59 protein-coding genes, 4 tRNA genes and 1 pseudogene (2 of these 64 cut by a window edge) are annotated in these 53,499 nt (G+C 72.0%); 36 read left to right on the top strand and 28 right to left on the bottom strand.

Features of this window, described 5'->3' with window-relative positions; all coding sequences use genetic code 11:
* The 5 genes from AB0K18_RS31600 to AB0K18_RS31580 all read left to right on the top strand — a co-directional run.
* Positions 1 to 759 carry the 3' portion of an alpha-hydroxy acid oxidase gene (locus tag AB0K18_RS31600; RefSeq protein WP_364921518.1) on the top strand. 456 nt of this gene lie to the left of the window's left edge, so only the last 759 of its 1,215 coding nucleotides appear in the window; its start codon lies off the left edge, out of view; the stop codon is at positions 757 to 759.
* Positions 753 to 2,147, top strand: coding sequence for a cytochrome P450 (locus AB0K18_RS31595; RefSeq protein ID WP_364921516.1), 1,395 nt, complete (start codon positions 753 to 755; stop codon positions 2,145 to 2,147). The genes AB0K18_RS31600 and AB0K18_RS31595 overlap by 7 nt, the downstream gene beginning before the upstream one ends.
* The gene (locus tag AB0K18_RS31590) at positions 2,101 to 3,441 is read left to right on the top strand and encodes a cation:proton antiporter (RefSeq protein WP_364921513.1); all 1,341 of its coding nucleotides are present in this window, start codon (positions 2,101 to 2,103) and stop codon (positions 3,439 to 3,441) included. Before AB0K18_RS31595 ends, AB0K18_RS31590 begins: the two co-directional genes overlap by 47 nt.
* Positions 3,442 to 3,534: 93 nt before the next feature.
* Positions 3,535 to 4,224, top strand: a complete 690-nt coding sequence (locus AB0K18_RS31585) for a response regulator transcription factor (protein ID WP_364921511.1) — start codon at positions 3,535 to 3,537, stop codon at positions 4,222 to 4,224.
* Positions 4,221 to 5,510: a HAMP domain-containing sensor histidine kinase gene (locus AB0K18_RS31580; RefSeq protein ID WP_364921508.1), complete on the top strand. Its 1,290-nt coding sequence runs from the start codon at positions 4,221 to 4,223 to the stop codon at positions 5,508 to 5,510. Before AB0K18_RS31585 ends, AB0K18_RS31580 begins: the two co-directional genes overlap by 4 nt.
* A gap of 117 nt (positions 5,511 to 5,627) precedes the next feature.
* Here the strand turns inward: AB0K18_RS31580 and aceE are convergent, their stop codons facing one another.
* Entirely contained in the window at positions 5,628 to 8,087 is a 2,460-nt protein-coding gene (gene aceE / locus AB0K18_RS31575) for a pyruvate dehydrogenase (acetyl-transferring), homodimeric type (protein WP_364921505.1), read from the bottom strand.
* A 62-nt stretch (positions 8,088 to 8,149) separates the two neighbouring features.
* Between aceE and AB0K18_RS31570 the strand changes: the two genes are divergently transcribed.
* Both AB0K18_RS31570 and AB0K18_RS31565 read left to right on the top strand, forming a co-directional pair.
* Positions 8,150 to 8,746, top strand: coding sequence for a GntR family transcriptional regulator (locus AB0K18_RS31570; protein ID WP_364373866.1), 597 nt, complete (start codon positions 8,150 to 8,152; stop codon positions 8,744 to 8,746).
* A gap of 613 nt (positions 8,747 to 9,359) precedes the next feature.
* Positions 9,360 to 9,698, top strand: coding sequence for a hypothetical protein (locus AB0K18_RS31565; protein WP_364921502.1), 339 nt, complete (start codon positions 9,360 to 9,362; stop codon positions 9,696 to 9,698).
* 77 nt (positions 9,699 to 9,775) lie between these two features.
* Here AB0K18_RS31565 and AB0K18_RS31560 read toward each other — a convergent pair.
* Positions 9,776 to 9,850: transfer RNA gene (locus AB0K18_RS31560), tRNA-Val, on the bottom strand.
* 460 nt (positions 9,851 to 10,310) lie between these two features.
* Between AB0K18_RS31560 and AB0K18_RS31555 the strand changes: the two genes are divergently transcribed.
* Positions 10,311 to 10,727, top strand: coding sequence for an SsgA family sporulation/cell division regulator (locus AB0K18_RS31555; protein ID WP_103958541.1), 417 nt, complete (start codon positions 10,311 to 10,313; stop codon positions 10,725 to 10,727).
* 68 nt (positions 10,728 to 10,795) lie between these two features.
* On the opposite strand, the gene AB0K18_RS31550 is transcribed toward AB0K18_RS31555, so the two are convergent.
* On the bottom strand, positions 10,796 to 11,335 hold the full coding sequence (locus AB0K18_RS31550) for a DUF305 domain-containing protein (protein ID WP_364921500.1): 540 nt from the start codon (positions 11,333 to 11,335) through the stop codon (positions 10,796 to 10,798).
* A gap of 173 nt (positions 11,336 to 11,508) precedes the next feature.
* On the opposite strand from AB0K18_RS31550, the gene AB0K18_RS31545 reads away from it, so the two are divergent.
* Entirely contained in the window at positions 11,509 to 12,900 is a 1,392-nt protein-coding gene (locus AB0K18_RS31545; RefSeq protein WP_364921497.1) for a hypothetical protein, read from the top strand.
* A 33-nt stretch (positions 12,901 to 12,933) separates the two neighbouring features.
* On the opposite strand, the gene AB0K18_RS31540 is transcribed toward AB0K18_RS31545, so the two are convergent.
* The 4 genes from AB0K18_RS31540 to AB0K18_RS31525 form a co-directional block, all read right to left on the bottom strand.
* Positions 12,934 to 13,446 carry a hypothetical protein gene (locus AB0K18_RS31540; protein WP_364921494.1) on the bottom strand — a complete coding sequence of 171 codons (513 nt, stop codon included), beginning with the start codon at positions 13,444 to 13,446 and terminating at the stop codon, positions 12,934 to 12,936.
* A 123-nt stretch (positions 13,447 to 13,569) separates the two neighbouring features.
* Complete coding sequence (locus tag AB0K18_RS31535; RefSeq protein ID WP_364921492.1) at positions 13,570 to 14,400, bottom strand: aminotransferase class IV; 831 nt, start codon at positions 14,398 to 14,400, stop codon at positions 13,570 to 13,572.
* Positions 14,397 to 15,410, bottom strand: a complete 1,014-nt coding sequence (locus AB0K18_RS31530; protein WP_364921490.1) for a chorismate-binding protein — start codon at positions 15,408 to 15,410, stop codon at positions 14,397 to 14,399. Before AB0K18_RS31530 ends, AB0K18_RS31535 begins: the two co-directional genes overlap by 4 nt.
* Positions 15,377 to 16,294: a LysR family transcriptional regulator gene (locus AB0K18_RS31525; RefSeq protein ID WP_364921487.1), complete on the bottom strand. Its 918-nt coding sequence runs from the start codon at positions 16,292 to 16,294 to the stop codon at positions 15,377 to 15,379. Before AB0K18_RS31525 ends, AB0K18_RS31530 begins: the two co-directional genes overlap by 34 nt.
* Positions 16,295 to 16,352: 58 nt before the next feature.
* On the opposite strand from AB0K18_RS31525, the gene AB0K18_RS31520 reads away from it, so the two are divergent.
* Positions 16,353 to 17,519 carry a Rid family hydrolase gene (locus tag AB0K18_RS31520; protein WP_364921485.1) on the top strand — a complete coding sequence of 389 codons (1,167 nt, stop codon included), beginning with the start codon at positions 16,353 to 16,355 and terminating at the stop codon, positions 17,517 to 17,519.
* A gap of 4 nt (positions 17,520 to 17,523) precedes the next feature.
* On the opposite strand, the gene hutH is transcribed toward AB0K18_RS31520, so the two are convergent.
* Genes hutH through AB0K18_RS31505 form a run of 3 tightly spaced genes read right to left on the bottom strand, consistent with a single transcriptional unit; the run spans position 17,524 to position 20,394 of the window.
* Positions 17,524 to 19,074 carry a histidine ammonia-lyase gene (hutH, locus tag AB0K18_RS31515; RefSeq protein ID WP_364921482.1) on the bottom strand — a complete coding sequence of 517 codons (1,551 nt, stop codon included), beginning with the start codon at positions 19,072 to 19,074 and terminating at the stop codon, positions 17,524 to 17,526.
* A gap of 16 nt (positions 19,075 to 19,090) precedes the next feature.
* The gene (locus AB0K18_RS31510; protein ID WP_364921479.1) at positions 19,091 to 19,798 is read right to left on the bottom strand and encodes a helix-turn-helix domain-containing protein; all 708 of its coding nucleotides are present in this window, start codon (positions 19,796 to 19,798) and stop codon (positions 19,091 to 19,093) included.
* 44 nt (positions 19,799 to 19,842) lie between these two features.
* Positions 19,843 to 20,394: a hemerythrin domain-containing protein gene (locus tag AB0K18_RS31505; RefSeq protein WP_364921476.1), complete on the bottom strand. Its 552-nt coding sequence runs from the start codon at positions 20,392 to 20,394 to the stop codon at positions 19,843 to 19,845.
* A gap of 124 nt (positions 20,395 to 20,518) precedes the next feature.
* Here AB0K18_RS31505 and AB0K18_RS31500 point away from each other — a divergent pair, with 124 nt between their 5' ends.
* The 7 genes from AB0K18_RS31500 to AB0K18_RS31470 all read left to right on the top strand — a co-directional run bounded on the left by AB0K18_RS31500 (position 20,519) and on the right by AB0K18_RS31470 (position 23,760).
* Positions 20,519 to 21,718 (top strand): hypothetical protein, encoded by a 1,200-nt coding sequence (locus AB0K18_RS31500; RefSeq protein WP_364921473.1) that lies wholly within the window; start codon positions 20,519 to 20,521, stop codon positions 21,716 to 21,718.
* Positions 21,719 to 21,797: 79 nt separating this feature from the next.
* A tRNA-Gly gene (locus tag AB0K18_RS31495) sits at positions 21,798 to 21,869 on the top strand.
* A 15-nt stretch (positions 21,870 to 21,884) separates the two neighbouring features.
* Positions 21,885 to 21,955, top strand: a tRNA-Cys gene (locus AB0K18_RS31490).
* Positions 21,956 to 21,963: 8 nt separating this feature from the next.
* A tRNA-Val gene (locus tag AB0K18_RS31485) sits at positions 21,964 to 22,035 on the top strand.
* A 154-nt stretch (positions 22,036 to 22,189) separates the two neighbouring features.
* A complete protein-coding gene (locus AB0K18_RS31480; RefSeq protein ID WP_364921470.1) occupies positions 22,190 to 22,786 on the top strand; it encodes a hypothetical protein in 597 nt (198 codons plus the stop codon).
* Between the two features lie 140 nt (positions 22,787 to 22,926).
* The gene (locus tag AB0K18_RS31475; protein WP_364921467.1) at positions 22,927 to 23,358 is read left to right on the top strand and encodes a nuclear transport factor 2 family protein; all 432 of its coding nucleotides are present in this window, start codon (positions 22,927 to 22,929) and stop codon (positions 23,356 to 23,358) included.
* A gap of 174 nt (positions 23,359 to 23,532) precedes the next feature.
* The gene (locus tag AB0K18_RS31470) at positions 23,533 to 23,760 is read left to right on the top strand and encodes a hypothetical protein (protein ID WP_364921465.1); all 228 of its coding nucleotides are present in this window, start codon (positions 23,533 to 23,535) and stop codon (positions 23,758 to 23,760) included.
* On the opposite strand, the gene AB0K18_RS31465 is transcribed toward AB0K18_RS31470, so the two are convergent.
* Entirely contained in the window at positions 23,722 to 24,705 is a 984-nt protein-coding gene (locus tag AB0K18_RS31465) for an amidohydrolase family protein (protein ID WP_364921462.1), read from the bottom strand. The genes AB0K18_RS31470 and AB0K18_RS31465 overlap by 39 nt on opposite strands.
* Complete coding sequence (locus AB0K18_RS31460; protein ID WP_364921460.1) at positions 24,702 to 25,070, bottom strand: metal-sulfur cluster assembly factor; 369 nt, start codon at positions 25,068 to 25,070, stop codon at positions 24,702 to 24,704. Before AB0K18_RS31460 ends, AB0K18_RS31465 begins: the two co-directional genes overlap by 4 nt.
* 71 nt (positions 25,071 to 25,141) lie before the next feature.
* Between AB0K18_RS31460 and AB0K18_RS31455 the strand changes: the two genes are divergently transcribed.
* From AB0K18_RS31455 to AB0K18_RS31440, 4 genes are all read left to right on the top strand, one after another.
* Entirely contained in the window at positions 25,142 to 25,870 is a 729-nt protein-coding gene (locus tag AB0K18_RS31455) for a helix-turn-helix domain-containing protein (RefSeq protein WP_364921458.1), read from the top strand.
* 10 nt (positions 25,871 to 25,880) lie between these two features.
* Complete coding sequence (locus tag AB0K18_RS31450; protein ID WP_364921456.1) at positions 25,881 to 26,531, top strand: NAD(P)H-binding protein; 651 nt, start codon at positions 25,881 to 25,883, stop codon at positions 26,529 to 26,531.
* A 78-nt stretch (positions 26,532 to 26,609) separates the two neighbouring features.
* Positions 26,610 to 27,704: an LLM class flavin-dependent oxidoreductase gene (locus AB0K18_RS31445; protein WP_364921453.1), complete on the top strand. Its 1,095-nt coding sequence runs from the start codon at positions 26,610 to 26,612 to the stop codon at positions 27,702 to 27,704.
* A 36-nt stretch (positions 27,705 to 27,740) separates the two neighbouring features.
* Complete coding sequence (locus AB0K18_RS31440; RefSeq protein ID WP_364921450.1) at positions 27,741 to 28,352, top strand: FMN reductase; 612 nt, start codon at positions 27,741 to 27,743, stop codon at positions 28,350 to 28,352.
* Between the two features lie 38 nt (positions 28,353 to 28,390).
* On the opposite strand, the gene AB0K18_RS31435 is transcribed toward AB0K18_RS31440, so the two are convergent.
* Complete coding sequence (locus tag AB0K18_RS31435; RefSeq protein WP_364921447.1) at positions 28,391 to 29,308, bottom strand: superoxide dismutase; 918 nt, start codon at positions 29,306 to 29,308, stop codon at positions 28,391 to 28,393.
* Between the two features lie 158 nt (positions 29,309 to 29,466).
* Between AB0K18_RS31435 and AB0K18_RS31430 the strand changes: the two genes are divergently transcribed.
* The 4 genes from AB0K18_RS31430 (at position 29,467) to AB0K18_RS31415 (ending at position 32,531) form a co-directional block, all read left to right on the top strand.
* Complete coding sequence (locus tag AB0K18_RS31430; RefSeq protein ID WP_364921445.1) at positions 29,467 to 29,988, top strand: hypothetical protein; 522 nt, start codon at positions 29,467 to 29,469, stop codon at positions 29,986 to 29,988.
* 28 nt (positions 29,989 to 30,016) lie between these two features.
* The gene (locus AB0K18_RS31425) at positions 30,017 to 30,622 is read left to right on the top strand and encodes a cyclodeaminase/cyclohydrolase family protein (protein ID WP_364921444.1); all 606 of its coding nucleotides are present in this window, start codon (positions 30,017 to 30,019) and stop codon (positions 30,620 to 30,622) included.
* A gap of 122 nt (positions 30,623 to 30,744) precedes the next feature.
* Positions 30,745 to 31,572, top strand: a complete 828-nt coding sequence (locus AB0K18_RS31420; protein ID WP_364921441.1) for a bifunctional 5,10-methylenetetrahydrofolate dehydrogenase/5,10-methenyltetrahydrofolate cyclohydrolase — start codon at positions 30,745 to 30,747, stop codon at positions 31,570 to 31,572.
* Positions 31,573 to 31,811: 239 nt separating this feature from the next.
* On the top strand, positions 31,812 to 32,531 hold the full coding sequence (locus AB0K18_RS31415; RefSeq protein ID WP_364921673.1) for a type 1 glutamine amidotransferase: 720 nt from the start codon (positions 31,812 to 31,814) through the stop codon (positions 32,529 to 32,531).
* On the opposite strand, the gene AB0K18_RS31410 is transcribed toward AB0K18_RS31415, so the two are convergent.
* Entirely contained in the window at positions 32,512 to 33,639 is a 1,128-nt protein-coding gene (locus AB0K18_RS31410) for an alpha/beta hydrolase (protein ID WP_364921439.1), read from the bottom strand. The genes AB0K18_RS31415 and AB0K18_RS31410 overlap by 20 nt on opposite strands.
* A 36-nt stretch (positions 33,640 to 33,675) precedes the next feature.
* On the opposite strand from AB0K18_RS31410, the gene nfi reads away from it, so the two are divergent.
* A complete protein-coding gene (nfi, locus tag AB0K18_RS31405; protein WP_364921437.1) occupies positions 33,676 to 34,329 on the top strand; it encodes a deoxyribonuclease V in 654 nt (217 codons plus the stop codon).
* Between the two features lie 56 nt (positions 34,330 to 34,385).
* On the opposite strand, the gene AB0K18_RS31400 is transcribed toward nfi, so the two are convergent.
* Positions 34,386 to 34,757 carry a hypothetical protein gene (locus tag AB0K18_RS31400; RefSeq protein WP_364921435.1) on the bottom strand — a complete coding sequence of 124 codons (372 nt, stop codon included), beginning with the start codon at positions 34,755 to 34,757 and terminating at the stop codon, positions 34,386 to 34,388.
* Positions 34,758 to 34,873: 116 nt separating this feature from the next.
* Positions 34,874 to 35,533, bottom strand: a complete 660-nt coding sequence (locus AB0K18_RS31395) for an NAD(P)-binding domain-containing protein (protein WP_364921433.1) — start codon at positions 35,531 to 35,533, stop codon at positions 34,874 to 34,876.
* Between the two features lie 105 nt (positions 35,534 to 35,638).
* Between AB0K18_RS31395 and AB0K18_RS31390 the strand changes: the two genes are divergently transcribed.
* The 5 genes from AB0K18_RS31390 (at position 35,639) to AB0K18_RS31370 (ending at position 37,671) form a co-directional block, all read left to right on the top strand.
* Positions 35,639 to 35,989, top strand: coding sequence for a helix-turn-helix domain-containing protein (locus tag AB0K18_RS31390; RefSeq protein WP_364921430.1), 351 nt, complete (start codon positions 35,639 to 35,641; stop codon positions 35,987 to 35,989).
* An 82-nt stretch (positions 35,990 to 36,071) separates the two neighbouring features.
* Positions 36,072 to 36,278 (top strand): hypothetical protein, encoded by a 207-nt coding sequence (locus AB0K18_RS31385; protein WP_364921428.1) that lies wholly within the window; start codon positions 36,072 to 36,074, stop codon positions 36,276 to 36,278.
* 96 nt (positions 36,279 to 36,374) lie between these two features.
* Positions 36,375 to 36,521, top strand: a complete 147-nt coding sequence (locus AB0K18_RS31380) for a hypothetical protein (RefSeq protein ID WP_364556050.1) — start codon at positions 36,375 to 36,377, stop codon at positions 36,519 to 36,521.
* A 20-nt stretch (positions 36,522 to 36,541) separates the two neighbouring features.
* Entirely contained in the window at positions 36,542 to 37,141 is a 600-nt protein-coding gene (locus AB0K18_RS31375; RefSeq protein ID WP_364921425.1) for a TIGR00645 family protein, read from the top strand.
* A gap of 167 nt (positions 37,142 to 37,308) precedes the next feature.
* Positions 37,309 to 37,671 (top strand): hypothetical protein, encoded by a 363-nt coding sequence (locus AB0K18_RS31370; protein ID WP_364921422.1) that lies wholly within the window; start codon positions 37,309 to 37,311, stop codon positions 37,669 to 37,671.
* A 125-nt stretch (positions 37,672 to 37,796) separates the two neighbouring features.
* On the opposite strand, the gene AB0K18_RS31365 is transcribed toward AB0K18_RS31370, so the two are convergent.
* Positions 37,797 to 38,600: an HAD family hydrolase gene (locus AB0K18_RS31365; protein WP_364921420.1), complete on the bottom strand. Its 804-nt coding sequence runs from the start codon at positions 38,598 to 38,600 to the stop codon at positions 37,797 to 37,799.
* A gap of 268 nt (positions 38,601 to 38,868) precedes the next feature.
* Here AB0K18_RS31365 and AB0K18_RS31360 point away from each other — a divergent pair, with 268 nt between their 5' ends.
* The gene (locus AB0K18_RS31360; protein ID WP_364921417.1) at positions 38,869 to 39,321 is read left to right on the top strand and encodes a hypothetical protein; all 453 of its coding nucleotides are present in this window, start codon (positions 38,869 to 38,871) and stop codon (positions 39,319 to 39,321) included.
* Between the two features lie 118 nt (positions 39,322 to 39,439).
* On the opposite strand, the gene AB0K18_RS31355 is transcribed toward AB0K18_RS31360, so the two are convergent.
* Together AB0K18_RS31355 and AB0K18_RS31350 are read right to left on the bottom strand one after the other, a co-directional pair.
* Positions 39,440 to 39,916, bottom strand: coding sequence for a DUF2283 domain-containing protein (locus tag AB0K18_RS31355; protein WP_364921414.1), 477 nt, complete (start codon positions 39,914 to 39,916; stop codon positions 39,440 to 39,442).
* 265 nt (positions 39,917 to 40,181) lie between these two features.
* A pseudogene (locus AB0K18_RS31350) lies at positions 40,182 to 41,285 on the bottom strand (RNA-guided endonuclease TnpB family protein); the annotation flags it as partial.
* Positions 41,286 to 41,434: 149 nt separating this feature from the next.
* On the opposite strand from AB0K18_RS31350, the gene pyrF reads away from it, so the two are divergent.
* Positions 41,435 to 42,259: an orotidine-5'-phosphate decarboxylase gene (gene pyrF / locus AB0K18_RS31345; protein ID WP_364921412.1), complete on the top strand. Its 825-nt coding sequence runs from the start codon at positions 41,435 to 41,437 to the stop codon at positions 42,257 to 42,259.
* A gap of 85 nt (positions 42,260 to 42,344) precedes the next feature.
* Here pyrF and leuA read toward each other — a convergent pair whose 3' ends face one another.
* Positions 42,345 to 44,060: a 2-isopropylmalate synthase gene (leuA, locus tag AB0K18_RS31340; protein ID WP_364921409.1), complete on the bottom strand. Its 1,716-nt coding sequence runs from the start codon at positions 44,058 to 44,060 to the stop codon at positions 42,345 to 42,347.
* Between the two features lie 175 nt (positions 44,061 to 44,235).
* Here leuA and AB0K18_RS31335 point away from each other — a divergent pair, with 175 nt between their 5' ends.
* Both AB0K18_RS31335 and AB0K18_RS31330 read left to right on the top strand, forming a co-directional pair.
* Positions 44,236 to 44,940: an FCD domain-containing protein gene (locus tag AB0K18_RS31335; protein WP_364921406.1), complete on the top strand. Its 705-nt coding sequence runs from the start codon at positions 44,236 to 44,238 to the stop codon at positions 44,938 to 44,940.
* Positions 44,941 to 45,226: 286 nt separating this feature from the next.
* Positions 45,227 to 45,643: a DNA-binding protein gene (locus tag AB0K18_RS31330; RefSeq protein ID WP_364921403.1), complete on the top strand. Its 417-nt coding sequence runs from the start codon at positions 45,227 to 45,229 to the stop codon at positions 45,641 to 45,643.
* 119 nt (positions 45,644 to 45,762) lie between these two features.
* On the opposite strand, the gene AB0K18_RS31325 is transcribed toward AB0K18_RS31330, so the two are convergent.
* Positions 45,763 to 45,972 carry a hypothetical protein gene (locus AB0K18_RS31325; RefSeq protein ID WP_364921400.1) on the bottom strand — a complete coding sequence of 70 codons (210 nt, stop codon included), beginning with the start codon at positions 45,970 to 45,972 and terminating at the stop codon, positions 45,763 to 45,765.
* Between the two features lie 42 nt (positions 45,973 to 46,014).
* Here AB0K18_RS31325 and AB0K18_RS31320 point away from each other — a divergent pair, with 42 nt between their 5' ends.
* Complete coding sequence (locus AB0K18_RS31320; protein ID WP_364921397.1) at positions 46,015 to 46,509, top strand: NUDIX domain-containing protein; 495 nt, start codon at positions 46,015 to 46,017, stop codon at positions 46,507 to 46,509.
* Positions 46,510 to 46,621: 112 nt separating this feature from the next.
* On the opposite strand, the gene rbsK is transcribed toward AB0K18_RS31320, so the two are convergent.
* The 7 genes in view from rbsK to AB0K18_RS31285 are tightly spaced (at most 9 nt apart) and all read right to left on the bottom strand, a layout consistent with a single transcriptional unit that may run on beyond the window.
* Entirely contained in the window at positions 46,622 to 47,506 is an 885-nt protein-coding gene (gene rbsK / locus AB0K18_RS31315; protein WP_364921394.1) for a ribokinase, read from the bottom strand.
* Entirely contained in the window at positions 47,503 to 48,834 is a 1,332-nt protein-coding gene (locus tag AB0K18_RS31310; RefSeq protein ID WP_364921390.1) for an ADP-ribosylglycohydrolase family protein, read from the bottom strand. Before AB0K18_RS31310 ends, rbsK begins: the two co-directional genes overlap by 4 nt.
* Positions 48,831 to 49,967 (bottom strand): ADP-ribosylglycohydrolase family protein, encoded by a 1,137-nt coding sequence (locus AB0K18_RS31305; protein ID WP_364921387.1) that lies wholly within the window; start codon positions 49,965 to 49,967, stop codon positions 48,831 to 48,833. Before AB0K18_RS31305 ends, AB0K18_RS31310 begins: the two co-directional genes overlap by 4 nt.
* Positions 49,964 to 50,962 (bottom strand): ADP-ribosylglycohydrolase family protein, encoded by a 999-nt coding sequence (locus tag AB0K18_RS31300; protein WP_364921384.1) that lies wholly within the window; start codon positions 50,960 to 50,962, stop codon positions 49,964 to 49,966. The genes AB0K18_RS31305 and AB0K18_RS31300 overlap by 4 nt, the downstream gene beginning before the upstream one ends.
* A 5-nt stretch (positions 50,963 to 50,967) precedes the next feature.
* Positions 50,968 to 51,918 (bottom strand): ADP-ribosylglycohydrolase family protein, encoded by a 951-nt coding sequence (locus AB0K18_RS31295; RefSeq protein WP_364921381.1) that lies wholly within the window; start codon positions 51,916 to 51,918, stop codon positions 50,968 to 50,970.
* Complete coding sequence (locus AB0K18_RS31290) at positions 51,915 to 53,213, bottom strand: sugar ABC transporter substrate-binding protein (RefSeq protein ID WP_364921378.1); 1,299 nt, start codon at positions 53,211 to 53,213, stop codon at positions 51,915 to 51,917. Before AB0K18_RS31290 ends, AB0K18_RS31295 begins: the two co-directional genes overlap by 4 nt.
* A gap of 9 nt (positions 53,214 to 53,222) precedes the next feature.
* On the bottom strand, positions 53,223 to 53,499 hold the end of the coding sequence (locus tag AB0K18_RS31285; protein ID WP_364556082.1) for a carbohydrate ABC transporter permease. The gene runs 542 nt beyond the window's last position; the window shows 277 of its 819 coding nt (coding positions 543–819); its start codon lies off the right edge, out of view; it ends in the stop codon at positions 53,223 to 53,225.

The raw sequence follows: 53,499 nt of genomic DNA, 5'->3' as shown, positions 1-53,499 counted from the left end.
GCCACGGTCGCCGTCGAGGAGGTGGCGGCGGCCGCGCCGGGCGCCGAGCTGTGGTTCCAGCTCTACGTCCAGCCCGACCTGGCCTTCACCGAGCGCGTCGTGCGCCGTGCGGAGTCGGCGGGCTGCACGGCGCTGGTGGTCACGGCCGACTCGCCGGTCATGGGCGTACGCGAGCGCGACGTCCGCAACGGCTTCCACGACCTGCCCGCGCACCTGCACTGCGAGAACCTGCGCGACCACCCGGGCGGCCCCGTGCGGCCGATCGCGATGTGGCCGGAGCTGTCGTGGGAGCACCTCGCCGTGCTGCGCCGTATGACGGACCTGCCCCTCGTGGTCAAGGGCGTCACGCACCCGGCCGACGCCAGGCTCGCGATCGACCACGGCGCCGCGGCGATCCTGGTGTCGAACCACGGCGGCCGGCAGCTCGACGGCATGCCCGCCGCGATCGGCCTGCTGCCGGACGTCGTGGCCGAGGTCGCGGGCGCGGTGCCGGTGCTGATGGACGGCGGGGTGCGGCGCGGCACCGACGTGGTCAAGGCGCTGGCGCTGGGCGCCGCCGCGGTCGGGGTCGGCCGTCCGGTGCTGTGGGGCCTCGCCGCCGGCGGCGAGGCGGGCGTGGCCGGCGTGCTCGGCCTGCTCCGGGCGCAGTTCGAGGAGGCCATGACGCTGTGCGGCTGCGCCGGCTTGGCCGGCCTGAGCCGGGACATGGTTCGGGACATGGTTCGGGACATGGTTCGGGACGTGGTGCGGCCATGCTGATCGCCGTCGTGCTGCTGGTGCCGGCCGTGCTGGTGAGCCTGCCGTGGTGGCTGCCGCGCCGGGTGGTGGCGCTGCGCGAGCGGGTGTTCGCCCGGATCAACGGCGACGAGGGCGTGCCCGTGCCAGGCGAGCTGGCAGGCGTCGAGCGTTTCCGCGAGCTGTACGCCCACCCCGCCGCGAACGGCCGCAGCAAGGGTGCGGCGCTGTCGGACCTGTTCTGGTACTGGCTGGCCCCCGGCCCCGAGATGCACCAGGAGCACCTGGAGCAGGGCGAGCGGTACGACGCCGTGGCCCGCACCACCCGCGCCCTGCTCGCGGTGCCGAAGGGCGAGGTGGAGGAACTGGCCCGCCGGTGCGCCGCGCGCGGCCTGGAGGGCGTGCGCGGGCTGGTCAGGCTGCGGGACCTGATGATGCCGGTGTGGGCGGAGTTCGCGTACGAGCTGGTCTTCGCCGAGCGCTGCCCGCGCGAGGCCCGCGACCTGATCGCGGCCAACGCCGACGACGTGGTCACCTCGCTCAAGTGCACGGGCCTGCGGCACATGGGCCGCCGTGAGCGCCTGACCCGCTACCTGCTGCCCCGCCTGGACAAGGTACGGGTGCCGCTGCCCGGCGGCCTGACCCCGCTTGAGCAGGCGTACTACCTGCAGGGCGCGTTCTTCAACACCGCCGTGGTGCAGCTCAGTGAGGCCATGGCGCATCTGCTGCTCGTCCTCGCCCAGCACCCCGAGGAGCAGGAACGCGCGCGCACGTCCGATGACCGCCACTTCGACCGGGTGATCAACGAGACGCTGCGGCTCTACCCGCTGTTCGGCATCGCCCACCGGATCACCAGCGGCGACATCGCGCTGGACGAGCACACCACGATCCCGGCCGGTTCCGTGCTGTGCTTCAACTATCCCGAGTTCCACCGGGCGGGGTTCGCCGACCCCGGCCGCTTCGACCCCGGCCGTTTCGATCGGCCCGCGAAGGAGCTGAACCACGTCCCGTTCGGCGTCGCGGCCAACCGGCCGTGCCCGGCCTGGCGGCTGGCGCCGATCGCGATGCGCGCGGTGGCGCGGGAGGTGCTCGGCCGCTACGTCCTCGACTCCTCCGTCACCCACACCAGATCCCTGCCCAGCCGCGGGCCCTGCCTGCTCACCCCGCGCGGGGCCCCGTACCGGCCCCGGCTCGCGCTGACGTACCTGCGGGTGCGCGACCGCTGGGAGGACGTCTGGCGCAGCCTCGTCCAGCTCGTCCTCGGCACGTACATGGTGTGGGACGCGCACCGTAAGAGGCTGTGCGAGCGCCACTTCGCCGAGGCCGCCTCCAACCCCCCTGACGCTTCCGATGCGGAGGACCGGTATGCCGCCCACCCTGGTCATGAACCTGGCGCACGTCGCTCCCTCTGACCCGAACCTCTCCCTGGTGCTCAAGGTCCTGCCCGCCCTCGTCGTCATCCTGATCACGGCGGCGATCTGCGGCAGGCTGGCCCAGCTCGTGATGCAGCCGCGCGTGCTCGGCGAGATGGTCGCCGGCGTGCTGCTCGGGCCCACGTTGTTCGGCTGGTTGTTCCCCGGGGCGCAGGCCACCCTGTTCCCGCCGGAGGTCCGGCCGGTCCTGTACGTGCTGAGCACCATCGGCCTGACCCTCTACATGTTCCTGGTCGGCGCCGGACTCGACCACACCGCCGGCACGCCGGGCGAGGCGCGCAAGGCGTCGGTGCTGGCCGCGTCGGGCATCCTGCCGTCGCTGCTGCTCGGCGCGGGCGCCGGCCTCGTGCTGTACGACCTGCTGTCCCGCCCGGAGGTGCCGCCGCTGCAGTTCGCCCTGTTCGTCGGGGGCGCGCTGTCACTGACCGCCTTCCCCATGCTGGCCAGGATCCTGTACGAGCGCGGCCTGGAGAACTCCCCGCTCGGCCGCCTGTCCCTGCTGGGCGCCTCCATCGACGACGCGCTGGCCTGGTGCCTGCTCGCCGTGCTGACGGCCATGCACCTCGGCGACGGCCCCGCGGGGGCGCTGCCGACGGTCGTGCTGACCGCGCTGTTCGCCATCGTCATGCTCAAGGTCGTGGCCCCGCTGCTGCGGCCGATGGGCGACAGCGTCGCGCGCACCGGGCGGCTCGGCCCGACCGGCATGTACGTGGTGATCCTCGTCCCCCTGGCGGCCGGCTGGATGACGGACTGGATCGGCGTCTACTCCGTCTTCGGCGGCTTCTTCGCGGGCCTCGCCATGCCCAGGAACCCCGAGTTCCGCCAGGTCCTGCACGGCCGCATGATGGAGGTCGTCTCGACCCTGCTGCTGCCGGTCTTCTTCACCTTCTCCGGGCTGAACACCCAGCTCGGCGGCATCACCGGCGGCGCCATGGTGCTGGCGTTCCTGCTGATCCTGGCGGCCGGGTTCGCCGGGAAGTACTTCGGGTGCTCGCTGGCGATGCGCGGGCTCGGGTTCTCGTGGCGGGAGTCGTACGCGGTGGGCGGGCTGATGAACGCCCGCGGTCTGATGATCCTCATCTTCATCAACATCGGGCTCGCCCAGCAGATGATCACCACGGAGCTGTTCTCGATGCTGGTGCTCGTGGCCGTGCTGACCACCGCGGCCGCGCTGCCGCTGTACAAGCTCGCCCTGCCCGAGCGGCTGGAGCCGACCACGAAGGCCGAGGCGCCGGCCGAGCGGCCCGTGGAAGTTCCATCCAGCTCCCCGTGATCGCCCAGGTGGGCGGGTGTGGACACTTCTTCTGGAAGGCCAATGAGACGGGTGGATCTGGTTTTTCCGCCACAGTGGTGTAACCGTGGTGCCGTGGCTGGGACTTCAGGCACGGCCGACCCGCCCTCCCGTCGGCTGCTGCTCGTCGAGGACGACCGCGAACTGGGGCCGATGCTGGTCGACCTGTTCACCGAACAGGGTTACACGGTCGACCTGGCGCTGGAGGGACAGCGGGGGCTGCACCTTGGGCTGAGCCGCGCGTACGACGTGCTCATCGTCGATCGCGGCCTGCCCTCGATGGACGGCATCGACCTGCTGCGGCGGCTGCGGCGGCAGGCGGTCACCACTCCGGTGCTGCTGCTGACGGCGTTCGGCTCGGTGGCCGACCGGGTCACCGGGCTCGACGCCGGCGCGGAGGACTATCTCGTCAAGCCCTTCGACATCGACGAGCTCCTGGCCAGGGTACGGGCGCTGCACCGCCGCAACCTCGACATGGCCACGCTGCTGCCGCTGGGCGAGGGCTGGCTGGACGCGGAGTCGCACATCGTCCGGCTGCCCAGCGGCGAGCAGGTGATGCTGTCGGGGCAGGAGTGCCGGCTGCTCAGCGCGCTGGCCGCGCGCCCGAGCCAGGTGCACACCCGCAGGGCGTTGCGCCAGCAGGTCTTCGACGGGGCGAAGAAGGAGTCGATCGTGGATACCTACGTGTACTACCTGCGCAGCAAGCTGGGCGCGGGCGTGGTGAGCACCGTACACGGCGTGGGCTACCGCCTGGGCGCGCTGTGAGCGTCATCGCGCCGCACCGCCCGGCCGACCCGGGGCGGCGTCCTGAGCCGGAGCCCGATCCTGGCCGCCGCCTGCTGAGACGGGCCCGCCGCCGGGTCACCGTGCAGGTGGCGGGCGCGTTCTCGGTGGTGCTGGCGCTGGTCGGCGTGCTGGTGTGGTGCGCGATGGTGCACAGCCAGGGCACCGCCGCGATGCGCGACCTGGCGGTCACGGCCGCGCGCTCGCCGGTGGCGTACCCGCCGCCCTGCGTCTGGCTGTACCAGCTGCGCTCCGACGGCAGCATCGCCGCCTCGCCCGGCGCGCCCGCCGAGCTGCCCCTGCGCGGCTCCATCAACCACGTCTCCGGCGGCGTTCCCGAGGAGACCGTGCAGGTCACGGTGGCCGGCCAGGAGTATCTCGTGCACACCCGCCGCCGGGGCGACACCATCGTGCAGGCCGCGCTCGACCTGCGTTACCAGGTGTCGGAGCGGCAGCGGCTGCTGCATACGCTGCTCGGCGCCGAGGTGGCCGGGCTGCTGGCCGCGCTGGTCGTCGGCCAGGTCGTGGCCCGCCGCGCCATCGCGCCGCTGGGCGAGGCGATGGCCCGGCAGCGGCGCTTCGCCGCCGACGTCAGCCACGAGCTGCGCACCCCGCTGACCCGGCTGAACACCCGCGCCCAGCTGCTGTCCAGGCGGCTGCGCGGCGGCACCGACCCGATCCTGCTCATCGATGAGGCCGATCACCTCGTCACCGGCACCAGGCAGCTCGGCGAGGTGGTGGAGGACCTGCTGTGCTCCGCCCAGTTCCAGCACCTGCGGCGGCCGTTCGGGCCGGTGGACCTCGCCGTCCTGGCCGCCGAGATGGCCGCGGCCGACGGCGCGCGGGCCGCCGCCCGCGGCGTGGACGTGCAGGTGCGCTGCGACGGGCCCGGCGACCACGTCGTACGCGGTGTCGAGTCGGCCCTGCGCAGGGTCGTCTCCGCGCTGCTCGACAACGCGCTCGGCCACACCGGGCCGGGCGGCCACATCAGGATGCGGCTGTCGTGCGAGCCCGGCGTCGTGCTGCTCACCGTCGAGGACGACGGGGTCGGCCTCGACCCGGAGGACACCGAGCGGTTGTTCGGCAGGTTCGAGGGGACCGGGTTCGGGCTGGGGCTGGCGCTCGTACGGGAGGTCGTGGAGGGCCATCACGGCACGATCACCGCGGACGGGCGGCCGGGCCAAGGCGCGGCCTTCACCGTGCGCCTGCCCGCCCACCACCACGGACTCACCGCCGAACCCCGCCCGGAACCGGCCTCGAAACCCTGAACGCCGTCGGGGCCGGGGCTCAGCCCGGCTCCTGGGACCCTCCGGCGTCAACGAGGACCCCTCGCCTCCGATGCCAGGCCGGGCCCCTGCCTTCGGGCCCGGCCTGACGATGCCGGCTCAGGCGCCGGACTCCTCCTGTACGGCCTTGAGCACCGCGTCCGCGATCGAGCGCGGGTCCACGCCGAAGTGCTCGCGCACCGACTCGCGGGTGCCCGACAGGCCGAAGCCGTCGGTGCCGAGCGAGGTCCACGGCTGACGTACCCAGGGGGCGATCTGGTCGGGCACCGCCCGCATCCAGTCGCTGACCGCGATCACCGGCCCGCGCGCCCCGGCCAGGGCCTCCTGGACGTACGGCACGCCGGTCGCCGTCATGGCGTCCCTGCGCAGCTCGCTCCACGAGGTGACCGACCAGACGTCCACGCCGATGCCGTACTCCTCGCGCAGCAGCTCCTGCGCCGCCAGCGCCCAGTGGATGGCGGTGCCGCTGGCCAGCAGCTGCGCCTGCCCGCCGCCCTCGGAGAAGCGGTACATGCCCTTGACGATGCCCTCCTCGACGCCCTCCGGCATGGCGGGCTGCGGCTTGGGCTCGTTGTAGACGGTCAGGTAGTAGAACACGTCCTCGCCGGCCTCGCCGTACATGCGCCGCAGGCCGTCGCGGACGATCACGCCCACCTCGTACGCGAACGCCGGGTCGTACGCCAGGCACGCCGGGTTGGTCGAGGCGATGAGCTGGGAGTGCCCGTCGGCGTGCTGCAGCCCCTCACCCGTCATGGTGGTGCGGCCCGCCGTCGCGCCGACGAGGAAGCCCCGGCCGAGCTGGTCGGCCAGCGCCCACATCTGGTCGCCGGTCCGCTGCCAGCCGAACATCGAGTAGAAGATGTAGAACGGGATCATCGGCTCGCCGTGGGTGGCGTAGCTGGAGGCGGCGGCGGTGAACGACGCCATCGAGCCGGCCTCGGTGATGCCCTCCAGCAGGATCTGCCCCTCGGTGGACTCGGTGTAGGCGAGCAGCAGGTCCCGGTCGACGGATTCGTAGCGCTGACCGAGCGGCGAGTAGATCTTCGCCGACGGGAAGAGCGACTCCATGCCGAACGTCCTGGCCTCGTCGGGCACGATCGGCACCCAGCGGCGGCCCGTCTCCGGCTCCCGCATGAGGTCCTTCACCAGCCGCACGAACGCCATCGTGGTCGCCACCGACTGCGCCGAGCCCTTGGCCAGCTTGTCGAAGGGACGCGCGTCGGGAGCCGCCAGCGGGTGGTGGGACACCTTCCGCGACGGCACCGGGCCGCCCAGCGCTGCGCGCCGCTCGGCCACGTAGCGGGCCTCGGGCGAGTCGGGGCCGGGGTGCGCGTACGGGGGCAGGTCGCCGTCGAGCGCGGCGTCGCTGATCGGCAGGCCCAGGCGGTCGCGCAGGTCGCGGAACTCGTCCTGGGAGAGCTTCTTCATCTGGTGGTTGGCGTTGCGCGCCTCGACGCCCGCGCCCAGCGTCCACCCCTTGACCGTCTGGACGAGGATCACCGTCGGGCCGCCCTGGTGGTCGAGCGCGCGGCGGTAGGCGGCGTACACCTTGCGCGGCTCGTGGCCCGCCCGCGAGCCGCCGACGATCCGGCGCAGCTCCTCGTCGGAGTGGGGCACCTCGATGCCGTGGAACAGCTTCTCGCGGATGTAGCCGCCCGACGAGGCGGCGAACGTCTGGAACTGGCCGTCGGGGGTCTCCGACAGCCGCGCCACCAGCTCGTCGTTCTGGAGCAGCGGGTCCCAGTCGCGGCCCCACAGCGCCTTGACCACGTTCCAGCCCGCACCCCTGAAGACGCCCTCCAGCTCCTGCACGATGCGGGTGTTGCCGCGTACGGGGCCGTCGAGCCGCTGCAGGTTGCAGTTGATGACGAACGTGAGGTTGTCGAGGCCCTCGCGCGCGGCCAGCGTCAGCGCCGCCGTGGCCTCGGGCTCGTCCATCTCGCCGTCGCCCAGGAACGCCCACACGTGGGAGGTCGAGGTGTCCTTGATGCCGCGGTTGAGCAGGTAGCGGTTGAACCGGGCCTGATAGACCGCGTTGAGCGGCCCCAGCCCCATCGACACGGTCGGGAACTGCCAGAACCCCGGCATCGCCCTCGGGTGCGGGTAGGACGGCAGGCCGCCGTCCGGCTCCCGCCTGAACAGGTCGAGCCGCTCCTCACTCAGCCGGCCCTCCAGGAAGGCGCGGGCGTAGATCCCCGGCGAGGCGTGACCCTGGAAGTAGACCTGGTCGTGCTCGCCGTTGAAGAAGTGGTTGAAGCCGACCTCGTAGAGCCAGGCGGCCGAGGCGTAGGTGGACAGGTGGCCGCCGAGCCCCAGCTTGCTGCCCCTGGTGATCATCGCGGCGGCGTTCCAGCGGTCGTACGCCGCTACGCGCTCCTCCAGCTCAAGATCACCCGGGTAGTCGGGCTCGTCATCGGTCGGCACCGTGTTGACGTAGCGGCTGCTCGTGGCCAGCCGCCGCAGCAGGAACTCGGCCCGGTCGGGGCCGGCCTCCCGGCGGACGGCTTCGAGCGACTCCAGCCATTCCGCCGTCTCTTGGGGGTCCCAGTCTGTCTCCATACATCCATCCTATGATCGATCATCCCATGTGCGAAGACGGCTAGGATCGTGGCGTGAAACCGGTGGTGAGGGTCCCGCTGCGCGACCGGATCAGATCCTCGATCATCGAGGGCCTGATCGACGGCCGGTGGGCGCCCGGCGATCGCATCGTCGAGCGCCGGCTCGCGGCGGAGCTCGGCGTCAGCCAGGCCCCGGTCCGCGAGGCGCTGCGCGAGCTGGAGACACTGCGCCTGATCGAAACCTCCCCTAACAAGGGCGCGCAGGTGCGCGGCTTCACCGAGGCCGACCTGCGTGAGGTCTACCAGGTGCGAGCCGGCCTCGAGGAGACCGCCGTCCGTCTCGGCCGCCCCTCCCCCGACGCGCTCCGAGACAACCTAGCCCACCTGCGGCAGGCCATCGCCACCGGCTCCCGCACCGACCAGGTCCGCCACGGCGTCGCCTTCCACCGCGAGATCGTCGCGGCGGCCGGCAACGAGGTGCTGCTGTCGGTATGGGAGTCGCTGGGCGTCGAGGTCTGGACCCACCTGTCGATCCGCCTGCTGGGCCTGCGCCCCCACGAGAACGCTTTGGACCACGAGCCCCTGGTGGAGGCCATCGAACGCGACGACCCCGCCCTGCCCGTCCTGATAAGAAACCACGTCCTCGCCTACGCCCCCTGACCCGGGGCATTCAGCACAATTCACTCCGGCCAGAGCCGTCTCAACACCCTCCGAATCGCCCGGCGACCGCCTTTCTCATCGCCATCCTCGACGGCGCCCATGAACGAGAGCGACTCAGGACGAGGCCGATCGGACAGGCGCTCGACCAGCGTCACCACCGGCCGCGAAGCCATGATCATGGGCCCGAGGGAAGGAATACGAAATCCCGCGACCGGCGCACACGAGCCCGCGAAAAAGGACCAGCGAATACCGCCTTCCCCTATTAGGGTTCCATAAGTCGGCGGAAAGCGGCAAAGGGGCGAAATGAGCGCGGACGACCGCATCGAGCAGGCCAGGCTGCTCTACGAACAGGCAGTCTTCGGAGGCGACACCGACGCCATAGGGACGGCCGAGCGGCAGCTCGACGCGGTGGAGGCGGACCTGGCCCTCGCGCGAGGCCGCATCCCGCACGCCCGGTTCCTGGACGACGGCCACGAGGACCCCTCAGGAGCTGAGCCTGTTCGAGCGCGCAGCCGAACTCCACCGAAACCTGGGGGACGCGCGCGGCGAGGCGGAGGCCCTGTTCTGGATCGGATGCTTCCACCAGGTCGTACGGGACGACGACGCCACCGCAGTGCCCGCGCTCGAACAGTCCCACCAGAAGGCCGTGCGAGCCGGCGACGCCCTGACCGCGTCCTACGCCCTCCGGCACCTGTGCATGGCGGACCACAAAGCGGGCCGCCTGGGGCGAGCACGGGAACGACTGGAGGAATCGACCCACCTCCGCCGGAAGATCGGCTTCCTCCCCGGCGTCGCCGCCAACCTCATCGGCCTGGCCCACCTCACCGCCGCGGAAGGCCACCGCGACGAAGCGCTGGCACTCCTCGACGAAGCCACCTCACTCGCCACCCCCACCCCCGCCCCCACCCACGGCATACTCCGCCATGTCGAGGAGGCGAGAGCCCAGCTATGACGACCGTCAGGCCGGTATCAATCGGCCCAGGAGATCAAAAGAGGCCATCCGCGTGATCGCGAATGGCCTCTGGGCTGTGGTGGGCGATACTGGGATCGAACCAGTGACCTCTTCGGTGTGAACGAAGCGCTCTCCCGCTGAGCTAATCGCCCGCCCTGCCGGCCCCTTGCGGTTCCGACGGGGAAAACCATACCGTACTCCGGGACGTACGGCGAAACCAATAGCCCGGGGAGGCCCGCCGTGGGCCGCGTCAGAGGGATTCGGGTGAAACGCGGCGGTTGCCCACCGGCGCGGCGGGCGTGTGGCATACCATCGTCCTGTCCGGGAAGCATCGGCCACGATCTTCGGCCAGGATCTTGAGCGGGAAACGTTCATGGACGGCGCGTCCGGGGCAGGCTCCACAGCACGCAAAACCCTTGTAAATACGACCCGATTGATGCCGTTTAGCCTGGTAGATGCCTAAATGTCCAGCTGTGATGTGCGTTACAGAAGGCCCCTGGGGCGGAATCTTTCCTACAGGTTTCTTCGTTCCGCGTCATAGCTCCGGACGAAGTCCGTCAGAGCAGTGAAAGCCCCGAAGAGGGGACCTACGACGAAAAGGTTTGGCTGACGATGAACAGCACCACCGTCTCCGCCGAGCTTGGCCTTCGGCTTGTGGTCCCCGACCGTACTACCGTCCCCCTGCTCGCCGGGCTGAGCTACACAGCCGACGATCCGTACGCCATCCGCATGGCCTTCCACGTAGGGAACGACGAGCCGGTCGAGTGGATCTTCGCCCGCGAGTTGCTCACCGTGGGCATCGTTCGGCGTGTCGGTGACGGCGACGTGCAGGTGTGGCCCGCGCGCGCCGACGGCGAGCGCACCCTGCACATCAGCCTCACCTCCCCGTTCGGGCAGGCGTTGTTCGAGGTGCCGCTGGCCCCGCTCACGGAGTTCCTGCACCGCACGTACGAGAAGGTCCCGGCCGGTCGCGAGACCGACTACATGGACCTCGACGCCGAGCTGACCAACATGCTCTGGCCGTCCTGACCGAAGAAGGCGGCACGTCGTCCGGCGATCTCCCCCAGGAACGCCGGACGTGATCATGCAGGGGCCCCTTACGCCGGCAGCGACTCCAGCACCCGTCGCATCCGCGCGATCTCGATGCTCTGCCCCGAGTAGACGTCCTTGGCGAGCAGCCGCATGCGCTGGTCGCGCCCGCCGGCCAGCTGCTCGCCGGCCATCTTGACCGCGCCCTCGTGGTGGCGGGTCATGAGCTGCAGGAACAGGCGGTCGAAGACGCCGTCCCTGGCGCTGCGCAGCGCGTTCAGCTGCTCCTGGGTGGCCATCCCGTACGCGGCCCCCTGCGTGTGGTCGTGCCCTGCGGGGACGCGGCGGCCGAGCTCGGCGAGCCAGTTCGTCATGACCTTGATCTCCGGCGTCTGGGCGGCGGAGATCTGGCGGGCCAGCGAGCGGATGCTCCCGGTCGTCGTACGGGCCTCGACCAGCGCGGTCATCTCCAGCGCCTGGCGGTGATGCGGGATCATGCCCTCGGCGAAGCGCACGTCGGCGGCGACGGCGGCCGACGGCGTGCGCCCGACCCGCTCCCCCGGCCGGGCGGTGCGGGCCGGAGCCCCGGGGCTGCCTGGCACGATCACCGGCGCCTCCGTGCCCACGGGTGACGGCCCGGCCGGCGCGGTGGGCTCCTGCGAACATCCCGCAAGAGCAAATGTCGCCATAAGTGTGACGATTACCGTACGCGTCCCCGATTCTGCTGACATAGCTTCCATAGTGAGCTACGAGACAAAGGGGATGCGCGTTGATCTTCGCCATGTCGCGCGGTACCAAGGTGCGCGGCACCACGCTGCGGGCCACGCTGGTGTCGGCGGTGCTGGTCCTGGCCTCCGCCTGCGCCGCGGCGCCCGCCGCCGAACCGGAAGCGGCGCCCTCCGCCGAGCCCGCACCGGCCACGACCGGCTCCCGGAAGGGGAGCGGCGCGCAGACCAGCCCCAATGTCCGGCATGTCGCCAATGTGCCGCGGACCGCCCCGCTGAACGGCGAGGAGGACTTCAACACCGATCTCGCCTTCCAGGGCGACTACGCGTACGTGGGCAACTTCGGCGGTTTCGCCATCTACGACATCGGCGATCCGGAGAAGCCCAGGGTGGTCAGCCAGGTCTCCTGCCCGGCCCAGCAGAACGACGTCACGATCCACGGTGACCTGCTGATCCTGTCGATCGACGAGCCGCGCGCGGGCCCCGAGTGCGACGCCGCCGACGGCCCCCGCGCGTGGGAGGGCCTGCGGATCTTCGACGTCAGCGACAAGCGGAGCCCGCGGTACGTCGGCGCCGTCCAGACCGAGTGCGGCTCGCACACCCACACGATGGTCCCGGCCGGTGAGACGCTCTACGTGTACGTCTCCTCGCCCGGCCCCGAGCCCGACTCCCCCACGTGCCCGTCCCCGCACGAGCTGCTGCAGATCGTGGAAGTCCCCCTGGCGGCCCCGGAGAACGCGAAGGTGGTCGCCAAGCCGAACCTGTTCCCCGACCGCGCGACCAGCGACCTCGACTCCGGCTGCCACGACATCACCGCCTACCCGGAGAAGAAGGTGGCCGCGGCGGCCTGCTTCGGCGACGGCGTGCTGCTCGACATCAGCGACCCGGTCAACCCGCGGGTCCTGCAGGAGCTCACCGACACCGAGAACTTCCAGATCTGGCACTCGGCGACGTTCAACAACGAGGGGACGAAGGTCGTCTTCGGCGACGAGCTGGGCGGCGGCAGCCAGGCCACCTGCGACCGCAACACGCCGCAGACCAAGGGCGCGAACGCCATCTACGACCTGGTGGGCGACCGGCTGGAGAAGCGCGGCTACTTCAAGATCCCGCGCGAGCAGCAGCAGAACGAGAACTGCGTCGCACACAACGGCTCGCTCATCCCGGTGCCGGGCAAGGACGTCATGGTGCAGTCGTGGTACCAGGGCGGCGTGTCCATCTGGGACTTCACCGACTCGGCGGCCCCGAAGGAGATCGGGTTCTTCGACCGCGGGCCGTTCCCGGGCGACGGCATCGCGGGCACGTGGTCGGCGTACTACTACAACGGCTACATCTACTCCAGCGACATCAGGGCCGGCCTGGACGTGCTGAAGATCGACGACCCGCTCACCGACCCGGCGGCGAAGGTGAAGATGGACGACTTCAACGTCCAGACGCAGCAGTCGTACTGACCCCGGCGGTCAGGCGGGCGGTCAGGCGGGCGGTCAGGCGGGCCAGCAGGACGACGAGCGCCTGGCGGCGCGGGCGATGGCGGCGCCGTCCAGCGTGACGGCCGTGGGTTCGATGCGGGCCCACGGCCACTCCAGGATGAGCAGCAGCTCGCCGGGCGGCGGCAGCGGGAACAGCCACAGCGGCATGTGGTACAGCGTGTGGGAGGCGTCGCCGCGCACGCCGCCGGGGAACCACGACAGGTTCGGCGGCGCGCAGTCGCCGTCGTGGTCGGAGTGCACCTCGGCGCCGCCCGGATAGCGCAGCACGAGGTGCAGCGACGTGCTCTCCTCGCCGGAGAACGCCGTGTCGAGCTGCAGCGCGAGGCCGGGCGGCGCGGCGGCGTCGCGGGCCACGACGTCGAGGTTGAGCAGGCAGCCGACGTCGTAGACCTGGATCATCGGCAGCAGCACGGCGAGCGCGGGCGTGCGGGCGAGCACCCGCTCCACGGTGACGATCGCGCCCAGTTTCGCGATCGGCGGCACGCAGGCGCCGCCTTCCCCACTCATAGCGAACCCTCATTCGCTTCGGGCGTCATCTGCAGCGCAAGCGTAACCCCGCGATCGCGCTACCCCCGAGCGGTATGCGAAAACGGTCCGGCCCCGCCGCGCGTCACGACGGGGCGGCCTGGGTCACGGGTTGAGGTCGGCGGCGGAACGCTCGGCGAAGATCCGCATGGCCTTGGTGGTGATGGGGCCGGGGGCGGCGGGCAGCTCGGTGTCGTCGACGAGCTTGATCGGCTGCACGTCGCGGGTGGTGGAGGTGAGGAACGCCTCGTCGGCTTCGTACAGGGCCTGGAGGGGGACGTCCGCCTCTTCGGCGCCGCACCATTCGAGCACCAGCGCGCGGGTGACGCCGGCCAGGCAGCCGGAGGCGAGGGTGGGGGTGAGCAGGCGGCCGTCGCGGACGACGAAGATGTTGGAGCCGGTGCCCTCGCACAGGTCGCCCGCCAGGTTGCCGAAGATCGCCTCGCCGCCGCCGCGCCGCTTGGCGTGCAGCAGGGCCTTGGCGTTGTCGCCGTAGGAGGTGCTCTTGACGCCGGCCAGGGCGCCGCGCTCGTTGCGCGGCCAGGGGACGACGGCGACGTTCGCGGTGGCGGGGAAGGGCTTCTGCTCGTCCACGATGACGACGCTGGTGGTGCCCTGGTCGCCGCGGTCGGAGCCGAGGGGGCCGGGGCCGCTGGTGTAGGTGACGCGGATGCGGCCCAGCTCCCAGGCGGGGGCGGCGTCGAGCAGCTTGTCGATGCCGGCGGCGATGTCCTCGACGTCGGGCTCGGGCAGATCCATGCGCTGGGCGGAGAGGGTGAGCCGATCGAGGTGGCGGGTGAGGGCGAACGACTTGCCGTTCACGATCTTGATGGTCTCGAAGACGCCGTCGCCGACCATGAGCCCGTGGTCGAAGACCGAGACGGTGGCCTCAGCGGGGTCGATCAGCTCCCCGTTGACCCAGACAGGGATGTTCATGCAGTTTCCTCCTGTGATGCCAGCGCGATCAGCCTGGCTGCCTTGAGCTCGGTCTCGAGCCATTCGCGCCCGGGGTCGCTGCCCCAGGTGATGCCCGCTCCCGTGCCGAACCGGATCTCGCCGGCCGAGATCTGGAATGTTCTGATGCCTACGGCCAGCGCCGCCCTGCCTCGGTCGGCGTCGACCCAGCCCACGGCCCCACAGTACGGGCCGCGCGGTGCTGGTTCGAGCTCATTGATGATGCGCAGGGCCGACGACTTGGGCGCGCCCGTGACGGACCCGGGCGGGAACGTCGCCTCGAACAGCTCCGGCCAGCCCACGCCCGCCTGGAGCCTGGCGCGCACGGTGGAGACGAGGTGGACGGAGCCGGGGTATTCCTCGGCCACGCACAGCGCGGGCACCTCGACCGAGCCGACCTCGGCGACCCTGCCCAGGTCGTTGCGGACCAGGTCGACGATCATGACGTTCTCGGCGTAGTCCTTGTCGAGCAGGTCGGCCTCCGTGACGCCGGTGCCCTTGATCGGGCGCGACTCCACGACGTCGCCGTCGCGCGACAGGTAGAGCTCGGGCGAGGCCGTGACGACGCTCAGGCCGGGCAGGCTGATCACGCCGCCGTACTTGGCCGGGTTGCCCGCCGCCAGCCGGGCCGCCAGGGCGAGCGGGTCGGCGTCGGAGGCGAGCGGCGCGGTCAGGACGCGGCAGAGGTTGGCCTGGTAGACCTCGCCCTGCTCGATGTAGGCGCGGATGGCCTGGACGCCCCGCTCGTACGCGGCGCGGTCGAGCGAGCTGCGCCACTGGCCGGGACGCGGGCCGCGCCACGGCCCCGAGGGCGTGGGCAGGGGCGCCGGGCGGACGTGGTCGAACCGGGCGCACGTCACCTTGCCCTCGTAGTCGACGACGACGGCCCACCAGCCCTCGCCGTCGAGCGCGGCGAGGTCGGAGGTCACGTCACGCAGCCCGGTGGCGAGAACGTGTCCTAAGTGGGCGTAATCGCGGTACACATCTCCCATTGTCCCAGCATTTCGACCAGCTCCAGCGCGGCGGGCAGTGGCGTATCGGGCAGGGCCGCGTAGACCTTGCGTGCGGGCTCCGTACCCCTGAGGGGTTTGAGGACCAGCCCGGCCGGTACGGCTCCCGCTGCCAGCTCCGGCACCAGCGTCACCCCGAGCCCCGCCGCGACGAACCCGAACTTGCCCGACCACTCGGCCACCCGCAGCCCGCCGCGCGGGGTGAACCCGGCCGCCGCGCACGCCCGCAGCAGCAGCGTCGGCTGACCGCGCGGGGCGGCCTCGATCCACGTCTCCTCCGCGAGGTCGCGCAGGTCCACGTCGGGCTCGGCGGCCAGGCGGTGCCCGGCGGGCAGCGCGACGAGCAGCCGGTCGGCCAGCAGCGGGACCGTCCGCGTCTCCTCGGCGGGCAGCCCGGCCGGGTAGTCGCTGATCACCGCGACGTCGAGCGCTCCGGCGTGCAGCCGCTCGACCAGCGGCGCGCTGAGCCCCTCGGTCAGGCGCAGCTCGACGCCGGGCCGCCGCGCCGCGAACCGCCTGAGCGCGTGCGGCACGAGCGCGACGTTGGCGGTGGCGAACGAGCCGACCCGCAGCTGCCCGCCCTCGCCCCGGTGGATGGCGGCCAGTTCCTCGCCCGCCCGGCCGAGCCGGTCGAGCACGGCGACGGCGTGCCGGTGCAGGGCCGCGCCAGCGGGGGTCAGGCGGACGCCGCGCGGCAGGCGTTCGAACAGCGGCCCGCCCGCGGCGCGTTCGAGTGCGGCGATGCGCCGCGAGAGCGCCGACTGGGTGTAGCCGAGCAGCTCCGCGGCGGCGGTGATGGACCCGCTCCGCGCCACCTCGTCGAACAGCCGGAGCGTGCCGGTGTCGAAGGCATTCGTGTCGTGCATGGCGGCCATGCAATCAAGTTGTTGGTGGAATACCAAGTGGTCGGCTTCACTCGGAGCCGTGATCACTTTTCTGGGACAGGGACGCATGGGCGTCCCCATGGCCCGGCGGCTCGTGGACGCCGGGCACAAGGTGACGACGTGGCGGCGGGCGGACGGCCCTGTGGCCGCCGCCGTGGAGGGCGCGGAGCTGGTCATCACCATGCTCAGCGACCCGGCCGCGGTCCGCGAGGTGCTGACGGCCGCACGACAGGGGCTGCGGCCGGGGACGACCGTCGTGGAGATGTCCACGATCGGCCCGCAGGCGGTGCGCGAGCTGCGCGCGCTGCTCCCGCCGTCGGTGAACCTGGTGGACGCGCCGGTGCTGGGCAGCGTGGTGCCCGCGGCCGGCGGCACGCTGACCGTGCTGGCGGGCGGTGACGTCTCGGGGTGCCGGGAGGTGCTGTCGGTCTTCGGGCAGGTGCGCGAGCTGGGCCCGCTGGGGGCGGGCGCGGCCATGAAGATCGCCGTCATGAGCGCGCTCGTGCCCGCCCAGGTGCTGCTCGCCGAGACGTTCGCGTACGGGAAGGCGCACGGCGTGGATCACGACGCCCTGGCGGACGTGCTGGGAGGGACCCCTCTCGGCGCGCTGGCCGAGCGGCTGCGCACCCCGGCCGCGCAGACCCGCTACTCGCTCGGCCACGCGGCCAAGGATCTGGCGCTGGGCGCCTGGCAGGACGCCACCCTGGCCACCGCCGCCCGCGCCCGCCTCCAGGAGGCCGAGGCGGCCGGCCTGGGCGGCCACGACCTGACGGCCATCGCCACCCACCTCGCCGGGCCTGTGAGCGGGGCGGCCGTCCATCGGGCGGTGCCGCTCAACCTGCCGACGATCCCCGCCACGAACGGCGCGTACTCGCACGCCAGCCGCGTCGGCGACATGCTCTACATCTCCGGCCAGGCCGCCTTCGACGAGCGCGGGCAGGTGGTCGGAGAGACCATGGAGGAGCAGGCCGAGCACGTCTTCCAGGTCATCGCGCGGATCCTCGAGGACCAGGGCGCGACGTTCGAGGACGTGGCGTTCATCCGCACGTACCTGACGGACATGGACGACCGGCTCGCCTACGGCGCGGTACGCCGCCGCTATCTCACCGGCACTCCCCCGGCCAGCACGACGGTGGAGGTGTCGAGGCTGTTCATGCCGGGGTTGCGCCTGGAGGTGGACCTGATCGTGGCGCTGCCGCACCGGTAGGCGGTCAGTCCAGCGGCCCCGTCACGGACTCGGCGGCGGCGACCACGCCGCCCTCGGCGACCAGCCGGACCGCGGCCTCGATCTCGGGGGCCAGGAACCGGTCGGGGCCGGGGGCGGGCACGGTCTCGCGCAGCGCCCGTACGACGGCGGCCGTCGCGGGGGCGGGCTCCAGCGGGGCGCGCAGGTCGATCGCGCGGGCGGCGGTCAGCACCTCGACGGCCAGCACCCGGGTGAGCCCGTCCACCGACTTGCGCAGCTTGCGCGCCGCCGACCAGCCCATGGAGACGTGGTCCTCCTGCATGGCCGAGCTGGGGATGGAGTCGACGCTGGCGGGCACGGCCAGCCGCTTGAGCTCGGAGACCAGGGCGGCCTGGGTGTACTGGGCGATCATGTGGCCTGAGTCGACGCCGGGGTCGTCGGCGAGGAAGGACGGCAGGCCGTGGTTGCGGGCCACGTCGAGGAACCGGTCGGTACGCCGCTCCGCCATCGAGGCGAGGTCGGCCGCCACGATCGCCAGGAAGTCCAGCACGTACGCCAGCGGCGCCCCGTGGAAGTTGCCGTTGGACTCGACCCGGCCGTCGGCCAGCACGGCCGGGTTGTCCACGGCGCTGGCCAGCTCCCACCCGGCGACCGAGGCGGCGTGCGCGATCGTGTCGCGGGCCGCGCCCGCCACCTGCGGGGCGCAGCGCAGCGAGTACGCGTCCTGCACGCGCGTGCAGGCGGCCGGGTCGCGATGGCTGGCCATGATGCCGGAGCCGCGCAGCACCTTCACCATGTTCGCGGCCGAGCGCGCCTGGCCCGGGTGCGGGCGCAGCTCCTGCAACTCGGGCGCGAACACCCGGTCGGTGCCGAGCAGCGCCTCGACGCTCATCGCGGCGCTCACATCGGCGGTCCTGACCAGCTCGGTGAGGTCGTGGATGGCGAGGATGAGCATGCCCAGCATGCCGTCGGTGCCGTTGATCAGCGCCAGGCCCTCTTTGGCGGCCAGCTCGACCGGGTCGATCCTGGCCTGCTTGAGCGCCTCCGCGGCAGGCTGCACCGCGCCCGACGCGTCCCTGACGACGCCCTCACCCATGAGCGTCAGCGCCACGTGCGCCAGCGGCGCCAGGTCGCCCGAGCAGCCGAGGCTGCCGTACTCGTGCACGATCGGCGTGATGCCCGAGCTGATGAGCGCGGCCAGCGTCTTGGCGGTGGTCGGCCTGATGCCGGTGTGGCCGGTGGCCAGGGTGTGCAGGCGCAGCAGCATGAGGGCGCGCACCACCTCGGTCTCCACCTCGGGGCCGCTGCCGGCCGCGTGCGAGCGGACGAGGGAGCGCTGGAGCTGGGCGCGCAGCGCCGGGTCGATGTGCCGGGTGGCGAGGGCGCCGAACCCGGTGGAGATGCCGTAGTGGGGGACGGGGGTCTCGGCGAGCTCGTCCACTCGCTGCCGGGCGGCGGCGATGGCGGCGACGGCGTCGTCGCTGAGGCGTACGGGGGCGCCGTGGCGGGCCACCCTGATGACGTCGTCGAAGGTCAGCGGTTCTGGGCCGACGGTCACGACCTCGTTGTCGCGCATGGTGCGTCTCTCTCGCTTAGGTAACCGGCGTACCCGATGTTAGCTCCTTACTTCCGAAGAGTTCCGCCAGCCCCTGCCGTCCCGCGTCCGTCAAGGTCACGGCCCTCGGCACGGTGCCCCGGCGCAGCCAGTCGCGCTCGAACAGCACCTCCGTGATCGCCGCGCCGAGGGCGCCGCCGAGGTGGGCTCTTCGCTCGGTCCAGTCCAGGCACTCGGGCGCGAAGCGCCGCCGCGACCTGCGCGTGCCGGCGACGTCCACGCCGAGCCGCGACAGCAGCCGCTCCCCCTGCCCGGTCAGGTCATGGCCGTCGTAGTGGCCGCCGTCCTTGAGCCGGTCGAGCAGGCTCACCCCGGCGCGGCCCGCGAGGTGGTCGTAGCAGGTGCGGGCCTCCTCCAGTTGCCTGGCCTGCCGCGACTGGCGCAGCGAGCGCACCGGCGGGCGGGCGCTGATCCGCGCCAGCACCTCCAGCACCTCGGCGATCTCGTGACCGGCCAGGCGGTAGTAGCGGTGGCGGCCCTGGCGGACGACGGCCACCAGCCCGCCGTCCAGCAGCCTGGCGAGATGGGCGCTCGCGGTGGCGGCGCTCACCCCCGCCATCCTGGCCAGCTCACCGGCGGCCAGCGCGCGCCCGCCGAGCAGCGCGGTCAGGATCGCGGCCCGCGCCGGCTCCGCGATCAGCGCGGCCACGGGCGCGATGTCGGCGTCTGCGGCGATGTGTTCCATACCTGCGACGCTAGTACGCCGACATTTCGTCCCGCGTCGAAGGGTTACCGTTTTCCCAGCGCCTTGCGGATCATGTCGCGGGCCCGGTCCATGACCGCCATGGGCGTGCCCATCAGCACGTTCTTGGTCATCGACTCGGTGCCGGGATGCGGGCGGGTCGGCGCCATCGACTCGGCCGCGCGTACCGCCGCCGCCATCGTCCGCCGCTCCGCCACCGACGTCCGCGCGCGCAGCTTGGCGAACTCGTAGCGCTCCTCGCTGCGGGCGTGCGCCGTCACCGCGGTACGCAGCTCCGCCAGCCCCTCCCAGAACCGCGCGTCGTCCACGCCCGCCTTGTGCAGGTCGAGGAGGAGGCGTTTGGCCTTGTTCTCCTCGGCCAGCCGGTCGGCCACCACACCTTGGCCGTTGTCGAGCTTCCTGCGCGCGTACGGGTGGACGATCTCCTCCTCGGCGGTCTCGTGCACCGACAGCAGGCGCGTCAACCGCTCGAACGCCTCCCCGACCTTGTCCGGCGGCGCCTGCTCCACCTCGTCGAACAGGTCCCTGATCCGCCCGTGCTGGGCCACCAGGAGCTCGATGACATCGTGTTCAGCCACGTGTTCAGCCACGTCGAGCGCCCTACCCCGGCGCCGTCCCGGCACGCGCCGCCTTACCGAACGCGGGCGTTCCGAGCACCGAACGCGGAGGTTGCCCGGCACGGGCGCGGGTACGCGCAGCGACATGTCCTTCGACCCACTCCAGGAGCGGGGTATCCCGCTGGACGAGCAGCTGCGCACCTGGCGGGAGCTGAACGTCACCCCGATCGACCCCGACGCCGCCGACCCGTACACGCGGTGCCGCATCATCACCATGAACGGCATCGAGGTCGAGGCCGTCATGTTCAGCCACCACCTGGCCCGGCACTGCCCCGACCTGGAGATCAAGCAGCAGCTCGCCCGGGTCCGCTACATCGAGGCGCAGCAGCAGAAGGCGGTCAACTGGCTGCTGCCCGGCTCGTCGTCGGTGCTGGAGACGACGATTGCGTACGAGCAGGTCGCGGTGGACCTGACGGCCTGGGTGGCGCGAATGGAGCCGGATCCGTACCTGAAGCAGGCCTACCAGTTCGGGGTGCTGGAGGACTTCGACCATCTCTACCGGTACGCCAACCTGTACGAGATGATCGAGCACCGCAAAGCGGAGAAGATCGTCGACCAGCTCACCGAGGTCATGCCGGGGCGGCCGACGTACCAGCATCATCGCGACCCCATCGACAACGTGCGCCGGCCCTACGAGCGCCACGAGACCGAGCCGCTGTCGCGGCTGCACGCGCTGACGATCATGGCGGCCGAGCAGCAGACCATGAACTTCTACATGAACGTCGGCCCCACCTACATGGAGCCGATCGCGCGGCAGCTCTACCAGGAGATCGGGCTCATCGAGGAGGAGCACGTCACCCACTACGAGTCGCTCGTCGACCCCGGCGAGAGCTGGTGGGAGATGCTGCTCAACCACGAGTACAACGAGTGCTACCTCTACCACTCGTTCATGGAGACCGAGTCCGAGCCCAAGGTGCGCGCGATCTGGGAGCTGCACCTCATGATGGAGCTCGAACATCTGCGGCTGGCCGCCGAGCTCTTCAAGCGCTTCGACGGGCGCGACCCCGACCAGGTGCTGGCGCCCGCGCTGCCGCCGCCCGTGACGTTCGAGCCGAACAAGGGCTACCTGCGCGACCTGCTCACCACGCAGGTGGACGTCACCACCCTGGGCACCGGCTACGTGCGCGAGGCCCACGAGCGGTTCACCCGCATGCAGGAGGCGATCATGGGCGGGGAGCAGCCGCCGTCGGAGCGGGTCATCGAGCACAACCGGGCGATCAACGGGCGGGAGTACCGGCTGGAGACGGAGGGTCCGCATCCGGTGGGCGTGCGCCTCACGCCGTAGGTGCCCGGATTCCAGTTTGGGGAGTGGGCCGAGATTCGCTAGAGTTCTCTACGTCACCCGGCAGCGACCGGGGCGACACGCGGAAGTGGCTCAGTGGTAGAGCATCACCTTGCCAAGGTGAGGGTCGCGGGTTCGAATCCCGTCTTCCGCTCGGAGCTTCCGGCTCGGTGGCGTGGCCGAGAGGCGAGGCAGCGGCCTGCAAAGCCGTCCACACGGGTTCAAATCCCGTCGCCACCTCACACCAAGGACGATTAGCTCAGCGGGAGAGCGCTTCCCTGACACGGAAGAGGTCACTGGTTCAATCCCAGTATCGTCCACCCTGACGAAGCCCCAGCCCCACCGGCTGGGGCTTCGTGCTTCTCGGGGTGCTCGCGGGGCGGCCGGTCGTCGGGGTGCTGGTGTTTCCGGGGCTTGGGATGGGCATCGGCGCGGCGCGTGGGCGGTCGGACGGCGTCGCGGTCGGGGTGGCTGTTGATCGCCGGGCTCATCACCTTCGGGGTGACGCGCGGGGCCGTGCGCAAGGCCGGGGGCAGGGCCGGGGGCAGGGCGAGGTGGGGGTTCAGGCGGCGGGCGTGGGTGCTGCCGTGCCTGGTCGCCGGGTGGTCTCTCGTCGGCGTGTTCGTGCGGGAGTCGCTGCTGGCCGAGCCGTGGAGCACGGCCTGGGTGAGCGAGTACGCCGCTGACCTGACGGCGGCGCTGGTTGCCGCGCCCGCGCAGGTCGCCGTGCCGCCCATGCTGCTGGCCGCGCTGTCGGTGGCGGTGCAGAAGGCGCTGCCCGCGCCGGCCGGCGAAGTCTCCGCGCCTCATCCCGTGCGTACCGACCGGCGGTGGTCGCTGGTGGTGGCGGGCTTCGCGGTGGCGCTGACGTACTTCTGCGTGGCCGTGAGATCCCGGGGCTGGTCGTCACGCTGTCCTGTCCCCGGGCCGTGGGCGGGCCCGACGCCGGACGGGTCGGTGCGGTGCTGGCCGATCCCGTGGCGGCGTACATGGAGGAGACGCTGCGCCCACTCATGCCCGAGGGACAGAACCCCCGGACGGTCACCGCCGACAACGACCGCCTGCTGGTGAACCTCGCGCCCGGTGGCGTGGAGTTCACGTCCGGCCGGGACTGCTTCTGCGTGCCGTGTGCGCCCTTCTCCGTACGGGTGCCCGCGCATCGCCTCCAAGGGCTGCTGGCCATGAGCCTCGCCTAGCGCGACGATCACTCCATGGACGCGCAGGAGATCGCCGACCGATCAGAGATCACGGAGCTGCTGGCCCGCTACACCAGGGCCGTCGACTCAGGGCACTGGGACCTGCTGGACGAGGTGTTCACCCCGGACGCGAGCATCGACTACCGCTCGTCCGGAGGCATCAGCGGCACCCGCGACGAGGTCAAGGCGTGGCTGGCCGAGGTGCTCTCGCAATGGCCCGGCCGGTCGCATCTGGTGGGCGCGGCCACGTTCGCGTTCGGCGGCGGTGAGGCGCGGGTGAGCGCGCCGTTCCTCGACACGCTGGCCCCCACGCGGGAGATGACGGGCGCGCGGACCAAGGGGTTCCTGCACGGCGGCGGCTGGTACCACCACCGCCTCCGCCGCACTCCCGAGGGCTGGCGCAGCGTGGAGCTGATCGAGGAACAGTCCTGGCGCACCGCCACCTGAGCCCCGGAGAGCCCTGGGAGCCCTGGGAGCCCTGGGAGCCCTGGAAAGCGGCGGGTTAGGGGTTTGTGCCGTTTGTGGGGGGTTACTGAGAACAGCGGCTGGGCGGGCAGTGTCCCCCTGCCACCTCGATCGAGGGCGAGGGGCGGCGGGCCGGACGGTTCCGGCCGTGGCGGGGTGGTGCTAGGGGTTGTGGCGCAGGCCGTGGCGGCGGTGGCGCTCGGCGACGAGGCATGGGACACGGCCGTGGCCGGGCTGCCGCTCACGGCGGCCTGGACGGCGGGGTTCGCCCTCGTCATCGGGGCGCTCGCGGGACGACGCCCGCCCGGCTCGGCCACGGTGGCCGGTCTGGTGGCCGTCGGGCTGCTACAGGCCGTGCACCGGAGCAAGGCCGTGCAGGCGTAGCAGGTTCTCCCCCAGGATCTTGCGCTTGGCCTGGTCGGTGAGCTGCGGGTAGCCGTACCCCGCGCACAGGTCCTGCGGGATCTGGAAGTCCCTGAACGCGCGCAGCGCCCACTGCGGGTGGAAGATCGGCGCCTCCGAGCCGTAGATGATCTTGTCCTCGCCGCACCAGAAGAGCAGCTTGCCGAGGATCTCGGCGAACATCCTCGGCGCCCGCACGATGAAGTTGATCGTGGCCGCGAGGTCGGCGTACAGGTTGGGGTAACGGATGAGCTGCCAGCAGGTCTCGTCCAGGAACGGCAGGCCGACGTGGAAGATGACGAAGTTGATGTCGGGGAAGTTGGCGGCGGCGCCGTCCATGTCCCACGTCTGGGTGTGCTCGATCGGCTGCGGCCCCAGCGGGACGCCCTTGTGCACGCCGATCAGGTTGACGCCGAGGTCGCGGGCCTTCTCGAAGATGGGGAAGGCCACCCGGGGGTCGTCCATCCGCCACGGGTACGGCGAGCCGTAGTCGTAGCGGACGTTGTAGAGCTTGAACGCCCGCGCGTTGTACTCCCCCACCTGGCGTTCCATCAGGTCCAGCGCCTTGCGGCCCTCCAACGGGTTGACCGAGCCCCAGAAGACGACCCGATCGGGGTCGCGGGCGGCCAGCTCGGCGCACTCCTGCCAGGGCGACAGGCCGTCGTGGTAGAGGTCGGTGAGCGGCAGCGGCATGGCCACGAGCATGTCGGTGTCGGACTCGTCGAAGACCATGCGGTGGATGTCGTCGATCGTCCACTGCCGCAGGAACTCCTCGGGCGGCAGCTTGGGCTCGCCCTCCGGGGTGAGGGTGGTGTGGAAGGCGTACAAGTGGTTGGAGAACATCCGGCCCGGGTCGCCGAAGGCGTTCTTGGGCTCGAAGTTGAAGACGTGCGCCACGCTGTCGAACACGAAGAAGTCGTCGATCACCGTCGTTCCCTTCTCGCGATGTAGGCGGCTTTGTCGGGCACCTGCGCGGGGTCGGGCAGGAAGCGCAGCAGCCGGTCCGCCCTCGGGGAGAGCCGCTCCGTCGTCCACACCTCGTCCCAGACGATCTCCACCTCGGCCTCGCGGACGCCCGGCTGCTCCTCGATGCGCTCGCGCACCTCCGACAGCACGCGGGCGGCGAACGGGCACCAGCCCGACGTCAGCAGCAGCTCCACCCTGGCCAGGCCGTCGCGCACCTCGACGGATCTGACGAGGCCCATCTCCACGACGGAGATGCCCTTCTCCCGGCAGCACGGGTCGTAGACCCCCGACAGCGCCTCACTGGCCCACTGCGGTATCTCCGGCATGGCCTCATCGTCGGACGGGTGTGCCGCCTGGGGTAGGCGTCCGATTTTCAGATAGCGCACATGCTGTAGGGATGACCGATGAACCGAGCGATCTGATACGCAGCGTCTCCCGTGCCCTTCGCGTCCTGGAGGAGGTCTCGCGCGCCGACCGGCCGCTGTCGGTCAAGGTCATCGCACGGCGGTGCGGGCTCAACCTGTCGACCTCCTACCACCTCGTCCGCACCCTGTGCTACGAGGGCTACCTGTACCGCTGCCCGGACGGCGACTACCTGCCGGGCAGCCAGGTCGCCGAGCGGTTCCACGAGATGATCGACGCCTTCGACCGCCCGCCCCGCGCCTCGGTCGTGCTGCGCCACCTGTCGGCGGTGACGGGGCACACCGCGTACCTCGCGCAGCTGCTCGGCGGCCGGTTGATCGTGCTGGACGTCGCCGAGGGGCCGCGCTCCCCCTGGCTCGAGGACCTGCAGGCGGGCCTGGACACCGCGCCGCACGCCACCGCGCTCGGCAAGGCGCTGCTGCTCTCGCTCCCGCAGCGGACGCGGCGTGACATATTGACCGAGTACGGCCTGCGCCGCTTCACCTCCTCCACCCCCGCCAGCGTGGAGGACGTCGAGGAGGAGCTGGCGGGCTTATCCCCGGGGCAGGTGGTGGAGGAGCACGGGCAGTTCAGGGACGAGGTGGCCTGCGCGGGCGCGGTGGTGCCCGGCACGTCGTGGGCCATCGGCATCTCCGCCCACGGCCTGACCGTCCCCGCCCGCGCCCGCGCCCGCCTGGAGGAGGCCGTCGGCGACCTGACGTGAGAGGAACGGCATGAAGGTGATCCTGTTCGGGGCGACCGGCATGATCGGGCGCGGCGTGCTCAGGGAGTGCCTGGCCGATGAGCGGGTGACGGCCGTGCTGGCGGTCGGCCGCGCCCCCACCGGGGTCACGCACCCGAAGCTGCGTGAGGTGAGGCATGCGGCGCTCGACGACCTGAGTCCGATCGAGGACGAGTTGCGCGGCCACGACGCCTGCTTCTTCTGCCTCGGGGTGTCGTCGGCGGGCATGCGGGAGCCCGGCTACCGCCGGGTCACCTACGACTTCGCGCTGGCGGCCGGGCGGACGCTGGCCAGGCTCAGCCCGGGATCGACCTTCGTCTACGTCTCGGGCATGGGCACCGACGCCGGCGGGCGGGCCATGTGGGCCCGGGTGAAGGGCGAGACCGAGAACGCGCTGCTGGCGCTGCCGCTGGAGGCGTACATGTTCCGGCCGGGCTACATCCAGCCGGTGCACGGGGTGACCTCGCGCACCGCGCTCTACCGGTGGGCGTACATGGTGACCAGGCCGCTCTACCCGATCCTGCGGCGGCTGTTCGCCGCGCAGGTGACCACGACGGAGCGGATCGGCCAGGCGATGATCGCGGTGGCCGAGCGCGGGGCGCCGAAGCGGATACTCGGACCCGCGGACATCAACGCCCTCTGAACGGATGATGGAATAACCCGGCGTGCTCTGGCGCTACCGTAGTCGTCAAATATTCAACAGTCATGGATGGTGACTAAAGTGCAGTTCGGCATCTTCAGCGTGGGTGACGTCACCACCGACCCCACCACCGGCAGGACCCCCTCGGAGCACGAGCGGATCAAGGCGATGGTGGCGATCGCGCTCAAGGCGGAGGAGGTGGGTCTCGACGTCTTCGCGACCGGCGAGCACCACAACCCGCCCTTCGTGCCGTCCTCGCCCACCACCATGCTGGGCTACATCGCGGCCAGGACCGAGCGCCTGCAGCTGTCCACGGCCACGACGCTGATCACGACCAACGACCCCGTGAAGATCGCCGAAGACTTCGCCATGCTGCAGCACCTCTCCGGCGGCCGGGTGGACCTGATGCTGGGGCGCGGCAACACGGGGCCCGTCTACCCGTGGTTCGGGCAGGACATCAGGCAGGGCATCCCGCTGGCCATCGAGAACTACGCGCTGCTGCACCGGCTGTGGCGCGAGGACGTCGTCGACTGGGAGGGCCGCTTCCGTACGCCGCTGCAGGGCTTCACCAGCACCCCGCGCCCGCTCGACGGCGTGCCGCCGTTCGTGTGGCACGGCTCGATCCGCAGCCCCGAGATCGCCGAGCAGGCCGCCTACTACGGCGACGGCTTCTTCGCCAACAACATCTTCTGGCCGAAGGAGCACTTCATGCGCCTGATCAGCCTCTACCGCCAGCGCTACGCCCACTACGGCCACGGCACGCCCGAGCAGGCCGTCGTGGGGCTCGGCGGGCAGGTGTTCATGCGCAAGAACTCCCAGGACGCGGTACGCGAGTTCCGCCCCTACTTCGACAACGCCCCCGTCTACGGCCACGGCCCCTCGCTGGAGGAGTTCATGGCCGAGACGCCGCTCACCGTGGGCAGCCCGCAGCAGGTCATCGACAGCACGCTCGAGTTCAGGGAGTTCTTCGGCGACTACCAGCGCCAGCTCTTCCTCATGGACCACGCGGGCCTGCCGCTGAAGACCGTGCTGGAGCAGCTCGACATCCTCGGTGAGGAGGTCGTGCCGGTGCTGCGCAAGGAGTTCGCCAAGGACCGCCCCGCCGAGGTGCCCGGCGCGCCCACGCACGCGTCGCTGCTGGCGGCGCGGGACGCGTCGGCTCCCGTCGGCGCCTGACCCGCCTTCCTTCGCTGTGAAAGGAGACCTCTCCTCATGAAGCTCGTCGTCGTCACGGCGGGATTGACCCAGCCCTCCTCCACCCGCCTGCTCGGCGACCGCCTGGGCGAGGCGGTCGCGCGGCGGGCGGAAGCCGCCGAGGTCGAGACCGTGGAGCTGCGCGACCTCGCCGTGGACATCGCCAACGCCTTCGTCACCGGCTTCCCCAACGGCCGGCTGCGCGCGGCCATCGAGACCGTGACGGCGGCGGACGCGCTCATCGCGGTCACGCCGATCTTCAGCGGGTCCTACAGCGGGCTGTTCAAGTCGTTCTTCGACGTGATCGACAACACCGCGCTGACCGGCAAGCCGGTGCTGATCGCGGCCACCGGCGGCACCGCCCGGCACTCGCTGGCGCTGGAGCACGCGCTGCGGCCGCTGTTCGCGTACCTGCGGGCCGTGGTCGTGCCGACCGCCGTGTACGCGGCCTCCGAGGACTGGGGCGGCGGCAGGGACGCCTTCACCGACGGGCTGGGCGAGCGCATCGAGCGCGCCGCCGAGGAGCTGGCCGCGCTGCTGCCGCACCGCGTGTCCCGGCGGGCCGAGCCCGAGGCGGTCGTGCCGTTCGAGCAGCAGCTCGCGGCGCTGCGCCCGGGCGAACCCGACTAGCGGGTGAACGCCCCGGGGCGGTGCCCCGGGGCGGATGATCAGCGCTTGACCGAGACGACGTCGTACTTCGTGTCGGGGGTCGGGGTCGTGCTGAAGCGGGCGTTGGGGAGGTAGAGGCGGGGGCCGCGGGCGGCGACCGTCGTGGGCACGTCGAACTTGCGGTGGGTGATGCGCTTGACGAGCGTGCCCGATTCGCCGTCACGGGACAGCCTGATCACCGCGATCCGGTTGTCCCTGTTCTGGACGGCGTACAGGGTGCGGCCCTCCAGCAGCAGGCCGTCGCCGTTGGTCAGGTTCGTGCCGCGCAGCCTGACCTCGTCGGTGAACCCGGAGCGCGGGTTGACCTCGAAGAGCTTGCCGGTGTTCGACTGGACGACGAGCAGCGAGCGGCCGTCGGGGCTGGCGACGATGCCGTTGGCGTTGATGCCCTCGCCGTACTTGATGTCTCCTCTGAGCCGGATCTTGACGGCCTTGGCGGGCAGCCTGCCGCGGCGGCCGAGGTCCAGCTTGTACAGGACGGGGTTGCTGGAGTCGGTGAAGTAGGCGGCCCGGCCGACGATGATCACGTCGTTGACGAACGACGTGCCGGTGGCGAGCCGGTACGACTTGAGCACCCTTCCGGTGCGCAGGTCGATCACCCGGGCGTCGCCCGCGTTGCCGCCCGCCACGAACAGCCGCCCGCGGCCGTCGGTCTCCAGGCCGAGCGACGGCGTGCCGGGACCCTTGCTGATCACCCTCCCCCTGCCGGTACGCAGGTCGGCGCGGTAGATGTCGCCGGTGGCGCGCGAGCCGAAGTAGGCGTGGCCGCCGGCGATCGCGATGCCCTCCGGCTGGAAGCCATTGGGCAGGGGGAACGTGTCGGTTCTCGTCGTCGCCTGCGCGGGGCCGTGGAGCGTGGCGCCGAGCAGGACCGCGGCGAGTGCGCTGAGTGCGGTCTTCTGGATCGCGGATCTCATGCGCCCACGATGCCCGCGGGATCTTCTGCGGCAAAGACCCGTTCGCGGCTTCTCAGATACTTCTCAGATTGTCCGCCCCATGGGTGATGCTTCATGGGTCCTGCGGCGGGCGGGCCCGGCGAGTAGGTTGGGACAGAGCCAAGCAAACGGGGTAGATCATGACAAATAGTGCCCGTCACGCTCTGGGAGTGCTCGCCGGGCTGCTCCTGCCCGCCCTGCTCGCCGCCGGCCTCTGGTACGGCGTGGGCGAGCTGTCCGTCACCGCCCAGCGGGAGCTGCGCGTCTCCTGGGTCGCCCTCGGGGTGCTGGCCGTCTCGGGGATCCTCCTCGCCTTCCTGGCCGGCTCGCGGCTGTCGCCCGTCGCCTCGCTGCTCGGCGGGCTGGCGTACACGGGGCTGGGTGTGCTGCCGTTCGCCGAGATCAGCACGGGGACGCGGCTGCTGCCCGACGCGTTGCTGCCGTCCACGCTGCAGAGCGGGTTCATGACCTTGACGTACTCGGGGCTGCAGTTCCTGCTCGGCGTGGCGCTGCTGGTCGTGTCGGCGTTCCCGTCGCGGTGGCGGGGGCGGGCGCGGGCCGTGGACCCGTACGAGGGGCAGTGGCAGCCGGGGCCCTCTCCGTACCTGCCGCCGCCCGCCGGGCGGCCCGAGGACGCCACGCGACCGATGTACCGCGAGTGAACCTGCCCGGGCCTGACAGAATGCCGCCATGCGCGACACGACGATCGACGACTTCCTGAGCCGGCTGGCCGACCGGGTGCCCGCACCCGGCGGCGGCGCCACGGCGGCCCTGCACGCGGCCCAGGGCGCCGCGCTGCTCGGCATGGTGGCCCGCTACACCACGGGCGAGAAGTACGCCGCCCACGCCGAGACCGTCGGCGCCGTGATCGCCGAGACCGACACGTTGCGGGCGCGGGCGCTGCGGCTGGCCGAGGAGGACGCGGCCGCCTTTACCGCCGTCACCGACGCGTACCGGCTGCCCAAGGGCGAGGAGCGCACCGCCACCATCGCCAGGGCCCTGGCCGGGGCTGCCGAGCCGCCCGCCCGCGTCATCGAGGCCGCCGCGCGCGTGGTCGAGCTGTGCGAGCTGCTGCTGCCGATCTGCAACCGCAACGTCCTCAGCGACGTGGCCGCCGCGGCGGACGCGGCCCGCGCCGCCCTCAGCACGGGCCGCGTCAACGTCGAGATCAACCTCGGCGGCATCAAGGACGAGCGGGTACGCGAGGAGCTGAACATCCGCATGTCCGGTGTCGACGCCGCCGTCGCCAGGGCAGACTGGGTGACCGCCGAGGTGCGCGAACAGATCAAGCCGTGAGATCGGACGCCGGCATCGGCCTGGGAGCAGAAAGCGAGCTGAGCGGTGATCGCGACGGCGCGTGAGGACAGGTGGCGGGTCCGGTGGGGGCACCCGTCCGACAGCAGGGGGCAGGACGACCGTTGAAGACGCTGACCGGCAAGGACCTGGCGGCCGCGATCAGGGCGCAGACGCAGGCGGAGGCCACGGCGGGGGTGCAGCCGCGGCTGGCCGTCGTGGTGGCCACCGCCGACGAGGCGAGCCTGTGGTACGTCCGCTCGATCGCCAAGGCGGCGGCCGGCGTCGGCATCGCCTGTGACGTCGTCGACCTCGGCCCCGAGGCCGCCCCCGACCAGATCGCCGAGACGCTGGCCAGGCTCTCCGCCGCGCCCGACGTCCACGGCGTCATGCTCCAGACCCCGCTGCCCCCGGGCGCGTCGGCGCAGCGGCTGGCCGCCGCCATCGACCCGCGCAAAGACGTCGACGGCGCCAACCCGCTCTCGCTCGGCCGGCTGGCCGCCGGGCTGCCCGCGTTCCCGCCCGCCACGGCGGCCGCCGTGATGGCGCTGCTCGACCACTACGAGGTGCCGCTGGAGGGGCGGCGGGCCGTGGTGGTCGGCCGCTCGACCGTGGTCGGCAAGCCGCTCGCCCACCTGCTGCTCGACCGGCACGCCACGGTCACCGTCGCCCACTCGCGCACCCGCGACCTCGCCTCGGTCACCGCGCGGGCCGAGGTGCTGGTCGCCGCCGCCGGACGCGCCGGCCTGATCGGCCGCGACCACGTGGCCCCCGGCGCCGTGGTCATCGACGTCGGCACCAACCCCACCGACGACGGCGGCCTCACGGGCGACGTCGACGCCACCGCCGTCGCGGACGTGGCCGCCGCCCTCACCCCGGTGCCCGGCGGCGTCGGCCCGGTCACCACCGCCCTCCTCCTCCGCCACACCGCCAGGGCCGCCAACCTCCCGTGACCTCCCCCGAACCACGCTCAGCCCCGCCCACCTGGCGAAGGACCGCGCCCGTGCCCACCCGGCGGAGCCCTGCGCCCGTCTCCGCGCCCGTTCTCGCGCGCTCGGCGGGGGACCGTGCCTGCGACCGGTGCCCCGCTTGTGCGGTGAGGGGTCCTTCGTTGAGCTGCTCCCTTGCTCAGATCGTCCACCAGCCTTGATCGTTCATCTTTCCTATCTCGTGGAGGCCGGCGTTGCCTGACGTGCTCATCATCCAGAACAGCAGGAGCGGCGGTCCCGGCCGGCTGGGCGACTGGCTGGCCGAGTCCGGGTTGCGGCCTGACGTCGTGCTCGCCCACGAGGGGGCCGCGTTGCCCGAGCGGTTGCGGCATGATGCCCTGATCATGCTCGGCGGCGGCTATCTCCCGAGCGAGGACCACCGCGCGCCCTGGTTGCGGGACGCCCGCCGGCTCATGGGGCAGGCGCTGGCCGATGAGGTGCCGGTGTTCGGCATCTGCCTGGGCGGGCAGATGCTGGCCGAGGTGGCGGGCGGCGAGGTGACCGGCGACACCGGCCTGCCCGAGAACGGCAGCCTCCCCGTCACCATCAGGGCAGAGGCCGCCGCCGACCCGCTGTTCCACGGCCTGCCGCCCGTCGTGCCCGCCATCGAGCACCACAAGGACGCCGTCACCCGGCTTCCCGACGGCGCCGTCCACCTCGCCGAGACCGAGCGCTGCCCGTACCAGGCGTTCCGGGTGGGTGAGCGGGCGTGGGGGGTGCAGTTCCATCCGGAGGTGATGCCGGCGCGCATACGTCAGTGGGAGGTCGACGGGTTCGACCCCGACGAGGTCTATGCGCGGGCCGTGGCCGACGAGCCGGTGTCCACGCCGGTCTGGCGGCAGGTGGCCGGCCGTTTCGCCGCCCTGGCCACCGCACCCGGGCCGGGCGAGCGGCGCCGCCCGGTCAGCGGAGCGCGTCCGTGATGGCGCTCACGGCGGCCTGCCAGATCGGGGCCGTGGGTGCGATGACGTCGAAGTGCCCGCCGGGCGACTCCAGGTACGTCACGTCGTCCCCCGCCGCCCTGGCCGCCACGGCGTAGCGGCGGGAGAAGTCGACCAGGTCCAGATCGTCCTCGGCCCCCTGGACGATGAGCTGCGGCACGCCCAGCGGCACGCGCCGCAGGGGCGACGACTCCGCGTACCGGCCGGCCCGCGCAGGCCCCGGCGGCCGGCCGAGCGACGGGTGGCCCAGGGCGGCGGCGACCGCGCCGGCGCTGAGCCAGCGGCGGTCGCCTGCTTCGAGGTCGAGTACGCCCGCCAGCGACACGGCCAGCGACACGCGGGCCCCGTCCGCCGCCGCCCGCAAGGCGAGTTGCCCTCCTGCCGAATGGCCGGCGACGGCCACCCTGCTCAGGTCCAGCCCCGCCGCACCGGTGGCGCCCGTGTCGTGGAGGGTGGACAGGGCGGTGGCGATGTCGCTCGTCGTGGCGTCCCAGCCGTGCAGGTCGGGGCGGCGGTACTCGATGTTCCACACGGCGAAGCCGCGTCCGAGGAGGTCGGCGCAGAGGGGCTCCATCAGGTCGGCGGCCCAGATCGAACGCCAGTAGCCGCCGTGGATCAGCGCCACCACAGGAAGGCCGGTCCCGGTGGTGGTCCACGGCTCCCGCGCCCCGCCACGTCCGTCCTCATGGCGGCGCGTTTCCGGCACGTACAGATCGGCCCACTGGTCGGGCTCGGTGCCGTAGGTGACGCGTCTGATGCCGGGGTATCGCATGCGGTGCACAGCGTGCCGGATGCCCCACGCCAGCCCCTGGACGCCGCGCCCGTGAACACGCCGCACGCCCTCCCCGGAGTCCGTGCGTTCGAGGTCCACCCAGACGGCCACCGGTGGGGTCGTCACCTGGCCGGTGGGTCGATCGAGGACCACGGCGGCCTCGCACGTCCCGAGCAGGACCTGCAGGTGGGTGGGGTCTTCGGCGAACGCGACGGCCCCCGTCACACCCTGGGCCGCGAACTCGCGATCGGCGATCTCCCTGAGCAGCCGGGTGTCCGCCACCACCCCGGGACCGACCACGACCAGGACCTCGCTCATGATCCCCGACCTTACAGAACGGGATAGCTTGGGCGGGTGCATGTGGAGCAGCTTCACCCCTGGCCGTCGAGCGTTCACGAGGCCGAGGCCCTTCAGGATCGGCTCAGGTCCAGGGTCGAGCTGGACGGGCCGTCCACGTTCGAGCTGATCGCGGGGCTCGACGTGCACTATCGAGGCGACGCGGTGACGGCGGCCGTGGTCGTGCTGGACGCGGGCACGCTGGAGCCGGTGGAGCAGGTCGTGGCGCACGGGGAGACGGCGTTCCCGTACGTGCCGGGGCTGTTCGCCTTCCGCGAGCTGCCCGCGCTCGTGACGGCGCTCGAACGGCTCAGGACCACGCCCGACCTGCTCGTCTGCGACGGGTACGGCCTCGCGCACCCGCGCGGTTTCGGCCTGGCGTGTCACCTGGGCGTGCTGACCGGGCTGCCGTCACTCGGAGTGGGCAAGACGCCGTTCGTCGGCACGCACGAGCCGCCCGGAGACGAGCGCGGCTCGTGGACGCCCATCGTCCACGAGGGCGCGACGGTGGGCCGCGCCCTGCGCACCCAGCGGGGCGTCAAGCCGGTGTACGTCTCCCAGGGCCACCGCATCTCGCTGGACGTCGCCACCGAGCAGGTCCTGCGCCTGGCGGCCCGCTACCGCCTGCCGGAGCCGATCCGCCACGCCGACCACCTCGCCAGACACCCGTAACGGTCGCCTGGCCCGGCCCCCGCGCGGGCCGGGCGGCCGATCCCCCGGCCCGCGGGTCAGCGGCGCCAGGCCCAGACGAGCAGCCAGACGCTGAGCCCGAAGAGCCCCATCCCGAGCGGTACGTGCGCCGCCACCGCCCCCGACCCGCCCAGCATCGACTGGACGAACCCGAGCAGCAGCACCGCCGCGCCCACCACCGCCGGCCACCCGGCGCCCCGCCCCGGCCGCCACAGCAGCACGGCGACGACGAGCTGCACCAGCCCGAGCAGGTGCACCGCGCTCGCCCCCATGCCGTGCGGGCCCGCCGCTCCCCCGCTCATGAGCTGCCCGGCCGTCACCGCCTGGAGCAGCACGGCCAGCGTGTTGAGCACGGTGACGACCTTGAACGTGGTGGCGTATCCGGTCTTGCCGGCGACCTCGGTGACCACTCGACTTCTCCCTCTGACCGCTCTGGACGAAGGTCTTCAGCATGTCGGCGGGAGATCGGGCGGGCATCCGCCGTACGTCGCGGTCCTGTCTACGCCCGCTGATGTATCAGCCGCTGTCATGTGCGGCGGTGCTCACCTGACGAGGCCAGCGGCGGCAGGATCGCCTGGGCGTCCGCGCCGCCGAACCACAGGCCGATCACGAACGCGGCCGTCGCCTCCAGCAGCATCGACCGGTCGAGGCCGCCGCCGTCCACGGGGGTGCAGCCGAGGGCGGTGACCAGCGTACGGGCGGCGTCCAGCGCCTCCTGGTCGTCGCCGCACAGGGGCACCGCCAGCGGACGGCCGTCGAACACCGGCGGGGTCATCCGCCACACGTCCACGTTGCACAGGTTGAACGCCTTCACCACGTGGCCGCCGGTGACGTCGGCGATCAGGCGGGCGATGGGGCGGGTGGGGTCGTAGGCGAAGATGTCGGCGGTGTTGACGACGTCGATGAGCGGCTTGCCGCGCAGGGACGTACCGGTGGCTCTGAGCGTGTCGAGCAGCCCCGCCTCCCGAACCGCCACCACGACGACCTCACCGAACGCGGCCGCCGCCGCGAACGACCCACCCCGCACCTCCCCCGGCGCGGCGGTGAGGGCGGCGGTCATGGTCTTCGCGCGTGTGGCGCCGCTCGACTCGTCCCGGCCACTGACCATCACCTCGTGTCCGGCACGTGCCCATTGCGTGCCCAGGGCGTCCGCCATGCCGCCCGCGCCCAGGATCCCGATCCTCATATGTCCCGCCTTCCAGTCATAAGTCCCCCGATGTGGGGCTTTACCGTGATAGGAGGACACTAGAAAGCTCGTCACACACCATTCGGTGCCTAACGGAGGCCGCTGTTGTTCCTCGCCGACTGCCAGGCCAGGCTGGCCTTCGACCTGCTGGGCAACACGTGGAACGCGGTCGTGCTGTGGGCGCTGCGGCACGGCCCGCGCCGGCCGGGAGAGCTGCGGGACACGATCGGCGGCATCAGCACCAAGGTGCTGACCGAGACGCTGCGCCGCCTCGAGTACAACGGCCTGGTGACCCGTCACGCGTACGCCGAGGCACCGCCCAGGGTCGAGTACGAGCTCACCGCGCTCGGCCGCTCCCTGCTGCCCCCGATCGCGGCGTTCGGCGAATGGGCCTTCGACCACGCCGACGAGGTGCTGGACGCGCAGGACAGGATGGACGGCACCCGTTTTCCCTGAGTTCACTTAGACGCAGTGTTACTGAATAACTACTCTGGGTAGCTAGTTGGAGGTTGTTCCTCACCAACTCCCAGGAGGTTCCATGTACGTCGCTTTGCGCAGGGCAGCCGTCGCCGCCGTCGCCGCCGGTGGTCTCACGCTGCTGGCCGCACCCGCGTCGCACGCCGTCGTCGATCCCGCCCTCGTGCTCGGCTGCGTCTCCACCGCCACCGACCTCACCACGCTGATCGACCCCTCGGCTCCCGGACTGCCGGCCGAGCTGCCCCTGACGGGCTGCCTCGCGCCCTGACGCGACACAGGTAAGGGACCACCTCTCGACACGGTACGGACGGCGCCCCCATGCCGCCCGGTCCCAGCCATCGAAGCGCAGCAGCAAGGAGTTCCGTTGAAGGCACGAGTCCTGCTCGCCGTCGCCGCTCTGGCGATGGCGTCCGGCACGCCCCCTATCGTCCTCGACACTCTCGGCTCGTTGGATCCCCCACTCATTGAGATGCAGACCTTCGTCCAGCACATCAACATCCTGACGTCGTAGTGCGTCTCGCGCAGGTGCCCGTGACCGACACGCCGGCCGGGCCGGCGTCCCCGCTCCGGCGTGTCGGTTACGTCATGTTCCTCAGCCGATGGATCCAGGTGCCGCTCTACCTCGGGCTGATCGTGGCCCAGGTCGTGTACGTGTGGCGCTTCATGGCGGAGCTGGTCCATCTGGTCCACCTGGGCTTCGGCGGCACGCCGGCGGAGACCACCGTGATGCTGATCGTCCTCGGGCTCGTGGACGTCGTGATGATCTCGAACCTGCTCATCATGGTCATCATCGGCGGCTACGAGACGTTCGTCTCCCGATTGCGCATCGAAGGACATCCCGACCAGCCGCAATGGCTCTCGCACGTGAACGCCAACGTGCTGAAGGTCAAGCTGGCGATGGCGATCATCGGCATCTCCTCCATCCACCTCCTCCAGATATTCATCAACGCGGCACGTCCCGAAATCACCGACAGGGAGCTCATATGGAAGACGCTGATCCACCTGACCTTCGTGGTCTCGGCCCTGGCGCTCGCCATGATCGACCGCATCATGGCGGGCGGGCGTCCCAGCCACGGCACCGGCAGCAGCGAAGACTCCGGCCAGATGCCGCAGGAGCGGATGGCTGCCTAGAGCGGCCGGACGGGGCGCGGCTCCCTGCCGCGGCCGCAGGGGCGAACGCGGCAGGAGCGAACGCGGTAGGGCCGACGGCGGCAGAAGCGACGGCGGCAAGAGCGAGGGCGGTCACCCCGGGTGGGCGGCGGGTCGCTCGGCTGGGGGGTGCGGCCGGGATCGCGGTCGTGGCGATGGCGCTGCTCGGCGGCCCCGCCGACGCCGTGCAGCCGCCCCCGGCGCAGCCGGCCGCGAACGCCGCCGAACCCGCGCAGCCCGCAGAACCGCAGCCCCCCGAACCCGCGCAGCCCGCCGAACCCGCACAGCCGGCCGAGGCCGCGCAGCCCGCCGAACCGGCGGAGCCCCCTGAGGCGGCCGAGGCGCCGCCCAAGAGCGGCGGGTCCCTGATCGGCGACGTCATCATCTTCAATGACGAGATCGTCGAGCCGGTGTCGCTGCCCGTGACGACCTGTGGCGGGCTGGTGCCGCTGCTCAGCAAGGCACCCGGGTCCTGCCCGGGCGCTTCGCGGGTGTCGGACGACGACGCCTGAAGAGGGACGCGTGGGGACGTACGTGCCCGCCCTCCGCACGGGCGGGCACGCCTCACCCCGTCACCGTCACGAACTCTCGTGACCGAGACCACCGTCACGAACTTCCGTGACCGAGACTCAGGGGCTCAGGGGAAGAGCGCCTCCAGGGCGGCGGCGACGCCGTCCTCGTCGTTCGACAGCGTGCGGTGCCGGGCCGCCGCCAGCACGAGCGGGTGCGCGTTGGCCATCGCGTAGCCCGCGCCCGCGTACATGAGGACGGCCAGGTCGTTGGGCATGTCGCCGAACGCCACCACCTCCCCGGCGTCGATCCCCCGCTCCTGGCAGATCCGGTCCAGCGTGGCCGCCTTCGTCACCCCGGCCGCGCTGATCTCCAGCAGCCCCTCCACTCCCGAGTACGTGACCTCCGCCAGGTCACCGATGGCGTCGGCCACAGCGGCGTACATGTCGTCCGCCGTGTGCGCGGCCGACATGGCGAGCAGCTTGACGATGGGCTGGCCGGCGTCGAACACCGAGACGACCTCCCGGTAGAAGGCCATGTCCGCCTCGATCCGCCGGGTGTAGGCGGACTCGGCCAGCACGTTCCTGCCCGTCTCGACGGCCAGGCCGACGCCGGGCAGCACCTGGGCCAGGGTCTCGGCGACCTCGCGGGCCGCCGACGGGGTGAGCGGGCTGCTGTGGGTGATCTCGTCGGTGGCGACGTCGTACACGATGGCGCCGTTGCTGCAGATGGCGGTCCCGTCCACGCCGGTCCGCGCGGCGATCTCCCTGACGCCGCGCGGGGCCCGCGCGGTGACGAAGACGATCTCGGCGCCGGCGGCACGGGCCGCGCGCAACGCCTGCCTGGTACGCGGACTGACGGTGCCGTCCGACGTGAGGAGGGTGCCGTCGAGGTCGGTGGCCACGATGCGCGGGAACGGTGCGGGAGTCACGAACGTGATTATCCCGACTTCTATCCCTAGATCACCTGCTCGGCATTGTTATGGTACGCACGTGTCCTCGAACACGCCCCCGCCCGACGGCTCATCCTGGGCGAGCCCCTCCGGGGACCCCCCGGCCCCGAACGCGCCGCCAGGAAACCTGCCGCATGCGAACACGCCGCCCGGGCACACGCCGTCCGGAAACCTGCCATATGCGGACGCCCCGTCCGGACACCCGCCGTCCGGACACACGCCCTTCGTGGACGCGCCGTCCGGGCACATGCCGTCCGGGGATACCCCGTCCGGGCACACGCCGTTCGCGGACGCGGCCGCATTCCCGCCGCCGCCCCGGCCCTCCTGGCTCGCGGCGGACCGGCCGGCCGATCGGCTGGCATCGGTGTTCCGGTTCGCCGTCGAGCTGGTGGCCTGGGTGGCCGTCCCGTGGGCGCTGGCCGGGTATTCGCTCCCGCTGGCCGTGCTCTCCATGGTGCTGCTGATCGGGTTGCCGACGTTCTTCTCCACCCCTGGCGACAAGCGGCACGTGGTCGTGGCGGTGCCGGGGTTCGTGACGATCGGGCTGGTCCTTCTGCAGGTGGTTGCTGCCGTGGCGGCGGCGTGGACGGTGTGGCACGCCGTGGCGGCCGCGGTGGTCACGGTGCTGGCGGTGGTGACGGTGGTGCTGGAGTTGCCGCGCTGGCGGTGGCTGCTGTCCCGCGCACCCAGACCCCGCTGACCCAGGCCCGCCCCACTGACCCAGGGCCCGCTGACCCAGGGCCGCCCCGCTAACCCAGGCTCCGCTGGCCTGGGCCCCGCAGCCGGCGGCCGGCCGGAGCCTCGGCCTCCCGCCGGATTCAGATGCGCATCTCCGATGGAAGGAGGCCGGCGGCGTCGGAGAGTTCCAGGCCGAGGAGGCGGCCGGAGTCGCCGTAGTCGAGGACCACTCCCTCGGCGGCGACCTGACGAACCACCTCACCTGGCACTATTTCGTTCTTCATCGCGATATAGGCGATGTTCCGTTCGTCGTCCATGGTGACGTACACCGTCTGGGCCCGCTGACCGCCCGGCACGCCCTCCCACGACAGCAGCCCCTCCTTGGCCTCGTGCGAGCCCGCCAGCGCCGCCCGAACCATGACCATCGCCCGCTCGACCGCCTCCAGCGAGTCGAGCCCCGTCACCTTCCGCTCGTGCTCCCATCCCTCCAGCCCGTCGATCCGGTACGGGCACGACCACTCGCCGGTGGGCTCCTCGTACGGCAGGCCGATGGTGACGACGACGTCACGCGGCGGATCGGTACGCAACGCCAGCACCCGTTGGGCGATCTCGTACATGTCTGCTGATCTACCCATTGGGCCGCGCGCGGAAGACTCGGTTAGGCAACGCCGGGCCCCGTGCCTTATCGTCGCCGGAGAACCATTCGTGCCACGCCGCCCAGGGGCCGCCACCGTCGCGGCCGTGAGGAAGCCTCCTTGACATCCTCCCCCTCGTGAACGAGGGGGGTTCCCACGGTCGCCCGTGAGGGTTCCTGCTTCACAGCCGGTCGCCTGTCCGAGAGGACTCTCGTTGGGGTCTTACACCCGCTCCACAGGCGTTTCAGCTCTCCGCCGGCCCGGCGGCGAGCACGTTCCTGGCCGCGTTGACGTCGCGGTCGTGGACCGCGCCGCAGGCGCATGCCCATTCGCGGATGTTCAGCGGCATCTTCTTTTGCAGGGCTCCGCACTGCGAGCACAGCTTGGAGGAGGGGAACCAGCGGTCAACCGCCACCACAGTCCGCCCGTACCATCGTGCCTTGTACTCCAGCATGGAGCGCAGTTCCCGCCAGCTCGCATCCGAGATGGCGCGGGCCAGGCTGCGGTTGCGGACCATGGTGCGGACGGTCAGGTCTTCCACGGCGATCACTTGATTATCGCGAACAAGCCGTGTCGTGACCTTGTGCAGGTGATCTCTTCTGCGGTCGGCGATCCGCGCGTACACCCCGGCGACCCTGGCCCGGGCCTTGGCCCGGTTGTTCGACCCCTTCTCCTTACGGGCCAGAGCCCGCTGAGCCTTGGCCAGCTCGCGCCGATCCGCGCGCTCATACTTGGGATTGACGATCTTCTCGCCGGTCGAGAGCGTCACCAGCGCGGCGACGCCCGCATCCACACCGACGCTCCGCCCGGCAGGCGCAAGCGGGCTGATCTTCTCCTCGACCAGGAGGGACACGAACCAGCGCCCCGCGCCGTCGCGGGACACGGTGACCGTGGACAGCTGCGCCCCCTCCGGCAGCGGACGCGACCACACGATATCGAGCGGCGTGTCCATCTTGGCCAGCGTCAAGGTTCCGTCCCGCCAGCGGAACGCCGAGCGGGTGTACTCCGCCGACGCCCGGGACCTCTTGCGGGACTTGAACGTGGGGTATCTGGCGCGCCTGGCGAAGAAGTTCGCGAACGCCGCCTGAAGATGCCGCAACGCCTGCTGAAGAGGGACCGACGACACCTCCGACAGGAAGTCGAACTCGCCGCTGCGCTTTCACTCCGTCAGCCGCGCAGAAGACTCCACGTAGGAGACACGGCGGCCTTCCAGCCGATAGGCGCGGGTGCGCTCCTCGAGCGCCTTGTTGTAGACGAGACGGACGCAACCGAACGTCCGGGCAAGCTCCAAGGCTTGCTCGGGGGTCGGGTGGAAGCGGTACTTGTAGGCCCGCTTCACGATCTGCGCCACAACCCACAACCTACCGCCGATCAACAACAGATCGCATGCGTGTTCGATGAATACGGTTCGCCTGACGGCGAACCGGCTGCCCCTGTCCCGCTCCGCAGGGGTCCGATTCCTCCCCCGCCTGAAGGCGGGGGCTTCCACGGAGGTATCTGATGAACGAGTCGTTCGGGACCCGCCTTCGCGCCAGGCTCGACGCGTACGGGCCGCTCTGTGTCGGCATCGATCCCAGCCCCGCGCTGCTGCACGCCTGGGAGCTCGACGACGCGCCGGCCGGGATCGAGCGGTTCAGCCGCACGGTCGTCGAGTCCGTCGCCGACGTCGCCGCCGTCGTCAAGCCGCAGTCGGCCTTCTTCGAGCGCTGGGGCAGCCGCGGCATCGCGGTGCTGGAGCGCACCATCGCCGACCTGCGCGAGGCGGGCACGCTGGTGCTGCTCGACGCCAAGCGCGGCGACGTCGGCAGCACCATGACCGCCTACGCGGAGGCCTACCTCGACCGGGGCAGCCCGCTCGCGGCCGACGCGGTGACGCTGAGCCCGTATCAGGGGTTCGGGTCGCTGGAGGGCGCGATCACGTCGGCGGCGGCCAACGACGCGGCCGTGTTCGTGGTGACGCGCACCTCCAACCCCGAGTCGGCGGACTTCCAGCGGCCGGTGGCCGGGCAGGTGCTGGCGGGCGCGGTGGCGGCGAACGCGGGGCACTCGCCGTTCGGGCCGGTCGGCCTGGTCATCGGGGCGACGCTGCGGCGGCTCGACCTGCCGCTCGACGACCTCAACGGCCCCATTCTGGCGCCGGGGATGGGCGTCCAGGGGGCGACGCCGGCCGACGTGGCGCGGCTGTTCGGGCCGGTACGCCACGCCGTCGTGCCGTCCGTCTCCCGTGCCGTGCTCGCCGACCCGAAGCGGCTGCGCGCCCGCGTGCTGCGCTACCGCGACGAATGCGCCGCCCACCTGTCACCTCAGACCGCCGCTCACCTTTGAACGGCGACTCCCTCGGGGCCGCTCAGACCTGAACGGCGACCCCTCGGGGCCGCTCAGACCTAAACGGCGACTCCCCCGGGGCCGCTTAGACCTGAACGGCTGTCGCCTCGCGGGCCCGCGCGACCGCGGCCATGACGGCGTGCACCGACGCCGTCAGCACCGAGGTGTCCTGGGCCGCACCCCAGCGGGTGACGCCGCCCGCGCGCACCTCGACGTACGCGATGGCCCTGCCTCCCCTGCCGGGGTCGAGCGCGTGCTCGGCGTAGTGCAGGATGTCCACCTCCGTGCCGCCGGCGGCGAGCGCCGCCGTGAGCGCGGCCAGCGGGCCGTTGCCGGTGCCGTGCAGGCGGCGCCCGCCGGGCAGCGTCCCCTCGAACACGTGCACCCCGGGAGCCGTCTCCACCGTCTTCCACTCCACCGGCGCGGCGCTCTCGCCCGGCGCGACGTAGGTGGCGTGGAACAGCTCCCACAGCTGCTCGGCGGTGATCTCCTCGCCGCTGCCGTCGGTGGCCCGCTGCACGACCGATGAGAAGTCGATCTGCAGGCGGCGCGGCAGTTCCAGGCCGTAGCGGGTGTGCAGCAGGTACGCGACGCCGCCCTTGCCCGACTGGCTGTTGACGCGGATGACCGCCTGGTAGTCGCGGCCCACGTCGGCGGGGTCGATCGGCAGGTACGGCACCTCCCACGGCGCCCGCTCGGGCGGCAGGCCCAGGTCGGCGGCCCGCTTGGCGTGGTGGGCCAGGCCCTTGTTGATGGCGTCCTGGTGGGTGCCGGAGAAGGCGGTGTAGACGAGGTCGCCCACGTAGGGGTGGCGGTCGGGCACCGGCAGCCTGTTGCAGTGCTCGACCACCCGGCGCACCTCGTCGATGTCCGACAGGTCCACCATCGGGTCGACGCCCTGGGAGTGCAGGTTGAGGGCCAGCGTCACCAGGTCCACGTTGCCGGTGCGCTCGCCGTTGCCGAACAGGCAGCCCTCCACCCGCTGCGCCCCCGCCAGCACGGCCAGCTCGGCGCAGGCCACGCCGGTGCCGCGGTCGTTGTGCGGGTGCACCGACAGGATCACCGCATCCCTGCGGTCGAGGTGGCGGTGCATGTACTCGATCTGGTCGGCGTACACGTTGGGCGTCGCCACCTCGACCGTCGCCGGCAGGTTGTGGATCACCGGGCGGTCGGGCGAGGCGTCCCACAGGGCCGTCAGGCCGTTGCAGACCTCCAGCACGTAGTCCGGCTCGGTGAGGTTGAACACCTCCGGCGAGAACTGGAAGCGGATGTCGCGCTCGCCCGCCAGGCGGGCGACGTGCTCGGCGGCGTCCCTGATCAGGGCGTGCAGCCCCGCCCTGTCATGGCCGAGCACGACCTCGCGCCAGGTCGGGGCGGTGGCCGTGTAGAGGTGCACGACCACACGGGACATGCCCTCGATCGCGGCGAACGTCCGCTCGATCAGGTCGCGCCTCGCCGCCGTGAACACCACCACGCTCACGTCGTCCGGCACGACCTCCGGGGTGGCCAGGTGGCGGACGAAGTCGAAGTCGGTCTGGCTGGCCGAGGGGTAGCCGACCTCGATCTCCTTGTAGCCCATCGTGGTGAGCAGGTCGAACATGCGGCGCTTGCGCGCCGGGTCCATCGGCTCGGCCAGGGCCTGGTTGCCGTCGCGCAGGTCCACCGGGACCCACAGGGGCGCCTCGGTGATGCGCCGCGCGGGCCAGGCGCGGTCCGCCGCCGGCACCTCGACGCGGTCGTGGGCGGGGCGGTAGCGGTGGTACGGCATCGCACTCGGGCGCTGCCGGTTCCAGTCGTACATCTCTCTTTGTCCTTCGGTCGCTCTTCGGGGGACCGGCGGGCACCCTGACCACCGCGGCGGGGTGCCGGTCCGGTCAGGCCCCGCCGCGGCGGCCGAGAAGCAGCAGACCGTACGACGACATGCGGACTAGACTAACCACATCACGGGTCCTCAGACAACCTGAGAGGTTGACGCCATGCCGCTCGGCTCCCTTCGCCCCAGCCCGCTCGTCGAGCAGGCCACCGAGCATCTGCGCGAGCAGATCACCCAGGGAGAGTGGCCGGTCGGCACCCGGCTGCCCGGGGAGAACGCGCTGGCCAGGACGCTCGGCGTGGGGCGCTCGACGGTGCGCGAGGCGTTGCGGGCGCTCGCCGGCGCCGGGCTGGTGCAGGCGCGGCAGGGGTCCGGTGTCTACGTGATCGCCACCGAGCCGGCCGAGGACTGGCCCGCCCGGCTGCGGCGGGCCTCCATCACCGACGTGTACGAGGTCCGCGTCATCGTCGAGACCCAGGCGGCGCGGCTGGCGGCGGAGCGGCGTACCGAGGAGGACGTGGCCGCCCTGGAGGGCGCGCTGGCCGCCCGCGCCCGTGCGGCGGATGGCGACGACGCCGCCTTCGTCGCCGCCGACATCGCCCTGCACGCTGCGGTCGTGGCAGCGGCCGGCAACCCCGTGCTCACCGACCTGTTCGACGAGTTCGCACCCGTTCTCAGGGAGGGCCTGATCTCCCTGGTGGAGCTGCTGTCGCTACGCGAACACGACCCCAACATCGGCCACGACACGCACGCGGCGCTGGTGGCCGCGATCAGGGACGGCGACGCCGACACCGCCGCCGAAACCCTGCACACCGAACTGCACCAAACCCTGACCTACCTCCACACCCACCCCGCCAGCCGCAGCTGACCCAGTCACCACCGCCGCCCTGAGGTGGAGGGCGACCAGCGACCTCATCCACCGACCGCAGCCACCAGCAGTACCGTACTGATCGACAGGGCGGTCCGTGAGGCGCTTGCTGAGTACGCTAGGTGCCTGGTCAGGCGGCTACTGCGGCAACGGTGGTACGGGGTCGCCTGTCCCGTCGGGGTGACGTCTGGTGACGCGTAGGCATAGGGAGAAGCCCGGTTTTCGCTACTCCGAATAGCCGCGTCAAGTCGGTGCCCGAACTCCAGGAGGAGGAGGAGGAGGACGGATGGCGCGCGCACGAAGCAGGCTGAGCGCGGGAACCGTCGTTCTCGGCTGCGAAGCGCTCGTGCGGTGGCGCGAGGCCGATCAGCGGGTGACAGCGTTCGTACGGGAGGCGCAGGACAGCAACTTCCGGGTCGTGGTCAGCGCCGTGACGCCGGTTGAGGCGCAGGACATCCGCGTCAAGAGCGATCGTCTCAGGTGGTATCTGTCCCGCCTGAAGATCGAACCGGTGACCGAGGACATCGCGTCGCGACCGATTGAGCTTCTTCGGGATGCCCGCCTGCAGGGTCGCAAGTACGCCATCGACGCTGTGGTCGCGGCCACCGCACTGCGCTCGGTGCGCCCTGCCGTCATTCTGGCGTCTGACGCGGACGACATGAGCAAACTGTGCGGGAAAGCAGTGCAGGTGGTCCCTGTCTGAGACTGTGCGTGGTGTGCGGGGTTCCCCGAACTCTTGCGGGAGGCGAGCGATTTGTGCAGAGGAGGCTGGAGGACCGCCGCCCCCTGGGCAGAGGAGACGGTGGCCCCCTTAGGGGCCGGTCAGCCGGTGGGGCCGACGTCGGGGCGGATGATGTCCTCTTCCTCGTCGACCAGTTCTTCGGGTTCTGGCTCGTCCTGCTCGTCAGGTGGGTCGGCGGACACCGGGCGGCGGGTGCGCGGAGTGCTGCAGCCGGAGCGTTCGGCCACCACGTCGCTCTCTCCGTCCACACCGCCGACCGCTTCCGGCAGCTCATCGGATAGCTTTCTCATGTCCCCCACCTGCCCTGATGCCCGGTTTGCTACCTTCCGGTCATGCCCTTACGCACGCAGCGTCCCACCGCCCGCGTCATCCTGGCCGAGCCCGGCGACCGGGTGCTGATGCTCCGGTTGGTCCCGCCGGATCCCTGGCCGCACGTGCTCTCCTGGCACCTGCCCGGTGGCGGCATCGAGCCGGGTGAGAGCGCGGCCGACGCCGCCGTACGGGAGGCGTGGGAGGAGACCGGCCACGTGCTGGACCCGCGGACCCTGGGCGCACCGGTGGCGACCAACGAGGGACCCTGGTCGCACCTGGGACGCCACTACTACAGCGTCCACACCTACTTCTTCGCCCGGGTCCAGGCCGCGACGCTCGAGCCGGGCGCCCTGGAGGACTACGAGGTGGAGGAGCTGGCGAGGGGACACCGGTGGTGGCGCGCCGACGACCTGGCCGCCTCCCAGGAGCCGGTCTTCCCGCCCGGCCTGGCCGGCATCCTGCCCGCCCTGCTCGCCGGCGACAGACCGGCGGAACCGGTCAAGCTCGGCTGGTGACCCGCTCGGCCGCCACCCGGGGCGGTGCAGGCAAACCCCGGGGTCGGCACGGGCAAGCCCCGGGGCGGTGCAGGCAAACCCCGGGGTCGGCACGGGCGAATGCGGCGGGAGTTCAGGTGAGGGTGTCTTCTATGTCGCGGCGGGACGGCATTGAGGTGCTTGCGCCCTCTCGCTGGACCGACAGGGCGGCCGCCGCCGAGGCGAACTCCAGCGCCCGCGGCACCGCCATCCCCTCGGACCGGGCGACGGCGAGCGCGCCGACGAACGTGTCGCCGGCCGCGGTCGTGTCCACGGCGTTCACCTTGACGGCGGGAACCCGGTGCCGCTCCCCCGAACGCGCCCCGTAGAGCGCGCCTTCCGAGCCGAGCGTGATGACGGCCTCGGGCACGAGTTCGAGCAGCGCGTCGAGGGCCCCGTCGGGAGTGGAGACGCCGGTGATGGCGGCCGCCTCGTGCTCGTTCGGGACGATCGTGGTGACGGCCTCGAGCAGCTCGGCCGGCAGCGGCTGGGCGGGCGCCGGGGTGAGGTAGACGTGGACGGCGGACACCCGGGCGGCCTGCGCGGCCCCGACGACGGCCTCCATGGGCAGCTCCAGCTGGAGCAGCAGCGCCCGGGAGCTCGCGATGGCGGCCATGTCGGAGCCGGACGGCCCGGTGATCGTGCCGTTGGCGCCGGGGACGACGATGATCGAGTTGCCGCCCGAGTCGTCCACCACGATGTGCGCGATGCCGCTGGGCCCCGGCACCTGGCGCAGCCCGCGTACGTCGACTCCCGCGTCGGCGAGCGTGACCCGCATCTCGGCGCCGAACCCGTCGTCGCCCACGGCCCCCAGGAACGCCACCTCACCGCCCGCCCGGGCCGCGGCGATCGCCTGGTTGGCGCCCTTGCCGCCGGGCACGGTGCGGAAGCGGTGGCCGGTGACGGTCTCACCACGCCGGGGGGCCTGGGAGACGTACGCGACGAGGTCCATGTTGGCGCTGCCGAAAACCGAGATCATGACGTCATCATCTCCTGTGTACGCGCGGCCAGCTCGGCAAGACCCACCCCGTCGAACCCGGTCAGGCTGCTGGCCAGGCTGTCGCGCATGCGCCAGCGCTCGGGCACGCCGCCGCCCAGCGCGCCTGCCACGGATCCCGCGGTGGCTCCCGCGGAGTCGGTGTCCCAGCCGCCGGCGACCGCGCCCGCGACGGTGGCGGTGAAGTCGCCGCGGCCGTGCACGAGGGTGGCGGCGACGAGGGCGGCGTTGTTGACGGTGTGCACCCAGTGCAGGTGCCCGTGGCGTTCGTGCAGGCGGTCGATGACCCGCTCGAAGTCGGGCTCGCTCCGGGCGTCGGCGACGGCGAGGGTGACGGCCTCGTGCAGCCGCGACCCGGCGGGCACCACGGACAGCCCGGCCTGGACGACCTCGTCGGCCGACGTGGCGACCAGCGAGGCGGCGCACATCGCGGCCGTGAACATGGCCCCGTAGACGCCGTTGGCGGTGTGGGTGAGGCGGGCGTCGCGCCAGGCGTACTCGGCGGCGGTGGCCGGGTCGCCGGGGTTGACCCAGCCGTACACGTCGGCCCTGATGAGCGCGCCGATCCACTCCCTGAACGGGTTGCGCCGGGTGGCGGTGGCGGGCGGCTCGACGCCGTCGAGGAGGTTGCGGTACGCGACCCGCTCGGCGGTGAACGTACGCCCGGCGGGCAGCTCGTCCAGCCAGAGCTTGGCGACGTCGTCGGTGGTGAAGCCGCGCCCGTGGCGCTCCAGCACGGACAGGGCGAGCAGCGGGTAGTTGAGGTCGTCGTCCTCGGGGACGCCGTCGATGTTCTCGGCCAGGGAGTTGACGGCGCTGCGGCGGTTCCACGGCCAGCGGCGGGCGACGTCGTCCGGCAGGCCCGTGGCGGTGAACCAGCCGGTGATCGGCCAGTTGCCGGTCGACTCGGCGATCTCCCTGATGCCCTCGCGCGGGATCTTCTCGACGGGCTTGCCGAGCACGCATCCGGCGGCCCGGCCGAGCCAGGCGCCCAGCACCCGGCCGGGGTCCACGTCTGCGCTCCCCTGTCGGGGCGCGGGCCAGTCGGGACAGGCGGCGATGATGCCGTCCAGGTCGGACGGCTCGCCGGGCGGCACAGGGAGCGCGGCCAGCTCGTCCAGCAGTTCCTCGGCGAGGCCGCGCAGCCGGGCCGCGGCAGGCTCGGACGCGCCGGCGCGCGGCGGCGCGTCGTGGCCGCCGGCGGCGTGCCAGCGGGCGGCGATCTCGCGGGCGTCGCGGCCGTCCTCGGCGGCCTGGCGCAGCTCGTGCCCGATCAGGTCCTCGGGCTGGACCCAGGTGAGGCGGATCATGCGTCGAGCTCGGCGAAGGCCACCTCGTGGGCGCGGCGGCGGGCGACGTCGGCGGCGTGCAGGCGGCGCGCGACCCCGGCGATGGCCCGTCCCGGGGCCACCAGGTCCGTACGGCTGGCCGTGCCGACCTGCTCGACCCACTCGGCCGGCACACTGGACAGCCCGCCGAGCGCGCCCGCGATGGCGCCGCCCATGGAGGCGATCGAGTCGGCGTCGCGGCCGTAGTTGACGCCGCCGAGCACGGTGTCGCGGTAGTCGCCCTTGGCGATCACCAGGAAGGCGAGGGCCAGCGGCAGTTCCTCGATGCTGTGCACCCTACTCGGCCTGCGCGCGCCCAGCCCCTGGTCGCGGTAGGTGTCGGCGACCGTGTCGTACGGGCGGACGGCCGCGCGCAGCGCCTCGAACGAGCCCTCCCAGTGGCCGAGCCCGGACGCGGTCTCGCAGACGGCCTCGATGGCGGCCCTGGTGCCGTCCTTGGCCAGGCGCAGGCAGGCGCCGACCACGGAGTCCGCGGTGGCGCCCGGCCGCATGGCCTCGGCGACGGCGGCGGCCATCACGCCCGCGGCCTCGCGGCCGTAGCTGGACTGGTGGGCGCCGGCCAGGTCGAGCGCCTCGGCGTAGGCGGCGTCGGGGTCGGCGGCGTTGACGATGCCGACGGGGGCGACGTACATGGCGGCGCCGCAGTTGACGATGTTGCCGACGCCGGCCTCGCGCGGGTCGGCGTGGCCGTAGTGCAGGCGGGCCACGATCCACTTCTCGGCCAGGAAGATGCGCTGCAGTGGCAGCGCCTCGGCCTCCAGCTCGGGGATCCACCGCTTCTCGCCCATCAGCTCGGGCACGAGGTGCTCGGCCACCGCGTAGGCGTCCAGGTGGCGTCCGGCCTTCTCGTAGACGCGGATCAGCGCGTGCGTCATCAGGGTGTCGTCGGTGATGTGGCCGTCCCCCTTGTGGTACGGGGCGATGGGCCTGGCGTTGCGCCAGTCGTCGTTGTACGGCGGCACGATGCCCTCGACGCGGCCCCCGTAACGTTCCACGATCTGTTCGGCGGTCCAGCCCTCGGTGGCGCCGCCCAGCGCGTCACCGACCGCCGCCCCCGCCACGCAGCCAGTCGCCCTGTCCTCAAGCGGCGTCATGCGATTCCCTCCGAAAGTGTGTCCGCTATTTCGATCAAGTCTCGGCCCGCCAGGTCGGGCAGGCAGCAGCCGGTGAGCGTGCGGGACGAGGCGGTCCACCCCTCCGGGACCGCCTCGTACCCGCCGCAGGCTCCGGTGAGCGCTCCGGTGAGCGCGGGCGCCGAGTCGGCCAGCGCGGCCAGGCAGGCCGCCGCCGGCACGGCGCGGGTGAGGTCGCCGCCCGCCGCCTCGGCCAGCGCGAGCGCGGCCGGCACGGTCTGCGCGGCGCCGACGCCGTAGCTGTAGACGTGGTCGACCAGGGCCGCGTCCAGCGCGGGGACGGCTGCGAACGCGTCGCCCGCCTTCCGCGCGACGGCCAGCGCGAGCCGGGTGTTGTGCCCGATCGCGGTGTCCTCGGGCAGCTCGGCCAGCGCCGCCTCGACCGCCGCGCCCACCCGTCCCGACGCGACGGCCGCGGTCACGGCGGCGGCCATCGCGCGGGCGGCCAGCACTCCGTCGCCCGCGTTCGTCACCTGCGCGTCGGGGGTCGGGTCGCGGCCGACGGCCCCGTACGCGACCGCCCTGACGGCGGCGGCGTCGTCGAAGTGGTGGGGGTTGTCGTGGCCCGACGCGGGCGGCGCGACCCCCTTGGCCAGGTTGTCCAGCGCGGTCGCGACGGAGATGCGGGCCCTGATGCTCTCCGGCCCGGTGCCCGGGCGTACGGGCACCAGCTCCCCGTACGCCTCCTCGCGCGGCCTGCCGATCGTGAGCGCCGTCCAGGCGAGCCATTCCGCGTCGTCCGACGGGCCGAGCCGCAGCGGCGCGACCGGCTGGTTCAGCGCGAACGGCACCGGCAGCGTGGTCACCCGGTGCTCCTCGGCGAACGCGTCGAGCTCGCGGTGCAGGCGGCGGCTCCAGGGCGCGTGCCGGGCCGAGCGGTGCCGGGTCGCGGGCCAGCCCGCGGCGTCACCGGCGGCGAGCCCGGCGAAGGCTCCCCTGATTCTGTCCCCCGACATGTGATCTACAGTCCTTCCGCCAGCTCGTCGGCGACGTCCAGCACGTGTCTTCCCGCCACGACGGGCAGGCATTTGCCCGTCACGGGCCCGATCCGCGCGGCCCAGCGCGCCGGCACGCCGCTCTCGCCCTGGGAGGCTCCGGCCAGCGCGCCGGCGATGGCGCCGATCGTGTCGGCGTCCCTGCCGAGGCCCACGCCGTACGTCACGGCCGCCTCGACCTCGCCCTTCCCGGCGAGGAACGCGGCCATCGCCAGCGCCACGGCCTCGGGCGCGACGTCGGTCCACGGGTAGTGCCTGACGACGACGGCCTCGTGCAGCGCGGCGGGATCGCCGGTCTTGAGTGCGTCCCTGGCTCGTGTGACGTTCCGCGCGGTCCACGAGTCGGCAGGGACGACCGAGAGCGCCGCGTCGACGACCTCGCCTGGAGAGGCGCCGCCCATGGCGGCGGCCACCCCGCCGGCGACCGCCCGGCCGCCCAGAATGCCCTCATCGGACCCGCTGACCAGCCCGTCCTGCTCCACCAGCCGGGCCGCCTCGGCCGGGTCACCCGGGCAGAAGATCCCGTACGGCGCCGCCCGCATCGCGAGCCCGTCGGACCAGCCGTGCGAGTGCACCAGCCCGGTCAGCGGCGGTTCGAGCCCGCGGCGAAGCGCTTCGACGGTCCCCAGCTCGGAGAACCCGGCGCCGCGCATCGGCCCCTGCACGCTGGGGATGACCTCGGCCCGGTAGGCGGCCGCCACGTCGGCCGCGGTGAGCGCGTGACCGTGGCGGACCAGCAGGGAGGCGGCGAAGATGGCGTACTCGGTGTCGTCGGTGCCGCCGCCCTCGATCTCGGTGAGCCGGCCCCACCGGCGGCGGATCTCCTCCGGGGTCAGGTTCTCGGCAGGGGCACCGAGGGCGTCGCCGGCCGCCAGGCCGAGCAGGCACCCCCGGGCCCTGTCGCGTGGTGAGATCACCGGTAGTACCGCTCCAGCACCTTGTTACCGTCCTCGACCAGCCGCTTGGCCGCGTCGTCGAGGGAGATCTTGTCGGCGAAGTACTCCTGCAGCACCGGCGTGGCGACCTTGGTCTTCCACTCGTCGAACCCGTTCACCTTCAGGAACGGCGCGACGACCAGGTCCTTGGCGGAGGCGGTCGCCACGTCCCAGCCGTTCTCCTTGGTGGTGATGGCGGGGTCGGCGGCGGCCTGCTGCGAGGTCGGCAGCAGCCAGTCGCCCTTGGCGAGCTTGGCCTGGTTGGCGCCGTTCAGGAAGAACGCGATGAACTTCATCGCCTCGTCCGGGTGCTTGCTGTCCTGCGCGATCGACAGCGTCTGCGAGACCGCGCCCTGCGAGGCGCTGGTGCCCTTGGGCGCGGGCAGCGTGACCCACTCGAAGTCGTCGGGAGCCTGCTCGGCCACCTGCTGGCGCAGGTAGACGCCGGTCGGCAGCATCGCGAACTTGCCCTGGTAGAAGGCGGGCAGCGGGTCGGCGGTGCCCTGGCCGAGCGCGGCCGGGTCGGCCGACTTGTCCTTGTAGAGCTGGTCGTGGATGCGCTGGAGCACCTCGCGCTCCTCGGGGCCGACCTTGACGGTGGTCTTGCCGTCGGTGGTCTGGAAGAACGTGCCGCCGAAGTTGAGCGCCAGGTTGAGCGTCTTGTTGACCGGCGACTTCATCGGCCAGGCCACGCCGTACTTGCCGCCCTTGGTCATCTTCTTGGCCGCCGCGGAGAACTCGTCCCACGTCCACGGGTCGTCCGGGGTGGGCACGCGGACGCCGGAGGCGTCGAGCAGCTTCTTGTTGGCGATGATGACCTGCGACTCCTGCAGGAACGGCACGCCGTACACGCCCTGGCCGCCCTGGCCGTCGTCGAAGGTGACGGTGTCCCAGGCCGGCTGCGGGATGTCGCTCTTCAGCTCGGCGGGCAGCTTGTCCTTCAGGTCCAGCAGGTAGCCGTCGGAGGCGAACCCGGACAGCGCGGGCGAGTCGTTGTGGATGACGTCGGGGGCCGTGCCGCCGGAGAACTGGGTGACGAGCTGGTCGTTGACGTTGTCCCAGCTGCCCTGGACGTAGGTCACCTGGATGTCCGGGTTGGCCTTGTTCCACTCGTCCACGAGCTGCTTGTTCGCGGCCACCGACTCCTTCTGCCACGCCAGGCTGAGGAAATCGATCTTGACCGGCTCGCCGGGAGCCGGCGACTCGCCGCCTCCCCCGCCGCACGCGGCGGCCAGCGTGAGGACCGCCGCCACCGCCAGAGCGGACGTGATACGCATATGAGCCTCCTAGCCCTTGACGGCGCCGGCCATCAGGCCGGACTTCAAACGCCGCTGGATGATCGAAAAGAAGATCAGGCTCGGGATCGTCGCCATGAGCGACGCCGCGGCCAGCGGGCCGAGCCTGGCCACCCCCTCCGGGCCGGTGAAGCGCACCAGCGTCAGCGGGAGTGTCATGACGTCGGGGTCCTGGAGGATGACGAGCGCGAACATGAACTCGTTCCAGGACGAGATGAAGGAGAACAGCAGCGTCGCCACCACGCCGGGCGCGAGCAGCGGGGCCACC

It is taken from the genome of Nonomuraea sp. NPDC049421, from assembly GCF_040677005.1.
Lineage (GTDB): Bacteria > Actinomycetota > Actinomycetes > Streptosporangiales > Streptosporangiaceae > Nonomuraea > Nonomuraea salmonea.
Note: the sequence above shows the minus strand (reverse complement) of the source record. Positions and strands in the feature narration are given on the sequence as shown.

What these genes read in the sequence shown, in the direction of transcription:
- AB0K18_RS31595 (WP_364921516.1), top strand. Translation starts at nt 753, where the DNA reads ATGCTGATCGCCGTCGTGCTGCTGGTGCCGGCCGTGCTGGTGAGCCTG.
- AB0K18_RS31590 (WP_364921513.1), top strand. Translation starts at nt 2,101, where the DNA reads ATGCCGCCCACCCTGGTCATGAACCTGGCGCACGTCGCTCCCTCTGAC.
- aceE (WP_364921505.1), bottom strand. Translation starts at nt 8,087, where the DNA reads ATGGAGACAGACTGGGACCCCCAAGAGACGGCGGAATGGCTGGAGTCG.
- AB0K18_RS31555 (WP_103958541.1), top strand. Translation starts at nt 10,311, where the DNA reads ATGAACAGCACCACCGTCTCCGCCGAGCTTGGCCTTCGGCTTGTGGTC.
- AB0K18_RS31545 (WP_364921497.1), top strand. Translation starts at nt 11,509, where the DNA reads ATGTCGCGCGGTACCAAGGTGCGCGGCACCACGCTGCGGGCCACGCTG.
- AB0K18_RS31540 (WP_364921494.1), bottom strand. Translation starts at nt 13,446, where the DNA reads ATGAGTGGGGAAGGCGGCGCCTGCGTGCCGCCGATCGCGAAACTGGGC.
- AB0K18_RS31535 (WP_364921492.1), bottom strand. Translation starts at nt 14,400, where the DNA reads ATGAACATCCCTGTCTGGGTCAACGGGGAGCTGATCGACCCCGCTGAG.
- AB0K18_RS31530 (WP_364921490.1), bottom strand. Translation starts at nt 15,410, where the DNA reads ATGGGAGATGTGTACCGCGATTACGCCCACTTAGGACACGTTCTCGCC.
- AB0K18_RS31525 (WP_364921487.1), bottom strand. Translation starts at nt 16,294, where the DNA reads ATGCACGACACGAATGCCTTCGACACCGGCACGCTCCGGCTGTTCGAC.
- hutH (WP_364921482.1), bottom strand. Translation starts at nt 19,074, where the DNA reads ATGCGCGACAACGAGGTCGTGACCGTCGGCCCAGAACCGCTGACCTTC.
- AB0K18_RS31510 (WP_364921479.1), bottom strand. Translation starts at nt 19,798, where the DNA reads ATGGAACACATCGCCGCAGACGCCGACATCGCGCCCGTGGCCGCGCTG.
- AB0K18_RS31500 (WP_364921473.1), top strand. Translation starts at nt 20,519, where the DNA reads ATGTCCTTCGACCCACTCCAGGAGCGGGGTATCCCGCTGGACGAGCAG.
- AB0K18_RS31475 (WP_364921467.1), top strand. Translation starts at nt 22,927, where the DNA reads ATGGACGCGCAGGAGATCGCCGACCGATCAGAGATCACGGAGCTGCTG.
- AB0K18_RS31460 (WP_364921460.1), bottom strand. Translation starts at nt 25,070, where the DNA reads ATGCCGGAGATACCGCAGTGGGCCAGTGAGGCGCTGTCGGGGGTCTAC.
- AB0K18_RS31455 (WP_364921458.1), top strand. Translation starts at nt 25,142, where the DNA reads ATGACCGATGAACCGAGCGATCTGATACGCAGCGTCTCCCGTGCCCTT.
- AB0K18_RS31450 (WP_364921456.1), top strand. Translation starts at nt 25,881, where the DNA reads ATGAAGGTGATCCTGTTCGGGGCGACCGGCATGATCGGGCGCGGCGTG.
- AB0K18_RS31440 (WP_364921450.1), top strand. Translation starts at nt 27,741, where the DNA reads ATGAAGCTCGTCGTCGTCACGGCGGGATTGACCCAGCCCTCCTCCACC.
- AB0K18_RS31435 (WP_364921447.1), bottom strand. Translation starts at nt 29,308, where the DNA reads ATGAGATCCGCGATCCAGAAGACCGCACTCAGCGCACTCGCCGCGGTC.
- AB0K18_RS31430 (WP_364921445.1), top strand. Translation starts at nt 29,467, where the DNA reads ATGACAAATAGTGCCCGTCACGCTCTGGGAGTGCTCGCCGGGCTGCTC.
- AB0K18_RS31425 (WP_364921444.1), top strand. Translation starts at nt 30,017, where the DNA reads ATGCGCGACACGACGATCGACGACTTCCTGAGCCGGCTGGCCGACCGG.
- AB0K18_RS31410 (WP_364921439.1), bottom strand. Translation starts at nt 33,639, where the DNA reads ATGAGCGAGGTCCTGGTCGTGGTCGGTCCCGGGGTGGTGGCGGACACC.
- AB0K18_RS31395 (WP_364921433.1), bottom strand. Translation starts at nt 35,533, where the DNA reads ATGAGGATCGGGATCCTGGGCGCGGGCGGCATGGCGGACGCCCTGGGC.
- AB0K18_RS31385 (WP_364921428.1), top strand. Translation starts at nt 36,072, where the DNA reads ATGTACGTCGCTTTGCGCAGGGCAGCCGTCGCCGCCGTCGCCGCCGGT.
- AB0K18_RS31360 (WP_364921417.1), top strand. Translation starts at nt 38,869, where the DNA reads ATGCCGTCCGGGGATACCCCGTCCGGGCACACGCCGTTCGCGGACGCG.
- AB0K18_RS31355 (WP_364921414.1), bottom strand. Translation starts at nt 39,916, where the DNA reads ATGTACGAGATCGCCCAACGGGTGCTGGCGTTGCGTACCGATCCGCCG.
- pyrF (WP_364921412.1), top strand. Translation starts at nt 41,435, where the DNA reads ATGAACGAGTCGTTCGGGACCCGCCTTCGCGCCAGGCTCGACGCGTAC.
- leuA (WP_364921409.1), bottom strand. Translation starts at nt 44,060, where the DNA reads ATGTACGACTGGAACCGGCAGCGCCCGAGTGCGATGCCGTACCACCGC.
- AB0K18_RS31335 (WP_364921406.1), top strand. Translation starts at nt 44,236, where the DNA reads ATGCCGCTCGGCTCCCTTCGCCCCAGCCCGCTCGTCGAGCAGGCCACC.
- AB0K18_RS31330 (WP_364921403.1), top strand. Translation starts at nt 45,227, where the DNA reads ATGGCGCGCGCACGAAGCAGGCTGAGCGCGGGAACCGTCGTTCTCGGC.
- AB0K18_RS31325 (WP_364921400.1), bottom strand. Translation starts at nt 45,972, where the DNA reads ATGAGAAAGCTATCCGATGAGCTGCCGGAAGCGGTCGGCGGTGTGGAC.
- AB0K18_RS31320 (WP_364921397.1), top strand. Translation starts at nt 46,015, where the DNA reads ATGCCCTTACGCACGCAGCGTCCCACCGCCCGCGTCATCCTGGCCGAG.
- rbsK (WP_364921394.1), bottom strand. Translation starts at nt 47,506, where the DNA reads ATGATCTCGGTTTTCGGCAGCGCCAACATGGACCTCGTCGCGTACGTC.
- AB0K18_RS31310 (WP_364921390.1), bottom strand. Translation starts at nt 48,834, where the DNA reads ATGATCCGCCTCACCTGGGTCCAGCCCGAGGACCTGATCGGGCACGAG.
- AB0K18_RS31305 (WP_364921387.1), bottom strand. Translation starts at nt 49,967, where the DNA reads ATGACGCCGCTTGAGGACAGGGCGACTGGCTGCGTGGCGGGGGCGGCG.
- AB0K18_RS31300 (WP_364921384.1), bottom strand. Translation starts at nt 50,962, where the DNA reads ATGTCGGGGGACAGAATCAGGGGAGCCTTCGCCGGGCTCGCCGCCGGT.
- AB0K18_RS31290 (WP_364921378.1), bottom strand. Translation starts at nt 53,213, where the DNA reads ATGCGTATCACGTCCGCTCTGGCGGTGGCGGCGGTCCTCACGCTGGCC.